Origin of the sequence: Actinomadura fulvescens, assembly GCF_039533225.1 — a bacterium.
Lineage (GTDB): Bacteria > Actinomycetota > Actinomycetes > Streptosporangiales > Streptosporangiaceae > Spirillospora > Spirillospora fulvescens.
Map to the genome: position 1 here is coordinate 1 of NZ_BAAATD010000007.1, position 55,566 is coordinate 55,566.

At 70.8% G+C, this 55,566-nt stretch carries 56 protein-coding genes and 3 pseudogenes (1 of these 59 only partly in view); 33 read left to right on the forward strand and 26 right to left on the reverse strand.

The window, feature by feature from the left end; translation table 11 throughout:
- The coding region (locus tag ABD333_RS25080) for a hypothetical protein (RefSeq protein ID WP_344544707.1) at nt 1-457 on the forward strand (457 nt) is incomplete at its 5' end.
- A gap of 331 nt (nt 458-788) precedes the next feature.
- On the opposite strand, the pseudogene ABD333_RS25085 reads toward ABD333_RS25080, so the two are convergent.
- The 4 genes and pseudogenes from ABD333_RS25085 to ABD333_RS25100 all read right to left on the reverse strand — a co-directional run.
- Nucleotides 789-1,079: pseudogene (locus ABD333_RS25085) on the reverse strand (transposase); the annotation flags it as partial.
- Between the two features lies 1 nt (nt 1,080).
- A pseudogene (locus ABD333_RS25090) lies at nt 1,081-1,356 on the reverse strand (helix-turn-helix domain-containing protein); the annotation flags it as partial.
- A 10-nt stretch (nt 1,357-1,366) separates the two neighbouring features.
- A pseudogene (locus ABD333_RS25095) lies at nt 1,367-1,507 on the reverse strand (IS30 family transposase); the annotation flags it as partial.
- Nucleotides 1,491-1,703 carry a hypothetical protein gene (locus ABD333_RS25100; RefSeq protein WP_344544711.1) on the reverse strand — a complete coding sequence of 71 codons (213 nt, stop codon included), beginning with the start codon at nt 1,701-1,703 and terminating at the stop codon, nt 1,491-1,493. The pseudogene ABD333_RS25095 and the gene ABD333_RS25100, both read right to left, overlap by 17 nt.
- 1,206 nt (nt 1,704-2,909) lie before the next feature.
- On the opposite strand from ABD333_RS25100, the gene ABD333_RS25105 reads away from it, so the two are divergent.
- The 3 genes from ABD333_RS25105 (at nt 2,910) to ABD333_RS25115 (ending at nt 5,288) form a co-directional block, all read left to right on the forward strand.
- A complete protein-coding gene (locus ABD333_RS25105) occupies nt 2,910-3,671 on the forward strand; it encodes a hypothetical protein (protein WP_344544713.1) in 762 nt (253 codons plus the stop codon).
- 494 nt (nt 3,672-4,165) lie between these two features.
- Nucleotides 4,166-4,483 carry a hypothetical protein gene (locus ABD333_RS25110; protein ID WP_344544716.1) on the forward strand — a complete coding sequence of 106 codons (318 nt, stop codon included), beginning with the start codon at nt 4,166-4,168 and terminating at the stop codon, nt 4,481-4,483.
- 235 nt (nt 4,484-4,718) lie between these two features.
- Complete coding sequence (locus tag ABD333_RS25115; protein ID WP_344544718.1) at nt 4,719-5,288, forward strand: hypothetical protein; 570 nt, start codon at nt 4,719-4,721, stop codon at nt 5,286-5,288.
- 45 nt (nt 5,289-5,333) lie between these two features.
- Here the strand turns inward: ABD333_RS25115 and ABD333_RS25120 are convergent, their stop codons facing one another.
- Nucleotides 5,334-5,597, reverse strand: a complete 264-nt coding sequence (locus tag ABD333_RS25120) for a hypothetical protein (RefSeq protein ID WP_344544720.1) — start codon at nt 5,595-5,597, stop codon at nt 5,334-5,336.
- A 417-nt stretch (nt 5,598-6,014) separates the two neighbouring features.
- The gene (locus tag ABD333_RS25125; RefSeq protein ID WP_344544722.1) at nt 6,015-6,671 is read right to left on the reverse strand and encodes a nucleotide-binding protein; all 657 of its coding nucleotides are present in this window, start codon (nt 6,669-6,671) and stop codon (nt 6,015-6,017) included.
- An 809-nt stretch (nt 6,672-7,480) separates the two neighbouring features.
- On the opposite strand from ABD333_RS25125, the gene ABD333_RS25130 reads away from it, so the two are divergent.
- Nucleotides 7,481-7,858, forward strand: a complete 378-nt coding sequence (locus tag ABD333_RS25130; protein WP_344544724.1) for a hypothetical protein — start codon at nt 7,481-7,483, stop codon at nt 7,856-7,858.
- A 210-nt stretch (nt 7,859-8,068) separates the two neighbouring features.
- Here ABD333_RS25130 and ABD333_RS25135 read toward each other — a convergent pair whose 3' ends face one another.
- Nucleotides 8,069-8,275, reverse strand: a complete 207-nt coding sequence (locus tag ABD333_RS25135; RefSeq protein ID WP_344544726.1) for a hypothetical protein — start codon at nt 8,273-8,275, stop codon at nt 8,069-8,071.
- A 131-nt stretch (nt 8,276-8,406) separates the two neighbouring features.
- Between ABD333_RS25135 and ABD333_RS25140 the strand changes: the two genes are divergently transcribed.
- The 3 genes from ABD333_RS25140 to ABD333_RS25150 all read left to right on the forward strand — a co-directional run bounded on the left by ABD333_RS25140 (nt 8,407) and on the right by ABD333_RS25150 (nt 9,874).
- A complete protein-coding gene (locus tag ABD333_RS25140) occupies nt 8,407-8,760 on the forward strand; it encodes an ATP-binding protein (protein WP_344544728.1) in 354 nt (117 codons plus the stop codon).
- Entirely contained in the window at nt 8,748-9,329 is a 582-nt protein-coding gene (locus ABD333_RS25145; RefSeq protein ID WP_344544730.1) for a hypothetical protein, read from the forward strand. Before ABD333_RS25140 ends, ABD333_RS25145 begins: the two co-directional genes overlap by 13 nt.
- A gap of 98 nt (nt 9,330-9,427) precedes the next feature.
- Nucleotides 9,428-9,874, forward strand: a complete 447-nt coding sequence (locus ABD333_RS25150; RefSeq protein WP_344544731.1) for a PaaI family thioesterase — start codon at nt 9,428-9,430, stop codon at nt 9,872-9,874.
- On the opposite strand, the gene qcrB is transcribed toward ABD333_RS25150, so the two are convergent.
- Nucleotides 9,871-11,295: a cytochrome bc1 complex cytochrome b subunit gene (qcrB, locus tag ABD333_RS25155; protein ID WP_344544732.1), complete on the reverse strand. Its 1,425-nt coding sequence runs from the start codon at nt 11,293-11,295 to the stop codon at nt 9,871-9,873. The two genes, ABD333_RS25150 and qcrB, sit on opposite strands and share 4 nt — an antisense overlap.
- Before the next feature lie 446 nt (nt 11,296-11,741).
- Between qcrB and ABD333_RS25160 the strand changes: the two genes are divergently transcribed.
- From ABD333_RS25160 to ABD333_RS25175, 4 genes are all read left to right on the forward strand, one after another.
- Complete coding sequence (locus ABD333_RS25160) at nt 11,742-13,325, forward strand: chitinase (RefSeq protein ID WP_344544733.1); 1,584 nt, start codon at nt 11,742-11,744, stop codon at nt 13,323-13,325.
- 48 nt (nt 13,326-13,373) lie between these two features.
- Entirely contained in the window at nt 13,374-15,164 is a 1,791-nt protein-coding gene (locus ABD333_RS25165; RefSeq protein WP_344544734.1) for a chitinase, read from the forward strand.
- A 101-nt stretch (nt 15,165-15,265) separates the two neighbouring features.
- On the forward strand, nt 15,266-16,105 hold the full coding sequence (locus ABD333_RS25170) for a lytic polysaccharide monooxygenase auxiliary activity family 9 protein (RefSeq protein WP_344544736.1): 840 nt from the start codon (nt 15,266-15,268) through the stop codon (nt 16,103-16,105).
- Nucleotides 16,106-16,202: 97 nt separating this feature from the next.
- Complete coding sequence (locus ABD333_RS25175; RefSeq protein ID WP_344544738.1) at nt 16,203-16,760, forward strand: DUF305 domain-containing protein; 558 nt, start codon at nt 16,203-16,205, stop codon at nt 16,758-16,760.
- On the opposite strand, the gene ABD333_RS25180 is transcribed toward ABD333_RS25175, so the two are convergent.
- The 4 genes from ABD333_RS25180 to ABD333_RS25195 form a co-directional block, all read right to left on the reverse strand.
- Complete coding sequence (locus ABD333_RS25180) at nt 16,741-17,643, reverse strand: hypothetical protein (protein ID WP_344544740.1); 903 nt, start codon at nt 17,641-17,643, stop codon at nt 16,741-16,743. The genes ABD333_RS25175 and ABD333_RS25180 overlap by 20 nt on opposite strands.
- On the reverse strand, nt 17,640-19,637 hold the full coding sequence (locus tag ABD333_RS25185; RefSeq protein WP_344544742.1) for a hypothetical protein: 1,998 nt from the start codon (nt 19,635-19,637) through the stop codon (nt 17,640-17,642). The genes ABD333_RS25180 and ABD333_RS25185 overlap by 4 nt, the downstream gene beginning before the upstream one ends.
- Nucleotides 19,630-20,433 (reverse strand): hypothetical protein, encoded by an 804-nt coding sequence (locus ABD333_RS25190; protein WP_344544743.1) that lies wholly within the window; start codon nt 20,431-20,433, stop codon nt 19,630-19,632. The genes ABD333_RS25185 and ABD333_RS25190 overlap by 8 nt, the downstream gene beginning before the upstream one ends.
- 62 nt (nt 20,434-20,495) lie before the next feature.
- Nucleotides 20,496-21,233 carry a Crp/Fnr family transcriptional regulator gene (locus ABD333_RS25195; protein WP_344544745.1) on the reverse strand — a complete coding sequence of 246 codons (738 nt, stop codon included), beginning with the start codon at nt 21,231-21,233 and terminating at the stop codon, nt 20,496-20,498.
- A gap of 233 nt (nt 21,234-21,466) precedes the next feature.
- Between ABD333_RS25195 and ABD333_RS25200 the strand changes: the two genes are divergently transcribed.
- Nucleotides 21,467-22,267, forward strand: coding sequence for an SGNH/GDSL hydrolase family protein (locus ABD333_RS25200; RefSeq protein ID WP_344544747.1), 801 nt, complete (start codon nt 21,467-21,469; stop codon nt 22,265-22,267).
- A gap of 24 nt (nt 22,268-22,291) precedes the next feature.
- Here ABD333_RS25200 and ABD333_RS25205 read toward each other — a convergent pair whose 3' ends face one another.
- Nucleotides 22,292-23,059 (reverse strand): HNH endonuclease, encoded by a 768-nt coding sequence (locus tag ABD333_RS25205; protein ID WP_344544749.1) that lies wholly within the window; start codon nt 23,057-23,059, stop codon nt 22,292-22,294.
- Between the two features lie 15 nt (nt 23,060-23,074).
- Nucleotides 23,075-24,538 carry a hypothetical protein gene (locus ABD333_RS25210; RefSeq protein ID WP_344544751.1) on the reverse strand — a complete coding sequence of 488 codons (1,464 nt, stop codon included), beginning with the start codon at nt 24,536-24,538 and terminating at the stop codon, nt 23,075-23,077.
- A gap of 273 nt (nt 24,539-24,811) precedes the next feature.
- On the opposite strand from ABD333_RS25210, the gene ABD333_RS25215 reads away from it, so the two are divergent.
- Nucleotides 24,812-26,362 (forward strand): GMC oxidoreductase, encoded by a 1,551-nt coding sequence (locus ABD333_RS25215; RefSeq protein ID WP_344544752.1) that lies wholly within the window; start codon nt 24,812-24,814, stop codon nt 26,360-26,362.
- 104 nt (nt 26,363-26,466) lie between these two features.
- Here ABD333_RS25215 and ABD333_RS25220 read toward each other — a convergent pair whose 3' ends face one another.
- On the reverse strand, nt 26,467-26,769 hold the full coding sequence (locus ABD333_RS25220; RefSeq protein WP_344544754.1) for a hypothetical protein: 303 nt from the start codon (nt 26,767-26,769) through the stop codon (nt 26,467-26,469).
- A 418-nt stretch (nt 26,770-27,187) separates the two neighbouring features.
- Between ABD333_RS25220 and ABD333_RS25225 the strand changes: the two genes are divergently transcribed.
- Both ABD333_RS25225 and ABD333_RS25230 read left to right on the forward strand, forming a co-directional pair.
- A complete protein-coding gene (locus ABD333_RS25225; protein ID WP_344544756.1) occupies nt 27,188-27,433 on the forward strand; it encodes a hypothetical protein in 246 nt (81 codons plus the stop codon).
- Nucleotides 27,434-27,498: 65 nt separating this feature from the next.
- Nucleotides 27,499-29,643: a molybdopterin-containing oxidoreductase family protein gene (locus ABD333_RS25230; protein ID WP_344544758.1), complete on the forward strand. Its 2,145-nt coding sequence runs from the start codon at nt 27,499-27,501 to the stop codon at nt 29,641-29,643.
- A gap of 417 nt (nt 29,644-30,060) precedes the next feature.
- On the opposite strand, the gene ABD333_RS25235 is transcribed toward ABD333_RS25230, so the two are convergent.
- Together ABD333_RS25235 and ABD333_RS25240 are read right to left on the reverse strand one after the other, a co-directional pair.
- The gene (locus ABD333_RS25235; RefSeq protein ID WP_344544760.1) at nt 30,061-30,276 is read right to left on the reverse strand and encodes a DUF5999 family protein; all 216 of its coding nucleotides are present in this window, start codon (nt 30,274-30,276) and stop codon (nt 30,061-30,063) included.
- Nucleotides 30,277-30,385: 109 nt separating this feature from the next.
- Nucleotides 30,386-30,925, reverse strand: a complete 540-nt coding sequence (locus tag ABD333_RS25240; RefSeq protein WP_344544762.1) for a hypothetical protein — start codon at nt 30,923-30,925, stop codon at nt 30,386-30,388.
- Between the two features lie 393 nt (nt 30,926-31,318).
- Here ABD333_RS25240 and ABD333_RS25245 point away from each other — a divergent pair, with 393 nt between their 5' ends.
- Genes ABD333_RS25245 through ABD333_RS25275 form a run of 7 tightly spaced genes read left to right on the forward strand, consistent with a single transcriptional unit; the run spans nt 31,319 to nt 37,477 of the window.
- Nucleotides 31,319-31,579: a hypothetical protein gene (locus ABD333_RS25245; RefSeq protein WP_344544764.1), complete on the forward strand. Its 261-nt coding sequence runs from the start codon at nt 31,319-31,321 to the stop codon at nt 31,577-31,579.
- Complete coding sequence (locus ABD333_RS25250; protein WP_344544766.1) at nt 31,576-32,649, forward strand: AAA family ATPase; 1,074 nt, start codon at nt 31,576-31,578, stop codon at nt 32,647-32,649. Before ABD333_RS25245 ends, ABD333_RS25250 begins: the two co-directional genes overlap by 4 nt.
- Entirely contained in the window at nt 32,646-33,590 is a 945-nt protein-coding gene (locus ABD333_RS25255; RefSeq protein ID WP_410557515.1) for a DUF58 domain-containing protein, read from the forward strand. Before ABD333_RS25250 ends, ABD333_RS25255 begins: the two co-directional genes overlap by 4 nt.
- A gap of 32 nt (nt 33,591-33,622) precedes the next feature.
- Nucleotides 33,623-34,570, forward strand: coding sequence for a VWA domain-containing protein (locus tag ABD333_RS25260; protein ID WP_410557547.1), 948 nt, complete (start codon nt 33,623-33,625; stop codon nt 34,568-34,570).
- A 22-nt stretch (nt 34,571-34,592) separates the two neighbouring features.
- Nucleotides 34,593-35,489, forward strand: a complete 897-nt coding sequence (locus ABD333_RS25265; RefSeq protein ID WP_344544770.1) for a S1C family serine protease — start codon at nt 34,593-34,595, stop codon at nt 35,487-35,489.
- A 42-nt stretch (nt 35,490-35,531) separates the two neighbouring features.
- A complete protein-coding gene (locus ABD333_RS25270) occupies nt 35,532-36,236 on the forward strand; it encodes a response regulator transcription factor (RefSeq protein ID WP_344544772.1) in 705 nt (234 codons plus the stop codon).
- Entirely contained in the window at nt 36,233-37,477 is a 1,245-nt protein-coding gene (locus ABD333_RS25275) for a sensor histidine kinase (protein WP_344544773.1), read from the forward strand. The genes ABD333_RS25270 and ABD333_RS25275 overlap by 4 nt, the downstream gene beginning before the upstream one ends.
- Nucleotides 37,478-37,482: 5 nt before the next feature.
- On the opposite strand, the gene ABD333_RS25280 is transcribed toward ABD333_RS25275, so the two are convergent.
- From ABD333_RS25280 to ABD333_RS25290, 3 genes are read right to left on the reverse strand one after another with little or no spacing between them, the layout of a single operon-like run.
- Nucleotides 37,483-39,717 (reverse strand): hypothetical protein, encoded by a 2,235-nt coding sequence (locus ABD333_RS25280; RefSeq protein WP_344544775.1) that lies wholly within the window; start codon nt 39,715-39,717, stop codon nt 37,483-37,485.
- On the reverse strand, nt 39,714-40,598 hold the full coding sequence (locus ABD333_RS25285) for an ATP-binding protein (protein ID WP_344544777.1): 885 nt from the start codon (nt 40,596-40,598) through the stop codon (nt 39,714-39,716). Before ABD333_RS25285 ends, ABD333_RS25280 begins: the two co-directional genes overlap by 4 nt.
- Nucleotides 40,599-40,612: 14 nt before the next feature.
- The gene (locus tag ABD333_RS25290) at nt 40,613-41,449 is read right to left on the reverse strand and encodes a hypothetical protein (protein WP_344544778.1); all 837 of its coding nucleotides are present in this window, start codon (nt 41,447-41,449) and stop codon (nt 40,613-40,615) included.
- A 175-nt stretch (nt 41,450-41,624) separates the two neighbouring features.
- Between ABD333_RS25290 and ABD333_RS25295 the strand changes: the two genes are divergently transcribed.
- The 6 genes from ABD333_RS25295 (at nt 41,625) to ABD333_RS25320 (ending at nt 48,045) form a co-directional block, all read left to right on the forward strand.
- Entirely contained in the window at nt 41,625-41,846 is a 222-nt protein-coding gene (locus ABD333_RS25295; RefSeq protein WP_344544780.1) for a hypothetical protein, read from the forward strand.
- Between the two features lie 98 nt (nt 41,847-41,944).
- Nucleotides 41,945-42,670: a DedA family protein gene (locus ABD333_RS25300; RefSeq protein WP_410557518.1), complete on the forward strand. Its 726-nt coding sequence runs from the start codon at nt 41,945-41,947 to the stop codon at nt 42,668-42,670.
- Nucleotides 42,654-43,865 carry a sensor histidine kinase gene (locus ABD333_RS25305; RefSeq protein ID WP_344544782.1) on the forward strand — a complete coding sequence of 404 codons (1,212 nt, stop codon included), beginning with the start codon at nt 42,654-42,656 and terminating at the stop codon, nt 43,863-43,865. The genes ABD333_RS25300 and ABD333_RS25305 overlap by 17 nt, the downstream gene beginning before the upstream one ends.
- Nucleotides 43,856-44,500, forward strand: coding sequence for a response regulator (locus ABD333_RS25310; protein ID WP_344544784.1), 645 nt, complete (start codon nt 43,856-43,858; stop codon nt 44,498-44,500). The genes ABD333_RS25305 and ABD333_RS25310 overlap by 10 nt, the downstream gene beginning before the upstream one ends.
- A 97-nt stretch (nt 44,501-44,597) precedes the next feature.
- Nucleotides 44,598-44,759 (forward strand): hypothetical protein, encoded by a 162-nt coding sequence (locus tag ABD333_RS25315; protein ID WP_344544785.1) that lies wholly within the window; start codon nt 44,598-44,600, stop codon nt 44,757-44,759.
- Nucleotides 44,760-44,790: 31 nt separating this feature from the next.
- The gene (locus ABD333_RS25320) at nt 44,791-48,045 is read left to right on the forward strand and encodes a S41 family peptidase (protein ID WP_344544786.1); all 3,255 of its coding nucleotides are present in this window, start codon (nt 44,791-44,793) and stop codon (nt 48,043-48,045) included.
- Here the strand turns inward: ABD333_RS25320 and ABD333_RS25325 are convergent.
- The gene (locus ABD333_RS25325) at nt 48,042-48,452 is read right to left on the reverse strand and encodes a cupin domain-containing protein (RefSeq protein WP_344544788.1); all 411 of its coding nucleotides are present in this window, start codon (nt 48,450-48,452) and stop codon (nt 48,042-48,044) included. The genes ABD333_RS25320 and ABD333_RS25325 overlap by 4 nt on opposite strands.
- 52 nt (nt 48,453-48,504) lie before the next feature.
- Here ABD333_RS25325 and ABD333_RS25330 point away from each other — a divergent pair, with 52 nt between their 5' ends.
- Together ABD333_RS25330 and ABD333_RS25335 are read left to right on the forward strand one after the other, a co-directional pair.
- Entirely contained in the window at nt 48,505-49,464 is a 960-nt protein-coding gene (locus tag ABD333_RS25330; protein WP_344544790.1) for a helix-turn-helix domain-containing protein, read from the forward strand.
- 56 nt (nt 49,465-49,520) lie between these two features.
- Entirely contained in the window at nt 49,521-50,036 is a 516-nt protein-coding gene (locus ABD333_RS25335) for a YbaK/EbsC family protein (protein ID WP_344544792.1), read from the forward strand.
- Nucleotides 50,037-50,097: 61 nt separating this feature from the next.
- On the opposite strand, the gene ABD333_RS25340 is transcribed toward ABD333_RS25335, so the two are convergent.
- The 4 genes from ABD333_RS25340 to ABD333_RS25355 form a co-directional block, all read right to left on the reverse strand.
- Complete coding sequence (locus ABD333_RS25340) at nt 50,098-50,988, reverse strand: SRPBCC family protein (protein WP_344544794.1); 891 nt, start codon at nt 50,986-50,988, stop codon at nt 50,098-50,100.
- The gene (locus ABD333_RS25345) at nt 50,985-51,545 is read right to left on the reverse strand and encodes a helix-turn-helix domain-containing protein (protein ID WP_344544796.1); all 561 of its coding nucleotides are present in this window, start codon (nt 51,543-51,545) and stop codon (nt 50,985-50,987) included. The genes ABD333_RS25340 and ABD333_RS25345 overlap by 4 nt, the downstream gene beginning before the upstream one ends.
- Nucleotides 51,546-51,616: 71 nt before the next feature.
- A complete protein-coding gene (locus ABD333_RS25350) occupies nt 51,617-52,723 on the reverse strand; it encodes an FAD-binding protein (protein WP_344544798.1) in 1,107 nt (368 codons plus the stop codon).
- Nucleotides 52,724-52,730: 7 nt separating this feature from the next.
- A complete protein-coding gene (locus tag ABD333_RS25355) occupies nt 52,731-53,198 on the reverse strand; it encodes a MarR family winged helix-turn-helix transcriptional regulator (RefSeq protein ID WP_344544799.1) in 468 nt (155 codons plus the stop codon).
- A 90-nt stretch (nt 53,199-53,288) separates the two neighbouring features.
- Here ABD333_RS25355 and ABD333_RS25360 point away from each other — a divergent pair, with 90 nt between their 5' ends.
- Together ABD333_RS25360 and ABD333_RS25365 are read left to right on the forward strand one after the other, a co-directional pair.
- Nucleotides 53,289-53,738 (forward strand): DoxX family protein, encoded by a 450-nt coding sequence (locus tag ABD333_RS25360; RefSeq protein ID WP_344544800.1) that lies wholly within the window; start codon nt 53,289-53,291, stop codon nt 53,736-53,738.
- 108 nt (nt 53,739-53,846) lie between these two features.
- On the forward strand, nt 53,847-55,232 hold the full coding sequence (locus ABD333_RS25365) for an alpha,alpha-trehalose-phosphate synthase (UDP-forming) (protein WP_344544801.1): 1,386 nt from the start codon (nt 53,847-53,849) through the stop codon (nt 55,230-55,232).
- A gap of 91 nt (nt 55,233-55,323) precedes the next feature.
- On the opposite strand, the gene ABD333_RS25370 is transcribed toward ABD333_RS25365, so the two are convergent.
- Nucleotides 55,324-55,566: the 3' portion of an ATP-binding protein gene (locus ABD333_RS25370; protein ID WP_344544802.1), read on the reverse strand. Its footprint extends 378 nt past the window's final position; the window shows 243 of its 621 coding nt (coding positions 379-621); its start codon lies off the right edge, out of view; it ends in the stop codon at nt 55,324-55,326.

The window sequence follows — 55,566 nt, forward strand, 5'->3', positions numbered from 1 at the left end:
GGCCACTTCTTGGCCTACTGGCGCCACCACCTCGCCCAAGAACACCACCGTGTTCACCACACGCGCCGCCAGGATGAGTACGACCTCACCGCGTGATCAGGCTTCTCCTTCAAAACGAACCACACCCAAAACCGAATACAGCACAGCCGTGGACCACTACCGCGCCTGCGTCACCTCAGCGGGGTACCAGGTCACCCCGGCGGTGCTCAGCCCGGTGGACGGGCTCACCATGCAGTTCGAGGCGAAGCTCAGCGGCGATCCCACCGTCTACAACCAGGCGGTCGATGACTGCAACCACCGTCATCTCTCACACATCGAACCGGCCTACTTCGAGCGGCACACTCAGGTGATGAACACGCGTCTGCGATCAGCGACCGCCGCTTGCCTGGCCGGAAAACACGCTGTCGTCACGGGAAAGGAAAAGAAACATACCGGAACTCATCGCCACCGTCGGTGAACGACGCAGACTGCTGGTCTTGGACTGCGCCGCGACGAAAGCTCGCGAACTCTTCCCCCAACTGCAAGGCCTGACGATCCGGTACTGAGCAACGCAAACCACCACGACATCGATCGCCACGACGGTCCGCAACCGGGCCACGGCCCGCGGTCTGCGCGGGCTCGGGAAGTGGAGGTCAGGCGAGCGAGGCCGCCTCGACGACGAGGCGGCCGCTGCCGTGGTGACACCTTCGCTCGACGCCCTCGCCGTTGCAGCCACCGCACTCACCCGGGCGCGTAGCGCCTGTACGGCTCAGGACAGCCTTCTTCGGCGCGACAGCACGATCGATCGCATCGATGCCGTCCAGACGCCGCTGCCGCTTGCGGACGATCTGCGGCTCGAAACCGGCGCCCCGGTCGCGGGGCACCTCGATCTCGACCGGCCCGGCCTCGGTCAGCACCGTCTTGGCACGTTTCCCGTTCCGGGAGTTCCCGCTGTTCCGCCCGGCCGTGTCGTTCTTGGCACAGCCCAGGTGAGCGTCCATCTCGCCCTCCAGCGAGGACTCCAGCACCAGTTTGGCCAGCTGCGCCAGCAGCCCGCCCTCGCCCGACACCGGCAAGCCCTTCTTCTGGACCTGGGCCATCGCGCACTCCCACACCCTGAGCCTTGAACAACGCGATCTCCTCGCGTTCGGTGAACGACAGGTACCTGCCCGACGGAAGGCTGAGCTGGATCGACGGCATCCCGCCACCCTGGCGAAACCACCGGGAGCCGACCGGCCCCGACACGCCGCACGCGAACGCCGCGTCCTCGCTGGTCAGTCCTTCGGCGATCTTCACCCAGAACGCCCGCTCCACGTCCCGACGGATCGGCGGCCGCCCCGGCGAACGCATCGCCGGACGCCCCGTCACCGTCGTCATCCAGCCCGCTGGCTCGCGGGACACGCAGCGCGCGTCCGGTGCGGAGGCAGGCGACCAGCTCGCGCTTGAACGCTCCACGCCCCTGGATGTAGAGAGCCTGATAGGTCGCCTCGTGCGAGATGCGCATGGAGTCATCATCGGGGAAGTCGACCCACCAGCCGGCCCTCGATGTGCACGCCGCCGAGCTGGACGGCGGGGTTGGTGTCGCCGAGCTGGGCCACGGCGGCGGCGAATCTGTCGGTGACCTGCCCGTGCTCGGTGAGCTCGTGGGTGCGGCGCTGGGCCTCCTCGCTGTGCCGGACGTTTTCCTGTGCGGCACAGCTCGAGCGCGTCGTCGAGGACCTCATGCAACTGCTCGGGCGGCATCGCCTCCATCGCCGCCCACGCGGCGCCGTCGTCGCTGCCACCGGCGGCCCGGGCGGTGTGGGCGCGGCGGGCCAGCACGGCCCATTGGGCGGTGATCTCGCCGGCCAGGCCGGCGCTGGGTGACATGCCGTAGACGGCTCCGGCCAGCGCCGCGACGGTGGCGGGCTGGCCGAGCGCCTGGGGGATCAGCGCGTCCTGGCAGGGGCCACAGCCGGCGCGGGCCGCGCCGACCAGCCCCGCGGCCAGGTCGGTGTACACCCGGGCACCGCCGCTGTAGGGCAGGTCGGCGATGATGCTCATGTCGATCGTCGGGTGCTGGTGGCCTTGGGCGGCGGCGTGGGTCTGGTCCATAAGCACAAGCGCCTGGCTGTAGGAGATGCCCTTGGTCTCGGCCAGAGCACGGGCCTGGCGGCGACGCGCGGCGGAGGACTTCTTCGGCACGATCGTCTCAATCCGGCGGGCGTCCACGCTGCTCGCCTTCGAGAACACGATCCGCGAAGGAGGGCATGCTGCGACTGCGCGGGCCCGATCGGACCATTACCGACAACGTCAACCACCGGCGTGGGCGGTGGCGACAACGGCGAGCGTGCGCGGCCTGACTCAACGCCCACCGTAGTCGACCGTGCCCCCGGTCACCACCAAGGCTCCGAGCTTCTAGATCCCGACGGCGTTCTACGGCCGCACCATCTACCTGCCCACGGCCTCCGACATCAGCTGACCAATGCCGATCAGCGGGCGCTGGCCAGGAACCCCAGGCGGCGGTCGCGACGGATCGAGCGGGTCTGCGGCCCGATGCGCCAACGCCGTGCGGAGGAAAAATCGTGCGTTTAAGCCTGGTTTGACCGGTACCTGCGCGAACGCGGCTACACCGCCATCACTACGGGCGACGTCGACGGCGCGGCTGCATGCTGGCCGGCGGCACCGTCCCCACCCTCAACCGCCTGACCACCGACGAACTCGCCGCCCCGCTGGGCCCGGCGCCGCCCGATGTGAGATGACCGCCCGGGGTCGGCCCGCGGATCCCGTACGCGGCACCGACCGGCTGCGTCCTCGAGCTCTCTATATGGAGAGTGGCGCTGAGATATCACAGCTCATCTGCGCCAGGGCGACTTGGCCGTGGTGGCCCGCTGATGCTCGAAGCTTGAGAGGCGGAGGTGTACAGCGCGCGGGCCGGTAAGGTGCCCGGCATGTTGATCCCCAGCCGGCGGCATGGCCTGGTGGGCGTGCTGGTGGCGATGGCCGCGGTGGGCTGCGCTGATCTCCCCCTGCCGGCAGAGCCGGCACCGACGCCTGCATCGTCGGTCACGGCCTCGCCGTCGCGGCCGACGCGGTCCTGGACCGTCGATCATCTCCGGCAGGCGATCATCCCCCGGATATCGAACTCCCACGTTCCGGCTGGTGTGCGCCATCAGGGGCTGACCTCCGGCACCTTGGAAGAGGTCATCGGGCGCCCGGCTTCCAACCCATCCACCGGCGCAAGCGTTGCCGGCACCTGCCAGGACCTGTACGACCTTCACGCAGTGCTGGGAGGCCCGGATCGGCAGCTATGGCGGGTGCCGACCGCGCTGGCGTCCTGGGACAACCTCAATGAAGGTTTCTTCGTCTCCGTCCTCATCATGGCCGTGCCCGACCCGCTGCGCCGTCGGCTGACCTCCGCGCGCCTTCCCCGGCACTGCGTGGGCAACTCCTTTCGCACGTCCGCGCCCGAGCAGCCAGAAAGCACTGTAGAGGGCAAGGTCACCGCCGACACCAGCTATCCCATCGCCGAAACCGCCAGAGTCATCCAAGCCACAGCCTCCGTCGATGGCGGCCCCGCGACCACGCGCCGCCAGGTCGTGTTCGGTGCCCGCGGCTACCTGATCGTCATGAACACCATCACCCTGTCGACACAAGACAGCGACACCTACATCCGGGCCGCTCACGCCCACGCCGAACAGGCCCTCTCTTAAGGTCCTAGGCATGTAGACGGGAGGGTGGCGCGATGTGGCCACTCGCGGGGTTGGTCCGTGGATAGAATGCGCGCCTCATGCGCGCTTTCTGCCTTTTTGCTGCCGCATTGACCGCCACGAGTCTCAGCGTGGCCGCGTGTGGCGACGAGGATTCACCCTCGTCGAGCCCGGTTGTGACCGGCAGTGCGGCTTCGGTTTCGCCTGCGACGGATGTAGTCGACGCGGCCGAGCTCCAGGCGGCGCTGCTGCCTGCGGGGAGGGGGCAGTCATCGCTGATCGGCCCACGCAGTGGGAGATACGGCTCTCTTCGAAGCAGCGGCAAGGGATCGGCGCGCCCGCCCGCGCCCGGGCTCGACCCACGGTGCGAGAAGGGACCAGGAGGGCCGGGCCAATGGCCGGCCACGCTGAACGGCTCGCCCGCGGCGGAGGTGACCCACGGCCCGATGATGAGCAGTGTCTCCCAGACGCTGGTATGGGTCCCCAAGGACGCCGACATGGCCGCCCTGCGCCTGAGCGTGCCCCGCGTGTGCACGCGGAAGATGACCGTCAAGTTCCAAGGGCGCACGGTCATCATGAGCAACCGGATGCTGACCAAGACTCAGCTACCGGACCTGCGTGGCGCCGAGGTCACCGGAACCCGGCTCACCATGGCGATGCCCGATGCGGGGGTGTCGGCGTATACGACCTGGGTCAATGCACGTTCGGGTCGCCTGGTGATGGCGATGGCGTTCATGGGCACCGACGCGGGTTACACCAAGCAGAACAAGACCCTCGCACAAGCCTGGGCCAGGGCGGTCGCAGCGGTGCGGTGACCCTCCTAGAGCCTCACGCACACCGGGTCCGGTACGTGGTCGGGCGGGCTCGCAGCTCGCACGTGCGCCGACATGGCGCGCTCGGCCCTTGATACGAGGCCGAAGCTACGGGCGGCCACCGACACGGCGTTCCATGACGGTGCCGCCGCCGGGCCGGTCGCCGGTACGGTGAGGCCGTGGCAGCGCCGCGTTCGACCAGGCCGAGGCCCGCGACACCGACCACGCCCGGACCTGGGTGGCGCTGGTCGACGGCGACCCGCACCAGATCACTCTGCTGCAAGCCGAGGCCGCCCGCCGCGGCGTGCGCATCCACATCGTCTGCGACCTGATCCACGTGCTCGAGTACTGCTGGCGCGCCGCACGCTGCCTGCACACCGCCGACGACCCGGACGCCGAACAGCAGGTGGCCGCTTGGGTGCTTGGCCTGCTGGCCGGCAACCTCACCCAGGTCATCGATGACATGACCACCCGAGCCGCCGCCGTCCCGGCCGACCGGCGCGCCGGGCTGGACGCCGCTGCCGGTTACCTGTCCCGCCACCGCGCATTCCTGCGTTACGACCAGGCTCTGGAGAAGGGCTGGCCGATCGCCACCGGAGTGGTCGAGGGCACCGCCAGGCATCTGGTCGGCGACCGGTTGGAGATCACCGGCGCAAGATGGGGACTGGCAGGAGCCGAAGCGATCCTCAAGCTACGCGCCGTGATCAGCAACGGTGACCTGGACGCCTACTGGATCAATCACCTCGAACACCAGCGGCACCGCATTCACCAAGCCCGTTCCCAGGACCGATACGCCCTCACGGCCTGACCGGCGCCCTCGCCCCGGAGAGCATGCCGACCCCGGCGCCCGGGGTCAGCGGCAGGGAATCGGCGCCTGACGGTCGATCTCGCGACCAAGCACAACGACCATGTCATCGAAGGCCTGGGCGCCGTGCCGGCCCTTCAGCGAGGGGAAGAGATTCTTGCGGGCGGCCATCCTGAGCATCTCACTCAACGTGGCATACGGCACCGGACGGCCGGAAGACAACTCGTCATAGGCGTGACGGGAAAGCCGCATGAGATCAGGGTGGTCAGCGGACTCGCTGAGGATCATGCGTGTGGCGGCCTTGAGATCCATATGCGAAGTCTAATGCGGTGACCAGGAACGCTCGCGGCGACCGCATCAACAACCACCTCACCACCACCGCCTCGCACACCCGCACCCACAGCAAAGCCAGACTCGCGATCAAACAACCCAGACCACAACCGCCCACCTCACAGGCTCACTCAGCCCGAGCTACACCCACCTCAAATAGCCGCACCACAGGCCGGACCGATGTTCCGGCTCGGCCGCCACCGCGGCCACGCACGACACCGACAAGTCCTCCACCCGCTGCGGCGTGCCGGCCTGGCGAGGAGGCTCGGTGCTGGAGTCAGCGGTAGTCCCGCAGCGTGGGTGGTCGCGTGTGTAGAGGGGCTAGTTGTTGCTCTGACCAGCGGAACAACGGACGGGTACCAAGCCTGCCTTTCCTTCCGCCATCGGTGCGCGGTCCTCTCATGGGCCCACAGCTGCCGGTGCATCTGCCAAGCCCAGGCGACTACGAAGTTCCGCCCAAACTGGTGCGTATTCCTCGGCAAGAGCTGTCCAGTCGCTGGACCAGGGCGAGCGGGCGGCCTGGGCAATGCGCGTTGAGTAGGGGAGTCGTGAGTCCAGCGGCTGAACACCAAGGCCGGACAGGGCAACCCTCCAGGTATCGTCGGGGCCGCCGCTGACGTCTTGGACGCTGTGGACGAGGACGAAGACCGGCGCGCCGCTCTCGGCGGTCACCATCCGAAAACGCAATGGCAGCAGCGAACCGATGGTCCTCATGTCGCCTTCAGGGACCGGAACCACCACCGCGTGCGCCACGGCCAAGACCGATTGCTGGTTGAAGCCGGGCAGGTCAAGAGTGCTGACCTGCGTGGCGGACCCTTGCCCGGCGGCCCATCGAATGGTCTCGTCCGCTGTCAACGACAACACACGCAGCGGCGGCTGGTGCCCGAGCATCTGAGCCAGTGCCGTGATGCCGCGCGCCGCTGCATCGCCATCGTGCTGAGGGTCACCATCGACGACGACGACATCAGCCCCAGCCGCCGTGGCTGCGGTCGCCAATCCCAGCGCCGTCGTAGTACGCCCGATGCCGCCGACCGTTCCCGCCACCGCGATGATCACACGCGCTTCTCTTCTCCATATCCGTCGCGCAACCTCTGTCTATCGGGCGGCTCGATGTGCGGTCGGGCACCACGCCGGACCCCATTCGCCCTCAGGTTCGGCGAGCCCCTCGTACACCGCCAGCCGTCGCGGCGCCAAGGGCGGGTCCGTCAAGGCTGGCCGTGGCCACCGGGGCGGGCGGTGCGGGTCGAGGCAGGCGTCGAGGCGCTGCAATGTTGTGGCCCGGGCGCAGCTGGTCGGACGATCCGGCGATGTGCTGCCATGGCGATATGGCGTGCGGGCCCCCATCACGCTCACGCACATCGCCCGCTATGCAGACACCGCCTGGGAGCATTCGGGTCCCAGCGAAGTGACAGATCCTTCGAGGCCTAGATGTGTTCTCACACCATCTGCAGCGCCGCCCAAGGTGTCACTGTGACTGAGCATTTCCCCCCTTCGAGTCCAGCCGGTTCGGCGGTGTCGCGCTGAGCCGCTACCGGGCGGCTGAGGACAGTTCGGGAGCGGAGGGCTGTCTCCGCATGATCGTGGTTGTGTACACACTGACGGGTGAGGGAGAGCGGGGCCCGCGACGCCCGCGCGTCGCTGGCCGCCGGGTGACGCGCGGGGCGTTCGGGGGTCTTACCCACCCTTGACGGCTACGCCTCGTTCGCGGGCCGAACAGAGAGCTCATGTCCGGGCGAATGTCACCGATATTGACCCGATGTTTACTGTTCGTGACCACTGGCGGCCGGGGGAGCTTAGTCGACGCCCCGTCCGGCGAAACTCTCTACTGCGTCAGCTCCCCGCCACTTTTCAGAAGGGACGCCAGCATGCGCACCTCGTCCACCAGAGGTTCCCAACTGTTGCTCGTCACCGCCACCACCGCACTCACGCTCGCGGCCACCGCGACCGGATCGCGCGCGGAGGCTCACGCGATGGAGCCGGCCTGTCCGCCGCCCGGTGGCGGATCGTGCTACTTCGAGTACTACGACGCCAGCGGACTCCGGACGATCGAGTTCGAGCCGGAAGTCGGCCGCTGCTACAACACCGGAAGCGCCGGGGCGGTCAGAGGCACCAACCAGACCAATCGCAGAGTGCACCTCTGGCCCACCTCCAACTGCTCCGGCAGCGCGACGGCCCTAGTCGACCCAGGCTTCTCCTGGAACGACCCCTCCCACACCTACTACTCCTTCAGACCAATCCGCTGAGGCCGGATGGGTTAGTCACAGACAAACGGGGCGAGGACCTGGGCGGGGCGGCCTTCTCTGGGACCGCCGACTTCGGCAGGGCGCCCTTTCTCCGGGCCCGTCCACTTCGACAAGGCGAGTGGCGCGCATGGATAGCCGAGCACGACACCAACGGTGCCGCAGTCTTGCGCATCCTGTCCGTCGTCCGAGCGCATTTACGAGCGCGTCCGCTCACGCCTGCATCCCGTAGGTCTGGCGAACGCAGGCGGGCAGCTTGTCGTAGAGCTGTTCCAGTTCCGGCCTCAGGTCGTCCAGGTCGACCTCGGCGTCGAAGTCCACGCCGGCGGCGGCGAACAGGTCGGCGGCCGCCACGGTGGGGACCTCGATGGAGGGGAAGGCCGTTCCGGCCGATTCGACCGAGATCCAGCGGTAGGTCAAGCCCCGATGGCGTGTTTGGCGGGCGGCCCGGTGGACGTGTTGCGTCCCGTTGATTCTGAGGCAGCGCCGAGCTTCTGACCTGGCTGCCTCAGATAGGTGGGACTGACCGCGTGGGGAAAGTCCCATTGATCATGAGGCAGATCACCGTACGGCGGTTCATCGCGGGCCTGCTGGACGGCTGCCCGTATCTCGACGATGTCCTTCTCGCGGCCGACGAACTCGTCGTCAACGCGATCCGCCACACCAGGTCGGGGCGGAGCGGAGGATCGTTCACCGTCGAAATCATGCGCGGTGGCAAGGGAGTGGCCGTCTCGGTCGCCGACCAGGGCGGACCAGGGCAACTGGTCGTACGCGACGCCGAAGGACTCGCCGAGTCCGGGCGTGGCCTGCGCACGGTCTCGCTCACGGCCGCCAGCTGGGGCTGGCACGGGAACGCGGACGGCAGGACCGTCACGGCCGTCTTCTTCGGCGAATGGCCGGCCTGATGCGCACCGCCTCACAACACCACGGCCATGTGCGGGAACGCGTGGACGTGATCATGCTCACCGCCCTACGAGCCGATCCGGTCGCCATCGACACGTTCCTGACCGAGCCGGGCGGGACACGGCTCGACTCGTCGAGCAAGGAGTTCCTTCGCGAGTCACGGCGGCTCACCCTGGCCTGCGCCGCCGTGCTCACCAGAATCCTCGGCGCGCACCGTCCAGGAAGAGATCCGTACGGCGACGAGACCTGCGCGGGCTGTGGAACGCCCGACTGCCGGACGCTGAAGGGCGCCGACGACATCCTCGCCGCATACACCGTGCACCCGCTTCCCGTCGACCGAGCGGAAGCATGGCGCCGCGCTGACGCGTACCTCGGTGGTGCTCCCGGCACGCCCTTGACGATCGAGGAGTTCGACGACGGCTTCATCGCACGCCCGTCCACGCCCGGCGCCGTCGCTGACCGCTTCCTGCTCGTGGTCGATCGCCGTTCGGGCTCGTTGACCCGCTGGCCCGTCCTGCCGACTGAACAGCTCATCGACGACTACCGCCGCTACCAGAACGGCGTGCTGTGACGATGGGCCGAGTGGCGTTCGGGTTTGTGGTTACTTGCTGGTAGAGTCCGGGGATCAGCTTAGTTGCTCCATGCAACTCCCCTCGAAAGGAACGCGTCTTGCGTGCGGATCTTCACGAGCCTTTCAGTGACGGGCGCGACAAGCTCTTCGCCGACTTCTTCAACAATGACGAGTCGTACTTCGGCTCCCTGGTGGGGTTGCAGCTTGAAGACGTCCGCGTTGACTACGCGCGCATGAGGCTGCCGTACAGGCCGCGGCTCAATCAGCCCGCCGGGGTGGTGCACGGCGGTGCGATCGCCACGCTGATCGACACCGTGGTGGTTCCGGCGATCGGGGGAGTGTACGAGCGGATTCCGGTGCTGCTCACGATCGACATGCAGCTCCGGTACCTGAGTGCGGCTCGGGAGACCGATCTCGTGGCGGAGGGGTGGATCACCCGGCGGGGCAAGTCCACGGTTTTCTGCCAGGCCGAGGTGCGGGGCACCGATGGCGAGGTCGTGGCCGAGGGCTGGCACGTCTACCGGGTGATCCTGCCGAAGGACTAGTCGGAGCCGATCGCGGTGAGCTCGCGGCGGACGGGTTCGTGGATCTCGCTGAAGCCGCCCTCGGCGCTCATGAGGATGCGGCCTGTCTCGCGGCCGTGCTCAGCCTCGTGCTTCTCGCGGTTCGTGAGGAACAGGCAGATGCGCTGGGTGACGACGAACGCGAGGACGGGCCCGAGGAAGACCGCGATGCGGAAGAACCAGGTCACCGCGAACAGCGACAGATGGAAGTTGTACGCGATCTGGTCGTTGGCCGCCGCGGCCCAGAGGAGCCCGTAGAACGTGATGCCCGCGGCTCCGACGCCGGTGCGGGTGGCCGCGTCGCGGGGGCGGTCCAGGTAGTGGTGGACGTTGTGGTCACCGGTCAGGCGGCGTTCCAGCGCGGGATAGGCCGCGAGGACGGTGAAGAACGCGCCGGGGACGATGAGGGCGGGTACGAGGACGGCGAGCGTGAGGGGATGCCCGGCCACGTCCAGTTCCCAGCCCGGCATGATCCGGATCGCGCCGTCCAGGAAGCCCATGTACCAGCCCGGCACCGCCCCGGCGGTGATGTCGCCCGGCTTGTACGGCCCGAACTGCCAGATCGCGTTGATCTGGACGAAGGTGCCGAGGAGCGTCAGCACGCCGCAGGTCGCGAGGAACATCGCCACCGAGGTGGCCCTCGGGGCGGCCATGCGCGCCGTCTGGAACGTGCCGAGGCGCGGCGCCGGCGTGCGGAAGCGCGTGTGGCCGTGGCGGCTGATCAGCCGGCCGCGCAGGGCGAAGAGGCCGATGGTCGCGCCGGGCAGCGCCAGGATGTGGAGCCAGTACGAGCGCGGGATGATGTCGTCGCCCGGGAACTCCCCGCCGAAGACCAGGCCCGTCAGGTCGGTGCCGACCAGCGGGATCGACTGCGTCACGCCCTGGACGAGGCCGAGGCTGCCGCCCGACAGCATGTCGTCCGGCAGGATCGTGCCGGTCACGCCCGCCGCCATGCCGAGCACCAGCAGGCCGATCCAGATCAGCCAGTTCAGCCCGCGGGGACGCCGGTAGGCGCCGGTGAAGAACATCCGCAGGAGCTGGAGTGTGATCGCGGCGATGAAGACGAGCGCCGCCCAGTGATGGACCTGCCTCATCAGCAGCCCGCCGCGCACCTCGAAGCTGAGGTCGAGCGTCGACCGGTAGGCCTCGCTCACCTGAACGCCGCGCAGCGGCCCGTACGAGCCGTCGTAGGTGACCTCCTTCATGCTCGGCTCGAAGAAGACGGTCAGGAACGCGCCCGTGACGAGGAGCACCACGAACGCGTACACCGCGATCTCGCCGAAGAGGAACGACCAGTGGTCCGCCGATCGCGAACGCCATGACCCCCTTGGCTGCGCGGGCGTGCGCATGCGCTTCACCAGGCCGTCTCGTGCCCGCAGGGGCAACGTCTTCCGCTCGTCCATCGGTCACTGTCCTTCGTCGAAGGTCCGTCACAGATGAGACGGCGTAGGGGTGCCTGGTTGTGACGTCAGAAGGGGCTCTCAGCGGTGTGATCCGTGACGCATCCGTATGTACGGCGGCAAAGGGACGGCCACGCCGCCCCAACTGGCAACGGTCACTGACAGTGAGGGTCGAGGACTCACGGCCGAGCTTGCCGTACGCCTCTGACGCTGGGCGGATATTGCCAGCAGATGTGAAATCCGCTGGCGACAAGTGCTGATTCTCGGGCCGTTCTAGCTGGCTTGGCCCGCGACCTGGGGTGGTTGGCACGGTCCGTTCTCTGGACTTTCCGAGAAGTCTTGCCCCGGAGTGATGGGCCGGTTACCTTCAACGAAACTCATAGGAAACCTTCCTATTGGATCAGCGACTCGGGGGAGTTCCGCGTTCCGCACCGGCCCTTGGAGCGATCTTGCGCCGTCTCCTCTCCCGCCTCTGCCTCCTCGCCGTCCCCCTGCTCCTGTCCTTCCTGGCCGTCCCCGGTTCCTACGGGGCGGTGACGGCCGCGGCACCGACCGCGACGTTCGCGAAGGCCTCCGAGTGGGGGTCCAGCTACGAGGGCAAGTACACGATCACCAACGGCTCCGGCACCGCGCTCTCCTCCTGGCAGGTGGAGTTCGACCTCCCGGCCGGTACGAGCCTCGGCACGTACTGGGACGCGCTGCTCACGACCTCGGGACAGCACGCCACGTTCCGTAACCGCGAATACAACGGCACGATCGCGCCCGGCGCGTCCGTCTCGTTCGGCTTCATCATCACCGGGACCGGCACCCCGCAGAACTGCACTCTCAACGGCGCCGCCTGCACGGGCGAAGGCCCCGGCACACCAGGCGCACCTGGCGCGCCCGGAACGCCCACCGTGACGGCGCGGACCGACTCCTCCCTCACGCTCTCGTGGCCCGCGGCCAGCGGAACCGTCACCGGCTACCGCGTCTACGAAGGGACGGCCCTGCGTTCCACCGTCACGGGTACGACCGCGACCGTCTCCGGACTGGCGTCCTGCTCGACGCACACCTACACGGTCAAGGCCTACAACGGCGAAGGCGAGTCGGCCGCGAGCGCACCGGCCACCGGCTCCACCAGTGGCTGCGCGACCGGTCCGCTACCCAAGCACTTCCTGACCGGGTACTGGCACAACTTCGTCAACGCGGCGACAGAGCTGCGGCTAGCGGACACCAACGCCGAGTACGACCTCGTCGCGATCGCGTTCGGCGAGGCCACCACAACGCCCGGCCAGGTGGTCTTCGGCATCGACCCGGGCCTGTCGAGCGCGCTCGGCGGCTACACCGACGCGCAGTTCAAGGCCGACGTCCAGACGCTCCACAACCGCGGCAAGAAGGTCATCCTCTCGGTCGGCGGCGAGCGCGGCGCGATCCAGGTCGGCAGCTCGGCGGCGGCGTCGGCGTTCGCCAACAGTGTGTACGGGCTGATGCAGAGCTACGGCTTCGACGGCGTCGACATCGACCTGGAGAACGGGCTCAACCCGACCTACATGGCCCAGGCCCTGCGCGAGCTGCGCGCCAAGGCGGGCGCCAACCTGATCATCACGATGGCGCCGCAGACCATCGACATGCAGTCGACGGGCGGCTCGTACTTCCGGCTCGCGCTGAACATCAAGGACATCCTCACCGTCGTGCACATGCAGTACTACAACTCGGGCTCGATGCTCGGCTGCGACCAGCAGGTGCACGGCCAGGGGACGATCAACTTCCTGACGGCGCTGGCGTGCATCCAGCTGGAGAACGGGCTGCGACCCGACCAGGTCGCCCTCGGGCTCCCGGCCGGCCCGGGTGCCGCGGGCGGCGGTGTCGTCGCGCCGTCCGTCGTCACCAACGCCCTCAACTGCCTGGCCCGCGGAACGAACTGCGGGACGTTCAAGCCGTCGAGGACCTACCCGGACATCCGCGGCGCGATGACCTGGTCCGTCAACTGGGACGTCACGAACGGCGGCGGCTTCGCCCGCACCGTCGGCCCGTTCCTCGACACGCTCCCGTAGACGAGGAACGCGATGAACTCAGGCACGCTCCCGCCGACGAGGAACGCGATGAACCGGACACGACGCCTCCTCGCGCTCGCGATCGCCGTCACCCTGGCGGCCACGGCCCTCGTCGGCGCGACGCCCTCCGCGTACGCCGCCAACATCCTCACCAACTCCGGCTTCGAGAGCGGCTCGCTGTCAGGGTGGACGTGCTCGGGCGGCACAGGCTCTGTGGTCGGCAACCCCGTCCACACCGGCTCGTACGCCCTGGCTGCCGCCGCCTCGTCCGGCGACAACGCCCGCTGCAGCCAGACCGTCACGGTGAAACCCAGCACCGCCTACACACTCTCGGCCTGGGTACGCGGCAGCTATGTCTACCTCGGCGTGAACGGCGGCGCCTCCACCTGGACACCGTCGGCCACCGCCTACACCAAGCTCACGTTGTCGTTCACCACCGGCTCCAGCCAGACCTCGGCCCAGGTGTTCGTGCACGGGTGGTACGGCTCGGGGACCTACAACGCAGACGACGTCGAGCTGGACGGCCCTGGCGGAGGCGATCCCCAGCCAGGAGTGCCCGGCCAGCCCGGGGCGCCCAGGCTCGGCGCGGTCGGCGACTCCTCGATCGCGCTCTCCTGGACCGCGTCCGCTGGAACGGTCTCGGGCTACCGGGTGTACGAGGGCGACACGGCCGTCACGACCACGACGAGCCCCAGCGCCACCATCTCCGGCCTCCGGGCATGCACGTCCCACACCTACACCGTCGCCGCGTACAACAGCGTCGGTGAGTCGGCCAAGAGCGCTCCGGTGACCGGCACCACCACCGGCTGCACCGACACGGGACTGCCCAAGCACGCCCTCATCGGCTACATGCACGCAAGCTTCGCCAACGGCTCGGGCTACATCCGCATGGCCGACATCCCGCCCGCCTGGGACATCATCAACCTCTCCTTCGGCGAACCCACCTCCGTGACGTCCGGCGACATCCGGTTCAACCGCTGCCCGGCGAGCGAATGCCCGAACGTGGAGGGCGAGGCCGACTTCATCGCCGCCATCCGGACCAAGCAGGCCCAGGGCAAGAAGGTCCTCATCTCCATCGGCGGCCAGAACGGCCAGGTCCAGCTGACGACCACCGCCGCGCGCGACGCGTTCGTCCGGTCGGTCGGAGAGATCATCGACCGGTACGGGCTGGACGGGCTCGACGTCGACTTCGAGGGCCACTCGCTCTACCTCAACCCCGGCGACACCGACTTCCGCAACCCGACCACCCCGGTGATCGTCAACCTGATCTCGGCGCTGCGGACGCTCAAGGCCCGCTACGGCGCGAAGTTCGTCCTCACCATGGCGCCGGAGACGTTCTTCGTCCAGGTCGGCTACAAGTTCTACGGCGGCGCGGGCGGCGGCGACAACCGCACCGGCTCGTACCTGCCGGTGATCCACGCGATGCGCGACGCGCTCACCGTGCTGCACGTCCAGGACTACAACTCCGGTCCCGTCACCGGCCTGGACGAGCAGTGGCACACGATGGGCGGAGCCGACTTCCACATCGCGATGACCGACATGGTCAAGGCCGGCTTCCCGGTGGCGAACACCGGGCACACGTTCCCGGGCCTGCGCGCCGACCAGATCGCCTTCGGCCTGCCCGCCGCGACCAGCGCGGGCAACGGCCACACACCGCCCGCCCAGGTGCACCAGGCGCTCAACTGCCTGGTCAAGGGGCAGTCCTGCGGCGGCTACACGTTGCGCGGCGGCACGTCACCGGCGCTGCGCGGGCTGATGACCTGGTCCATCAACTGGGACCGCTACTTCAACTGGGAGTTCATGAACAACCACGAGCCGTTCCTCAACGCCCTGCCCTGACATCCGATGCTCCCTGCGACCCCGACACCCTCCCGCGATATCCGCCCCGCTCCAGACAGGAGATCAGGCACCTCATGCGAACCAGGTCAAAAGTCGCGCTGGTGACCGCCACTCTGCCCGTCTCGACCATCGTCGCCGTCCTGCTCCCCGCGGCTCCGGCCGGCGCCCACGGCACCGTTTCCGACCCGCCCAGCCGGGTGTACGTCTGCAAGCAGGAAGGCCCCGAGAACCCCAAGTCGGACGCGTGCAAGGCGGCCGTGGCCGCGGGCGGCACCCAGGCGTTCTACGACTGGAACGAGGTCTCCCTCCTTGAGGCCGGTGGCCGGCACCGGCAGATCATCCCCGACGGGAAACTGTGCAGCGCGGGCCGTGAGAAGTACCGCGGCCTCGATCTCGTCCGCGCCGACTGGCCCGCCAAGCGCATCTCCGCGGGTCCGCTCAGGCTGACCTACCACGCGAGCGCCCCGCACTCCAACAGCAACTTCGAGTTCTACATCACCCGCGCCGGCTGGAGCCCGTCGCAGCCGCTGCGCTGGTCGGACCTGGTGCACCTCCAGACGTTCAACAACCAGAACCCGACCACGTTCACCAACTGGACGATCAACATCCCGGCCCGGACCGGCCGCCACCTGATCTATTCGATCTGGCAGCGCGTGGTCGGCAGCAACGAGGCGTTCTACACCTGCTCCGACGTCGACTTCGGCGGCGGCAACGAGACCCCGCCGCCCACGACCCCGCCGCCGACCACTCCACCACCGACCACCCCGCCGCCCACGACGCCGCCCACCACCCCGCCGAGCGGCACTTGGGCCTCCGGCGCCGCCTACAGGAGCGGCGACCAGGTCACCTACCAGGGCACCTCCTACCGCTGCCTGCAACCGCACACGGCACTCCCCGGCTGGGAGCCGCCGAACACCCCGTCCCTCTGGCAGGCGGCCTGAGACCTGCCTCGGTGCCGGGCCCGCCGACCGCCCCCCCGCGGGCCCGGCACCGGGGCGACCACGAACACCCGAAGGGCACGATGATCCGAAGGGCACGATGAAACGCGGCCTCAAGAGACTCGCGATCTGCATGGCGCTGGCCCTGCCGCCGAGCCTGTTCCTGGTCAACGGCTGCCGTGACGACCCCCCGCCGGGCACGTTCAACTCGGCCGACGTGATGTTCCTGCAGATGATGGTCCCGCACCACGGCCAGGGCGTCCGCATCGCGCGGCTCGCCCACGACCGCGCCGCCCGCCCCGAGGTCCGCACGCTCGCCGCCGCGATCGAGACGACCCAGATCAGCGAGATCAAGACGATGGCCGGCTGGCTGCGTTCGTGGCGGCGTCCGCCGACCGCCCCGGCGGGCTCGCACACCGCGCACGGCGGCATGCCCGTGACCAGCGAGGCCGCGATAGAACGGCTGGGCGAGACCACCGGCGCCCCGTTCGAACGCACCTTCCTCAACATGCTGATCGCCCACCAGGACGACGCCCTCCAGCTGGCCCGCCGCGAGGCCGCCACGGGCACCAACCCCCAGGCCAAGGACCTGGCCGACCGCGTGGCCCGCTCCCGCTCGGCCCAGATCACCCAGATGCTCACCCTCCTCCGCCGCTAGCGCCCCCACGGGCACCCCCGCCACCGGCCTCGTCGAACGGCGAGGGGTTGGGCGGAGGCAGCCCGGGCACGCCCATGAGCTCCATCAGATGGCGCAGCACCCGGTCGTTGTGCAGCATCAGGTCGAAGGCGTCCATCTTGTCGTACGCACTGGCCGTGCTGACCACATGGTCGGCGAGCTCCTTGGCCTGGGTGCGGCGATCCTCGGTCATCCGCCGGACGATCTCGTCGACGGACTCGGGATCGTCTGCCAGGGCGACGGCGTACGGGGTGCGCCAGTCGTTCCGGCCGCTCTCCAGGAAGTCGTGCCACAGTTCCCGTCGCTCGCCGAACTGCAACGCCAGCAACCGGGCGAGCTCATGCCGGTTCGTCTCCTCCTGCCGCCTGCTCCAGGCCTCGCGCTGGGCCTTGCGCACCGGCTTGTCGAGGCGGAGCACGGTGCGATGCTCGATCGGGCGGGCGTCGCCGTCCGACCCGGCCGCCGAGACGAACGTCAGCCGGGTGCCGCCGAACACCTCACCGATCGTCTGGTGGACGCGGGCCTCGGCGTCGCCGGCCTCGAACGGCGGGAAGAGCCGGGACACGCCCCGGACGCGGGCGACGAGCCGTTCGAGCAGCGCGGTCCGGTTGTCGAGGGCGCGCCGGACCAGCGCCTCGCCGTGCGCCCGGCCGGTGACGCACCACGTGAAATGTGCGCTGACGGAGAACTCGTAGCCGTCGCCCATCGCCGGCACCTTGAAGTCGAACGAGTCCGGCCAGTGGACGGCACGGGTCTCGTCTCCCGTCCGGCGCAGCCACCTCCACAGCCGCACGCCGGCAGTCGGGTGGAGCTGGACCTTCTGGACCGGACCGTGATGGGTGCAGTCCGTTCGCAGCGTGCTCATGCTGACGACTCCTTCGATGAGGTGGCCGGGGCGAGCCCGTAGAACCGCAGCCGTGGCCGCAGCGCTGGCTCGGCATAGAGGTGGGTACGCAAATCCGCGAAGTCGACTCCTGCCTTCGCCCACTCGCGGAGGGCGTTCCAGGGTTCGTGGCCGCAGGAACGCGACGTCAGTACGCGGAGCCACAGTTCGCCTACGGTGCTTGGATCCTGCGCGTATTGGACAAGCAGCGTCGGCCGTTCGGTAAAGGGCAGCAGGGCGATCCGCGCCAGCGTGGCGGCCACCAGTTGGCACAGCAGCGGCTTCGGGGAGCTGCTCCAGCCCAGGAGCTCGCGCAGGACCGTGCCGGGAGCGTCCCTGAACAGTTCCACCACGCTGTCGCGTACGGCATTGCTCAGGAAGAGGGGGTCACGCCACGCGAGAGCGTAGAGCGCCCGCAGGGCCTCATCGGCGGCCTCGGCCCCGAGTAGCGTGCCGAACAGCCGTACAGCGGTCGACCGCAGCCGGAAGTTGGGCTCCTTGGCCCACTCCCAGGCGAGCTTCGCCACGCGGGGATGCCTGGACGGGTAGGCGGCCGCGATCGCCTCAAGGGCCCAGGCCGCCGCCATGTGCAACGCCTCGGAGCCGCTCCCGGACCATTTGCTGATGCACTCCTTGTAAACGAACTCGAAGTCGTACCGCGCGAACCAGGCGATCGCCTGCGCCACCCTCAATCGCGTGACCGGATCGCCCGCCTCGTCCTCGGCCAGACCCGTGAGCCATTCGAGCAGCGCCTTGTGCGCCACGACGTAGTCGAGCCACACCGCGTCCAGGACGGCCGGTGCGAAGCCCGCGCGGAAGGACAGTGTTCGGTCGACCTCCTGGACGACGTAGGACGGCTGCTCGCCGGCGTGGCCGAGCCAGTCGTCGAGCATGTCGGCGAACGGCAGCAGGCCGAGCCGGGCGCGCTTGCCCTGCTTCTCCACCTTGAAGAGCAATTTGGCAAGGTCATAGGCCGCCCGGCAGACCTGCACCGTCGGGCTGCCGTCCAGCACCGCGCCCGCGATCACGAAGGCGCGGCGTCCGAGGTCCTTCTCGTCCTCCTCCTGCCGGAGCACCTCGCGGGCCTTCAGCCGGAGCGGGCCGAGCATCTCGGCACAGACCTCCTCGACCGTCCGGCCACGCGGCAGGCCGTTCACGATCGCGTGAGCGAGTTCGCGGGCGTCCGCGGGGCTGGACAGCTGCATGGTGACCTGGTCGATGACCGCCTGGACGTCCTGCCCGGCCGGCAGCCGGTCGAGGAGCTGGCACCTGAGAACGTCCCACGGGTCGGGCTGCACGTGTTCCGCGACCAGGCCGGGGAGCGCCCTGGTGTCGGAGTCCAAGCCGACCAGGATGACCAGGCGGGCTCCCACCGCCGTGAGGATCTCGCTGCAGCCGAGGATGTCCGCCTCGGTGAGACGTTTGGTCCAGGTGGCTCCGGTCGCGTCGTACAGATAGCCGTGGCCCGGTTGCAGCTTGCTCTTCTCCAGGAGCGCGGGGGACTCGTGGGCGCGCAGGCTGCGGAGTTCGTCCTGGCGGTGCGCGAGCGCGGCGAGGGCGGTGGTCCTGCGGCCGGTGCCGGGCGGTCCCTTCAGGACCGCGACGACGTTCTGGTCGAGGAGGGTTATCAATGATTCCTTGGCGGGGGTCCCGGCGAAGCGCACGCTGATGTCGCGCCTGCGTTCGGCTGCGACCGGAGAGACGATCCAGCCGTCCCGTTTGTCGCCGGTGATGTAGACGTGCTTGTCGCCGCCGACCTTGTCCCCGGTGAACGCGTCGCCTGGTCCGTAGGCGGCGTTACGCGAGCTCGCTTCGGCGATGAAGTCGGTACGCAGCTCACGGAGCTGTTCGGCGAACCTGCGTTGCTCGGTGGCGCTGAGTCTCGCCTCAGGAGGCGTGCGCAGATCGTCGGCCGCGTCCCCCTCGTCCGGCTCCTGCGCCCTTGCGGACTCGGGAGCGGCTTCGTCGTCAGCCATCGTGGTGGTCCCCGTGGTAGGTGTTCTTGTTGCCGCCGACTTTGTCTCCGGTGAACGCGTCGCCCGCGCCGTAGGCGACGTTGACGTGGCCGCCGCCGCTTCCGGCCGGCAGTGGGGGTGCCAGAGTTCGTGCGGCGGGTGGAGGGTCGCCGCCTTCGGTGCCGCGATCCGGCGCGTACGGCGAGAGGGTGTCGACGGCGTGCAGGTTGAAGCGTGGAACGTAGAGGTAGGCGACGTACGACTGCTTCTTCACCGCCACGCGTACCGGACGGAAGAGAGTGGGCCGCGGCTCTCCCAATCCCTGCGTGATGTAGTCGCGGTAGATCTCCGATGAGACGATCACGCCGAGGTCGGCGTCTGGGAGCGTGGCCATCGCGGCGCGCAGCGGCTCGGAGTCCCGCAGCCGTGCCGGCTGGATCGCGTGCTGCCCGGGCCAGCCCATCGCGCCGTTCAGGTGGACGGGACCGATGTGGACCGCCATCCGCAGGCGCAGGCGGCTCCACGCGGCGTCGTGGCGGCGCCTGTTGTAGGCGCCCAGCGCGGCGTCCAACTCGCGTACGAACGTGTCCATCAGCGGCGTCACGCCGGTGCCCGCCGGCAGGATCACGTAGACGCCGTCGCCGCCGTTCTGCCGTTCCCATGACCGCCGGTCCAGCGCGGCCGCGTCGGTGGCGTCGTCGAGCATCCGGCTCAGCGCGGCCTGCAGCACCTGCTGCTCAGTGTCGTTCCGGCCGCTGTAGTCCTCGATGTCGACCGTGAACAGGACCCGGTACTCGGGAACGAGATGATCGTGCATCGTGCCTCCAGGTGATCTCACTGACGCACAGCGTCGGCGACCACCGGAGGGTCGTAGCCGGATTAATCCGGGTTCGCCGGAACTTGTCCGGAGGGGGACAGGTCGGCGAAGTCGCGGAGCAGCGCGTGGTCGGTGATGATCACGCGTCGCCGTCCCGGCGTCGCGACCAGGCCTTTGACGGTGAGCTCGCGCAGGGCCTTCTGCACGGTCGCCTCCTTGGCGCCGACCAGCCCGCCGAGCTCCGCCTGCGTCAGCGGGATCCCGAGGTCGATGCCCTCCGCGCACGGCTGCCCGTGCCGGTCGGCCAGGGCCAGCATCACGCGGGCCAGGCATCGGCCGGTCTCGTACCCGGCGAAGTCCAGGCGCCGCTGGTTCGACCACCGGAGCCGCTCGATCGTCATCTCGTTGAGCGTCAGCGCCACCGCCGGATGCCGCTGGAGGAAGTCGATGAACGCGCCGCCCTTGATCTGGCTCACGACCGCGCGGCCGCAGGTCGTCACGGTCGCGGACCGCACCGGCTCGCCGAGCACCGCCATCTCCCCGATGAGGTCGCCGCTCACGCGCAACGCCAGCAGTGCCTCCGTGCCGTTCTCCACGCGGGCGCTCACTTTCACCAGAGCGTCGATGAGCAACCAGACCGACCCGCCGGAATCGCCCTGGCGCACCAGTGCCCGCTGCGGCGGCACCGGATGGAGCTGCCCGAGGTCGAGAAGCCTGGCCCGGGTCCGCTCGTCAAGCCTGCTCAGGAACGTGCCGGTCGGCCATGACCTGCCGGGGCCGACCTCTGTCCGCTGTCGCACGACCGCCTCCCCGAAGTCGCGACCCTCAGACATACGCGAGCGAGGCCCCGCCCGTCCATGGCCCTTGAGACCTCAATCGCCTGCCCTGCTGCCGGCCGGAGATCTCCGCCATTAAAAGTTGATCACTGTGGGGCGGGAAAGCGGCGATTTATTCGGGGTATTGGAGGCTTCCCGGATTCGGGGCGGGGGTATAAGCGGATCGACACAATTCATCCGTCTCCCGCGGAGTTCCGATGCGCGCTCCCCGCTTCTGTTCTGCTGCCGTCGCGACGGTCGCCTTCCTTTCCGGATCCGTCGCCTGTGCCGACAGTACGGCGCGCGCCGAAGTGCACTATGTGGCGCTCGGTGACTCGTACGCGTCGGGCACCGGGGCCGGCTCCTATGACTCCGGCGGGTGCAAGCGCAGCGCGAACGCCTATCCGCGGCTGTGGGCGGCACGGCAGACCCTGACGTCCTTCAAGTTCGTGGCGTGTTCGGGCGCCAGGACGACGGGGGTGCTCACCGGCCAGCTCGGCGCGCTCGACGGCGCCACGACGCTCGTCACCGTGACGGCAGGCGGCAACGACGCGGGCTTCGCCCGGGTGATGGAGACCTGTGTGCTTCGGTCGTCGGGGGATTGCAGGAAGGCGGTGTCCGATGCGGAGGAATACATGGCGACCACCCTGCCGGATCGCCTCGACGCCCTTTATCGGGCGATCCGCGGCAAAGCGCCGACGGCCCGGGTCGTGGTGCTCGGCTATCCACGGCTCTACAAAATCGTCGACAACTGTGCGGGGATGTCCAGGAGCAAGCGGGTCGCGCTGAATCGCGGCGCCGATTCGCTCGTCGCGACCGTGGCGGCGGCCGCCTCGCGGGCCCGGTTCGTCTTCTCCGACGTACGGGACGAGTTCGCGGGCCACGAGCTCTGTTCGGGGCACGGATGGCTGCGTTCGGTCAGCATTCCGATCGCCGACTCCTACCACCCGACGGCTCGCGGGCACCGGCTGGGCTATCTGCCCGCGCTGGATTCGGCCGGCACCCGGGTCGAGCGCTGAACGCCCTGCACGGGCGACCGCGGCTCAGGCGGCGGGTGCGCGGGCAGGCGACCGGAAGACCTGGTTGGTGTGCCAGTCGATGTGGTCCGGTTCAGGGGATGGCAGGCCGGTCTGCGGGTCACGTACGGGACGTCCGGACAGATCGTGGACCAGGGCGGTCGTGGTGGCGGCGCGGCCCACGAACTTGCGCGAGACCGCGATCGTCCGTTCCGGCGTCACGCCGAGCACGCCGCGATCGAGCAGCCGGTGGTGCAGCGCGCACAGGCAGAGGCCGTTGACCAGTTCGTCGGGGCCGCCGAACGCGTGCCAGCGCAGGTGCGCGGCGTCCAGGCCCACCGCCGTACCGTCCAGCCAGCCGTCGTAGCCGCAGAACGCGCAGCAGAAGTCGTACGCCTCAAGCACCTGCGGGCGGAAGCCGGGGTCGCGCGCGGGCAGCGCCTGGACGGCGGGCCCGGGCAGGTCGGCCCCGTCGAGGTCGAGCCCGGTCTCCTGGCAGATGTCGCCGTGCAGCGACGGCCCGGGACTGCCCGCCCCGTCCGGCGTTTCCACGACCCACAGCAGGTCGTCGTTCGCCAGGTGGTGGAACGGGTAGCCCGGGTTCGTCTTGCGCGGCGGGCCGAACTCGCGGAGCAGGCGGTTGAGCGCGTCCTCGGCGGCCGAGAACGGGATGGGCGCGTCGCCTTCACGCTGGAAGCGGCCCAGGGCGTGCAGGAGGAGGAGTGGTTTGTGCGGGGCGCGTCCGCCGTGACGTGCGTATTGGCGGATGCCGAGTACGCGCTCCACCCAATCCACGGGGCCAGGATAGATCTATTGGCGGCTCAGGGCGCGCGTGATGCCTGCGGCGATCGTGGTGGCGAGGATCCAGCCGGTGACGATGAGGGAGTAGGAGAGCCACTGGTAGGCGTTCTCCGGCTTGTACGCCTTCTCCTGGCCAAAGTCGATGATGGGGAGAAGCAGGTCGAGCGTGTAGAAGACCGGGTTGAAAGCCGGGGCTTCACCTGGCTTGAGCGGGGCCGGGTGATGGAGGCCGTAGGCGACCGAGCCGATGAGCATCAGGGTGACGAGCCAGGCCGCAGCGCGCATGGGGCGGTAGCCGTAGCCGACTGTGGCGTCCTGCAGGTAGCCCCATAGCTTGAGCGGCCATCGCAGCGTGCCGCGGCGGCGGCGCTGCTTGGCGAGCAGTACGGTGCGGGCCGCGTCGTCGTCTCCTATGCGGCGGTACGCGGCCGCGAGCTGTTCGTAGTTGTACGGAACGTAGCCGTCGTCTTCGCGTTCCAGGACTTCCAGGCGTTCGTGGGCGGGGAGCCGTGGATTCAGAATTCCGTAGGTGAGTCCGTCGAGTTGAACGGACTCCGGCCAGACCTCGGGCGTCACGAAGAGCATGTCGAACTGGGACCGCCGAAGGGTCACGGTGCCCTCGATGGGTGCTGTGCGGCGAAGCCAGAGTTCCCCTGCGACCACGCTGGTGGCGCGGAGCGCCATGCCTCCCGGATTGGACAGGCGCGCGTAGGCGAGATTGAGCTGGCCCTGAACGCGGGCACCGCGCAGGTTGACCCGGCCTGCCGCCTCCATCTTCCGCGCGTGCAGATCCGAGCCGATGGCCAGGGTCTGGGCGTTCAGCGCGGTCTCGCCGGGATACCGAAGGACCGCGTCGTTGAGAGTCAGCGAACCCGAGATGGTGGCTCCGTCGAGAAGTGTCTCGCCGTGTACGACGAGATCTGTGGCGACGACGTCGTTCTCCACGGTCGTGTGGTTGAGCTCCAGGACTCCCTCCTGCGGAGCGTTCTCGTCCCCGAGGTGCGCGCCGTCCAGGAACAGCGCACCGGCAAGGCGCGCTCCGCCCAGCCGTAGCCGGCCTGGGACGCGGCAGCCGGACATGTGGACGATCCGGGCCACGTTGAGGGCGGTGCCCTCCAGACCCGGGAAGTACGACCTTGAGAGGCTGAGCTGGCGGATGTCCGCGCCGTAGAGCATGAGTTCGGCCTCGAAGTGGCACGCGTGGAACCGGATCGCGTACGGCACGTCGGCGTTGTGCAGGTTGAGCGTGCCGGTGACGCGGGCGCCCGTCACCCGGAGTGCGGCGATCTCGCCTTCCGCGGCCTCGCCTCTGAGCAGCAGCGTCCGCAGGACGTGTGCGCGGACGGTGCGTTCCGGATCCCACGAGCCGCCGTGTTGGGCGTCGTCACCGGGACGGCTGAAGTCGACCGTCTCTCCGCGCGGGAACGCCCACCGCACGCGGCGCTCGGCTGGCGTCAGGCTGGCGATCTCCACGGCCGGGACCTTCTCGTGGCGGGCCGGGGTTGTCAACAGGTCACCGGCCGGTCGCACTCCGCACTGCCCGTGGACGCGCCGTGACCTGCCGTTCCGAGTGCGTGATCGAACTCAAGTTACCTTTGCGTAGACCGTGGCTTAACACGGCCGAAACATATAGAACCTGTTTCACCTAGTGGAAGTGAGGTAAGTCACATGGGTGACAGTACCGCGCGTAGGACAGGGGCAGCGGCGGTATCGCGCCGCGGATTCATCGCTGGAACTGGTTCTATCTTGGGGACGGCCGCCCTCGGGCTCCGCGCCGTCCCGGCCGCGGCCGCGGCTCCGATCGCCGACGGCGCCCGCGTCCCGGTGGTCGTGATCGGCACCGGCTACGGCGGCTCGGTGGCCGCCCTGCGCCTCGCCCAGGCGGGCGTGGACGTGCACATGATCGAGATGGGCATGGCCTGGGACACCCCGGGCTCCGACGGCAAGATCTTCTGCAACACGACCGCCCCCGACTACCGGTCCTACTGGCTCCGTACCAAGACCAAGCAGCCCCTCAGCAACTTCCTCGGCTTCCCGATCGACCGGAACATCCCCCGCTACACGGGAATCCTGGACGCCGAGGAGTTCGGCGGCATCACCGTCTACCAGGGCCGCGGCGTCGGCGGCGGCTCGCTCGTCAACGGCGGCATGGCCGTCACCCCCAGGCGCGAGAACTTCGGCGCCGTCCTCCCGTCGGTGAACGCCGACGAGATGTACGACGTCTACTACCCGCGCGCCAACGCCGGGCTCGGGGTCGGCACCGTCGACCCGGCCTGGTTCGACACCGCCGCGTGCTACCAGTACGCCCGGGTCGGACGTAAGCACGCCCAGCGTTCCGGCTTCCCGTTCGTCTTCGTGCCCGACGTGTACGACTGGGACTACATGGCGCGGGAGGCGGCCGGCTCGGTCACCAAGTCGGCGCTGGCCGGAGAGATCCTGTACGGCAACAACCACGGCAAGAAGTCGCTGCAGCAGACGTACCTGGCCCGCGCGAAGGCCACCGGCAGGGTCAGCATCTCGCCGCTGCACAGGGTCACGTCGGTCTCCCCGGCGGGCGGCGGTGGCTACACCGTCGTCATGGAGCAGATCGACACCGGCGGCGGCGTCACGGCCACCAAGTCCGTCACCGCGGACCGGGTGTTCTTCGCGGCGGGCAGCGTCGGCACCAGCAAGCTGCTGGTCAAGCTGAAGGCCACCGGCGCCTTGCCCAACCTGAACGCGGAGGTGGGCAAGGGCTGGGGCGACAACGGCAACGTCATGTGCGGGCGGGCCAACCACATGTGGGATCCGACCGGGCCGCTCCAGTCGAGCATCCCGTGCGCGGGCATCGACAACTGGGCCGCGGGCGGCGCGTTCGCCGAGGTCGCGCCCCTGCCCACCGGCATCGAGACGTACGCCTCGTTCTACCTGTCCATCACCAGGAACCCCAACCGCGCGCGGTTCAGCTGGAACGCCGCCGCAAGCAGGGTCGAGCTCGACTGGCAGACCTCCTGGAAACAGCCGTCCATCGCCATGGCCAAGACGATCTTCGACAAGATCAACGTGAAGGAGGGCACGATCTACCGGACCGACCTCTTCGGCGGTTACAAGATCTGGGGTGACCACCTCACGTACCACCCGCTCGGCGGCGCGGTGCTGAACAAGGCCACCGACGACCTCGGCCGCCTCCACGGCCACCCGGGCCTGTACGTCATCGACGGCGCCCTGATCCCGGGCAACACCAGCGTCAATCCGTTCGTCACCATCACGGCGCTCGCCGAACGGAACATCGAAAAGATCATCGCGGCCGGCCTGTAGCCCCGCGCCGACGTGGCGGTCGGCCACGGGCGCGTGTGGCCGACTCTTCTCCCGCCGAGCCTTCGCCCGCCACAGCCTCCGCCGGCGTCCGCCGTCTTCTCCCGTCACGCGTGCACGTTGCTGCCGGGCCCCTCCTCGTCATCCGCATGATCGGGATCGAGGTACTCGTCCTCGGGCCAGAGGGCGTCGGCCAGCCACGCCAGATACTCCTCGTCGCCGGGATCGAGCTCGGCCGTCATCGACTCGGGATGGCCGTCGTCGTCCGGGTCATCGCTCCGGGCGGCCCCGGCGTCCGCCGCGTTCGCGGCCGTGGCCGCGGAACGCGCGGGGAGGGCGGGCCGGAGCAGCCGCCGTATGCTCATGACGAACAGGCCGGCGAACATGCAAAGGACCAGTGCTGAGATCACGCCACGCCGTCCCTCCCGCGAATACGATTTTTGATAAGGACCTTGCGTAAGGGGCAAACTAGCTGAACGCTACTAGAGCGGTCTATTGGACGCGCGTGCGACATGCGGCAGCCGGGAGATAACGACCCGAGGGTTTACCCCGGGCGGGGGCGGGCGCTGGTGATCGGGGAGCGTGAACGGCGCTGGCCAGGCGCGTCTGGAGCCATCTCGTCCAGATCACCCCCTTGGCCCACAGTGACTGTGCCCTGACTCTCGGCTGTCACGACCTGTGCGCCCCGAGGCCTGGACGGCCCACGAGGAACTCGCCGCGCTCGGCTTCGACCGCTGCCTCGTCCGCCGAAAATGTCAGAGGCGACCCGTAGTTTGAAGACAACGCGGGAGACCACACCGCCGGAGGAAGGAGCACATCATGGCTCCGATGACCGATTCGGACCTGGCGAAGGTGCTGTTCACCACGAGGCTGCAGGCCTCCGACCATCCCACCGCCTTTCGGGTGCGGGCAGCCATCGCCGACCGGCTGCGGACGAGCGACGCCGGCAGCTGCGCCGCCCACGTGGCCCAGGAGGCCGGCGACCATCCCGACGCCTACGCCGCCCGCATGCGCTGGGCGCTTGAGGCCGTCTCCGACGCCTACAGCCCGTGCCTTCAGGCCGCCGCGGCCTGACCACCCCCCGGCCGCCCCGCGGGCAGGCGCTTGAGATCTGGGCGGAGTACGGCACAATCGGGTCCATGGGGACGACGCAAGCGTTCACTTACTGCCGGATCTGTGAGCCGCTGTGCGGCCTCACGGCCACCGTCGAGGACGGCACGCTGACCCGGCTCAGGCCCGACCGGGCGCACCCGTTGTCCCAGGGGTTCGCCTGCCCCAAGGGCATCGCGATGACCGAGGTCCAGAACGATCCCGACCGCGTCCTGCATCCGCTGCGCCGGCGGGCGGACGGCGAGTTCGAACGCGTGAGCTGGGACGTGGCGCTCGGCGAGATCGCCGCCCGCCTCAACCGGATCCGCGCCGAGCACGGCGGCGGCGCGATCGGGTGGTACTTCGGCAACCCCGCCACGTTCTCCTACAGCCATCCGCTCTGGATGAGCGGCTTCATGGGCGCGCTGAAGTCGCCGCACCTCTACTCGGCCGGTTCGCAGGACGTCAACAACCGCTTCGCCGCGAGCGCGCTGCTGTACGGATCGCCGCTGCTCGTGCCGATCCCCGACCTCAAGCGCACCGACCTGCTCGTCATGCTCGGCGCGAATCCGCTGGTCTCGCACGGCAGCCTGGTGACGGCGCCGAGGATCAGGGACGACCTCGCCGCGATCGTGCGCCGGGGCGGGCGCGTGCTCGTCGTCGACCCGCGGCGCACCGAGACGGCCGCCGCGTTCGAGCACCTGCCGGTCGCGCCCGACGGCGACGCCTGGCTGCTGCTGTCGCTGCTGAACGTGATGTTCGAGGAAGGGCTGGACGACCGGGAGGCGTGCGGCCGCGCACGGGGCATCGAGCGGTTGCGCACGGCGGCGCGTGACTTCCCGCCGGAGGAGACCGCCGCGCGCAGCGGGGTGGCGGCGGACGACGTGCGGGCGCTGGCGCGGGCGCTGGCCGCCTCTGAACGGCCGGTGGTGTACGGGCGCACGGGCACCTGCCTCGGCCGCTACGGGACGCTCACGGCCTTTCTCATCGACGTGGTGACACTGGTCGCCGGCGGCCTCGACCGGGTGGGCGGGGCGATCTTCGGGGCCTCTCCGGTCCGGGTCGAGGAGCTCGCCAAGCGGTCGGGGCTCGTCACGTACGGCACGGCCAGGTCACGCGTCGGCGGATACCCGGACGTGCTCGGCACGTTCCCGGCCGGGGTGATGGCCAAGGAGATCACGACGCCCGGCCCCGGGCGGATGCGGGCGCTCATCGTGTCGGCGGGCAACCCGCTCAACTCCGTGCCCGGCAGCGGCGCGCTCGGCGCGGCGCTCGACGAGCTCGACCTGCTGGTCTGCATCGACCTGTACGTGTCCGACACCGGGCGCAAGGCCGACTACGTTCTCCCGGCCACCACGTTCCTCGAACGCGAGGACTTCCCGCTGCCCTTCCTGCAGAACCACCTCACCCCGTACGTCACGTGGACCGAGGCGGTCGTGCCGCCGAGGGGCGAGGCACGGCAGGAGTGGGAGATCATCGACGCGCTCGCCCGCCGGATGCGGCTCCCGCTCGGCTCGGTCCGGGCGCAACGGGTCGCGCACCGGCTGGGCGTGCGGCCCTCACCGCGCACGATGGTGGACGCGCTGCTGCGCACAGGCCCCTATGGCGACTGGTACGGGTTGCGCCGGGGCGGGCTCAGCCTGCGCAAGCTGCGCGCCAGCCCGCACGGCGTCGTCCTGGCCGACCACCAGCGCACCGGCACGCTGCGCCGCCGCATCCAGCACAGGGACAAGAAGATCCACGTGGCGCCGCCGGAGATCGTCGCCGAGATCGGACGGCTGGCCGCCGCGCCCCCGCCGCCGGGCGGCTATCCGCTGCGGCTGATCGGGATGCGCGAGCTGCGTTCGCACAACTCCTGGATGCACAACGCGCCGGGCCTGATGCGCGGCAAGCGCGCGCACGCGGCGCGCGTCAACCCCAAGGACGCCGCGGAGTACGGGCTCCAGGACGGCGGGCCCTGCCGGGTGACCTCGGAGCACGGCTCGATCGTCCTGCCCGCGAAGGTGACCGACGAGCTGGCACCGGGCACGGTCGCGGTCCCGCACGGCTGGGGACACGAGGGCGGCTGGCGGATGGCCAACGCGGCCGGGGGAGCGAACGTGAACCTCCTCGCCTCCGCCGACCCCGCCGATCTCGAACCGCTCGCCGGAATGGCCCACCTCAACGGCGTCCCAGTAAAAATCGCCCCCGCCTGACCACACCAGAGCCACCGACCCCGCCGCCCGGCCGCACTACTCGGCCGTCCGGTCGCGTCGTCGGACCCGCCTGTCTGGTCCGGTCGTCTGGCTCGGCCGTTGGGTCGCGTCGTCGGACCCGCCTGTCTGGTCCGGTCGTCTGGCTCGGCCGTTGGGTCGCGTCGTCGGACCCGCCTGTCTGGTCCGGTCGTCTGGCTCGGCCGTTGGGTCGCGTCGTCGAGCCCGCGTGTCCGGCCCCGTTGTCTGGCTCGGCGTTGGGTCGCGTCGTCGGACACCCCTGGCAGGGCGCGTCCGGTCCAGCCGTCCGGTCGCGCCGCGCGGCTCTAACCGCCCGGCCGGGGCGGCGCGAGGCGGCCCTGGCGTTGTCAGGGACGGCTTGAGCGGCGTGAGGCGGCTCTGGGGGTTCTCAGGGAAGGCTTAGGCGGCGGATGGGGTGGTGGGGCGATGGGGGGCGATGACCTGGCCGTCGGGTAGCAGCTCGCCGGTGTCGTCGAAGATGACGATGCCGTTGCACAGGAGGCTCCAGCCTTGCTCCGGGTGGCTGGCCACGATCCGCGCGGCCTCGCGGTTGAGGCCGCCCGGTCCGGGACAGGTCGGCCGGTGGGTGCAGGTGTGGTCGGTCGGGGTGGGCACGGATTCCTCCAGTGGCGTCCTGTGATTTAGGACATACCACAGCCTGCATCCGGTCACCCGAAATATGCAAGGAATCGCCCGAAACTTTACGTTCGGGTATTGCGAACGATCATCGCAGGAGGTCGTCGCCGGCCTCGTCGCCGCGATCGACGTCCAGGCCCACCACGGACGTGCAGCCGGTGCAGATCCACTCGGCGATCACGGCCTCGGAGTTGGTGCCGTGGGTGCGGTAGGGCTGCTCCACCTGCCGCCGCCGCATCCCGTGCCCGCATGAGGAGTGCAGCAGGCGGCCGCACTGCGGGCACGGCCAGACGTCCTCGCGGCGCCGGTGGCACTGCGGGCAAGGCGGCGCCTCGCTCAGGTCCGGCGCCTCCAGGGTGCCGAGCTCGTTGAGCCACTCCAGCTCGAACTCCAGGTACTCGTCGCCGGGCCAGTGGTGATCGGCCAGCCAGGCCAGGTACTCCTCGGCGCCGGGCTCCAGGACGGCGGTGAGCGATTCGGGGTGCGCGGAACCGGTGGACACGGCGGCGGTCGTGTCCGGCGAGGTCCGCGCGGTCCCGCGGGAGCCTGCGCGGCCGCGTCGCACGGCGGCCAGCAACGCCAGCAGACCGAGGAGCGCGGCCGCCATGAAGCCCGTAGCCGTGGCCATCCTGGCGTCCTTTCATGATCTTGTTACGAGGGGAGACCGATCATGAATTCACTTCACAAAACGCTGAGAAGCTACAGGAAAGGCTCCTAACGGAAAAGTCGATCAGAAAAGAATCTTTGGTACGGAGGCGTACCCGGAGTGGTCCGAAACCCCCGCACCACCACGGCGGCCTCTCCGTTCGCCTGCGGAATCGGCGGTTCGGCCGACACGCCGAAGCCGCCTGCTCCGGTGCCGGATTTCTCCCTCCGCGAAATCCATGCGATCAGCGCGCAAACCTGATCCGGCGCGCTCCGGTTCGCCGTCCTTAAGTCCGCTTTCGCCGCCGCTTGTTGTGATCGTGCATGCCGCTCCCGGACGGCCGGGGCGGCAGTGACCGCGACGGAGGGAACGAGCATGACGCTCAGCGGACGTACGAAGATCGCGATCGCCGTGGCCGGGATCGCGGGAGCGGCGGGCCTCGCCGCGGGAGGCACGGCCCTCGCCGATCCCGGCGGAGGCCGGGTCGAGCTCCAGATCGTCAGTGACGAGGCTCCCAGCGGCGCGGGCGCGGCGGGGCTCACCGGCACGGGAGCGGGCGCCGACGGGCACGACTGCCCCGAGCGGGACGGCGGTCAGGGGCACGGCACCGGCAGCCCGGCGGCGGACGCCCGATGACCTCGCCCCACAACGCGGACGAGGGCGCGCTGGCCGAGCGCGCCCTGTTCGAGGTCAAGCGGGTCATCGTCGGCCAGGACCGCATGATCGAGCGGCTGCTCGTGGCGGTCCTGGCCGGCGGGCACTGCCTGCTGGAGGGCGTGCCGGGGGTCGCCAAGACGCTCGCCGCCGAAACGCTCGCCAAGGTCGTCGGCGGCTCGTTCGCCCGGCTGCAGTTCACCCCGGACCTGGTGCCGTCCGACATCGTGGGCACCCGCATCTACCGGCCCTCCACCGAGCGGTTCGACATCGAGCTCGGGCCCGTGATGGCCAACATCGTGCTCGCCGACGAGATCAACCGGGCGCCGGCCAAGGTGCAGTCGGCACTGCTGGAGGTCATGGCCGAACGCCAGATCAGCATCGGCGGGCGAACGTTCCCGGTGCCGGCGCCCTTCCTCGTCCTCGCCACCCAGAACCCGATCGAGTCCGAGGGCGTCTACCAGCTGCCCGAGGCCCAGCGCGACCGCTTCCTGATGAAGATCGACGTCGGTTACCCGACGGAGGCGGAGGAGCTGTCGATCCTCTACCGGATGAGCGTGCACCCGCCGGCGCCCGCCCGGATCCTGGACCCGGGCCAAGTGACCGGCCTCCGGCGCGCCGCCGAACGGGTCTTCGTGCACGATGAGGTGGCGCGGTACGCCGTGCGCCTGGTCGCCGCGACCCGCGACCCCCTCGCCTACGGGATCGCCGACGTGCCGCGGCTGATCTCGTACGGCGCGAGCCCCCGGGCGACGCTCGGCCTCGTGGCCGCGGGGCGGGCGCTGGCGCTGCTGCGCGGCCGTGACTACCTGCTGCCGGCGGACGTGCGCGACCTCGCCGCGGACGTGATGGCGCACCGGCTCGTCCTCTCGTTCGACGCGCTGGCCGACGGCGTCTCGCCACGAACGATCATCGGCAGGGTCGCCGACGCCCTCCCGCTGCCCCGGATCGCCCCGCGCGACGAGGCCGGCGCCCGGTACGGGGATGACGGCGGCACGAGCGAGCATGAGCTCGACGCGCCGGATCACCGGGCCGGAGGTGCGGCCGCGTGACGACCCCCGACCTGCGCGAGCTCGCGCCGCACCAGGCCCTCCGGCGGCTGGAGCTGATCATCATGCGGCGGCTGGACGGGCTGCTGCAGGGAGAGCACCTGGGCCTGCTCCCCGGACCCGGGACCGAGACCGCGGAGGGCCGCGAGTACCGGCCCGGCGACGACGTGCGGACGATGGACTGGAGCCTCACGGCCCGGACGACCGTGCCCCACGTCCGCGACCGCGTCGCGGACCGCGAGCTGGAGACCTGGGTCCTCGTCGACGCCACCGCGAGCATGGACTTCGGCACCGGCCGGGTCGAGAAGCGCGACCTGGCGGTGTACGCCGTCGCCGCGGTCGCCTACCTCACCGAACGGTCCGGGAACCGCGTCGGCGCCCAGATCATGCACGGCGGCGGGCTCCGGCACGTGCCGGCGCGGACCGGGCGGCCGCACCTGCTCGGCCTGCTGCGGTCCCTGCTGGAGGTGCCGCGGAGCCGTCCCGGCGGGCACGGCGCGCCGTCGCTCGGCGCGGGCGCCGATCTCCTGCTCCGGACGACGGCGCGCCGCCGGGGGCTCGCCGTGGTGGTCTCCGACTTCCTGGAGACGGTCGAGTCGTGGGAACGGCCGCTGCGGCTGCTGGCCCGGCACCATCAGGTCCTGGCCGTCGAGGTCGTCGATCCGCGCGAGCTGTCGCTCCCCGACGTCGGGCTCCTCACGGTGGTCGATCCGGAGACGGGCCGCCGCAGGGAGATCCCGACGGCGAGCCGCCGCCTGCGCGAACGGTACGCGGTCGCCGCGGCCGGGCAGCGTGCGGCGATCTCGGCGGCGCTGCGCCGGTCCGGGGCCGCTCATCTGCGGCTCCACACCGACGGCGACTGGTTGCGCGACATCGTGCGGCACGTCCTGACCCAGCGGCGGCTGGCCTCGGTGCCGCACCCGCCGCCGGGAGGCGCGGCATGACCCCCGGCACAGCCCTCGGCATGACCTCCGGCCTGAGCTTTCTCGCCCCGTTCCGGCTGCTGCTCCTGCTCGCGCTGCTGCTCTTCCTCGGCGTGTACGTGGTGACGCAGCTGCGGCGAAGCCGGTACGCGGTCCGCTTCACCAACCTCACCCTCCTGGAGAAGGTCGCCCCGGCCCGTCCGGGCTGGCGCCGCCATCTGCCCGCCGCCGCGTTCCTGCTCATGCTCGGGCTGTTCGTCACCGGGTTCGCCCGGCCCGCGGCCGACGTGCGCGTGCCGCGCGAACAGGCGACGATCATGGTGGCGGTGGACGTGTCGTCCTCGATGGAGGCGACCGACGTCCGGCCCGACCGGCTCATGGCGGCCAAGCGCGCCGCCCGCTCGTTCCTCGACGGCCTGCCCGCGCGCTTCAACGTCGGCCTGGTCGCGTTCTCGGGCACCGCGGCGGTGACCGTGCCGCCGACCACCGACCGCGCGGCCATGCGCGCCGGCGTGGACCGGCTGTCGCTCGGCCCCCGGACCGCGATCGGCGAGGGCGTCATCGCGTCGCTGGAGGCGATCACCGCGTTCGGTGCCCAGTTCGGCGAGACGGCGCCGCCGGGACGCGTCGTCCTGCTCTCCGACGGCACCAACACCGCCGGGCGCAGTCCCGCCGAGGCGGCCCGCCGGGCGGCCGAGGCGCGGGTGCCGGTCTCGACGATCGCCTACGGCACGGCGGAGGGCGTCATCTACCAGAACGGGAACGCGATCAGGGTGCCCGTGGACGGGCCCGCGCTGGAGGAGCTCGCGCGGGCCACGGGCGGCCGGTTCTACGAGGCCGCCACCGGAAGCGAGCTGCGTCAGGTCTACCAGGACATCGGCAGCAGCATCGGCTACCGCGTCGAGCGGCGCGAGGTGTGGGCGTGGTTCGTCGCCGCCGGCCTGATCCTCGCCTGTGCCACCGCCGGGACCTCGTTGCTGTGGTTCTCCCGCCTCCCGTGAGCAACGCCTGTAAGGAGCCTGCATGAACCAGCGAGCCGATTGGCCCGACGGAAGGTTCGGCCTCGGGGAGCCGCGCGGCCCGGACTTCACGCCCCCGCCGCCGCCACCGGTCTGGCCCGTCGCCGCCGAACCGGAACCCGCCCCGCCCATCCCGGAACGCGCACCGGCCCGGAAGGCGGCGTCCCGGCTGGTGGTCACGGCGATCCTGGCCGCCGCGCTGACCGGGGGAGCGGCGGGGGCCGCCACGGGACGGCTCACCGGCGACCGCGACGCGGCGCCCCTGGCGCAGTCGGCCGCGGGCCCGGCGAACGGCGCGGGCGACCTCAGCGACGTCGCCGCCCGGGTCCAGCCGAGCGTGGTGTCGATCGAGGTGAGCTCGGGCACCTCGCGCGGGACGGGGTCGGGCTTCGTCATCGACCGCGCCGGTCACGTCCTCACCAACGCCCACGTCGTGGAGGCAGGCGGCACCGTCACCGTGGTGCTCGCCGACCGGCGCCGGGTCGGCGCGCGGCTGCTGGGCGCCGACCGGGCCGACGACCTGGCCGTGCTGGCGATCGACGCGTCCGCGAGTCCGGCGCCGCTGACGTTCGGCCGGTCCGCCGACGTCCGGGTCGGCGACCCGGTGCTCGCGCTCGGCTCCCCACTGGGCCTGGCCGGTACGGTCACGTCCGGTATCGTCAGCGCGCTCAGCCGCGAGGTGCGTCTCGGCGACGGCGACCGGCAGACCGCGCTGCAGACCGACGCCTCGATCAACCCCGGCAACTCCGGCGGGCCATTGGTCAACGCGCGCGGCGAGGTCGTCGGCGTCAACACCGCGATCGCGACCCTCAGCCGCGGCGGCAGCGGCGGCTCGATCGGCATCGGCTTCGCGATCCCCGTCGACCGCGCGGTCGACGGGGCCCAGCGCATCATCCGCTGAACCCAGCTGCGGAACAGAACGGCAGAAAGGTAGCGTCACGGGATGAGAGTGCTCGTGGTGGAGGACGAGGAGGACCTCGTCGAGGCGCTCCGGTACGGGCTGGTCCGGGCCGACTACGCGGTCGACACGGCCCTGGACATCGCACAGGCGTCCGAGAAGCTCTACGCCGCCTCGTACGACCTGATGATCCTGGACCTCAACCTGCCGGACGGCGACGGGTTCGACCTGTGCCGCGCGGTCCGCGGCGGCGAGCTGAACGGGCAGAGCGGGCCGGGCCTGCGGATCCTCATGCTCACCGCGCGCGACCGGCTCGGCGACCGGGTGCGCGGCCTGGACGAGGGCGCCGACGACTATCTGGTCAAGCCCTTCGCGTTCCCCGAGCTCCTGGCCCGCGTGCGGGCGCTGCTGCGCCGCGAGAGCGCCGCCGGCTCGGCCGTCTGGCGGGTCGGCGAGCTGCGGCTGGACACCGGCCGGTACGAGGTGTTCCGCGGCGACCGGCGGCTCCAGCTGACCCCCAAGGAGTTCGCCGTGCTGCGCTATCTGATGAGCAGGCCCGGTGACGTCGTGTCCTCGGAGGACCTGCTCGAACACGTCTGGGACGAGAACGCCGACCCGTTCACCAACACCGTCCGGGTCACGGTCGGGACCCTCCGCCGCAAGCTCGCGGTCGGGGACGAGGACCAGCTGATCGAGACGGTCGTCCGGCACGGCTACCGTCTCCTCGACACCGCACCGGGAACGTCATGATCCGCCGCCCGCCCCTGCCGGAGTTCACGCACACGATCAGGTTCCGCCTCACGGTGCTGTACTCGACGTTGCTGTTCGCGCTCACCGCCGCTGTGCTGGGGGGCGTCTACTTCGCGGTGAACCAGCGCACCGACGCCGAACCCATCACCAAGACGTTGCGGGCCGACACCGTCAAGGTCCTGCCGAACGGCACGCGGATCAAGCTGGGCCAGGTCGAGGTCGTCAAGGCCAAGCAGGTGGAACAGGCCGTCAACTACGAGACCCAGCGGACCCTCAAGCACTACTCGCTGATCACGCTGGGCGGGATGTTCCTGGCCAGCCTGGCGATCGGCTGGGTCCTGTCCGGCCGCGCGCTGAAGCCCGTCCGCGCGATCGCCCGTACCGCCGAGGAGATCCAGGCGACCGACCTGTCCCGGCGGATCGAGCTGTCGGGTCCCAAGGACGAGCTGCGCTATCTGGCCGACACGATCGACTCGATGCTCGACCGCCTGGACACCGCCTTCCGCGCCCAGCGGCAGCTGATCGACGACGCCTCGCACGAGCTGCGCAGCCCTCTGGCGATCATCCGCGCCAACCTCGACACGGTGCTCACCGCCACCGACGCCGGCGAGGCCGACCGGCGCCGTTCCGTCCAGGTGGTCGACCGCGCCACCACCCGCATGACCCGTCTCGTCGAGGACCTGCTCGCCACCGCCCGCCGGTCCGCGCCGGCGCTGCACGACGCCGATGTCGACCTCGCGTCCGTCGCCAGGGAGGCGGCCGAGGAGTTCGACGCGCTCGCCGGCGCCCGCGGGCTCACCATCGAGCGGCTGCTGCGGCCGGGGCCGGCCACCATCGGCGACCACGACGCGCTCCGCCGCGCGGTCGGCAACCTGCTGTCCAACGCCGTGCGGCTGGCGCCCGCCGGGAGCGACATCCTCCTGGCGGCCGGCAGGGAGGACGGCTGGCAGTGGATCGCGGTGCGCGACACCGGTCCCGGCCTGGACGCCGACGAACGGGCCCGCGTGTTCGACCGCTTCTGGCGGGGCGCCGAGTCCCGCCGGTCCCGCGACAGCCGTACCGGGCTCGGCCTGGCGATCGTCCGCCAGATCGTCGAGTCCCATGGAGGCCAGGTGAGGCTCTTCTCCGAGCCCGGCGCCGGCAGCACGTTCGTCCTGTGGTTCCCGGCGTCCAGCACCGCCCGCTCCCCGGACACCGGTCCACCCGAGCACGACCCCGTGGGCGTCCTCGACGGGGCCTAGTACACCTAGAGCTTCGTGCTCTCCTGGCAGGCGACGTAGACGCGGTCGGCGAGACTGCCCAGCACCAGGGCGATGTAGTCGGGATCGTCCTGTACCGGCGTCGTCCGGATCAGCTCTGGGCTGACACGGCGCTGGATGTCGGCAAGCCGGACGAGCCTGCGGACCGGCAGGGCGAGGTACACGTCCTGATACCCCCGGCACAGCTCCGCCATCCCCGTCAGGTTCCGTTGTGCGAGCGGCCCCATGGTGGAGAACCATTCGGCCACTCCGGACCGGAACTCCTGCACCGCGATCTGCAGGACCGCTCCGGCGCCGACCGCGGCGAGCACCTCGCGGTCGCCGATGCGGACCGGGCTCGGCTCCGGGCCGGCCGCCGCCTTCAGCATCGCCGCGATGGTGTTGAGGGTGTCCACGGCGCTCAGCGCGCGGCCGAACTCCCGTTCCACGGGATCGGGCAGCTCCTGGCCCGCCGCGCTCCCGCCGGGAGAGGGGACGCCGGTGTCCGGGAAGTGGAAGGTGTCCGTGCGTTCGTACGTGGGGCGGCGGGGGGAGGGCTCCTCGGCCGACCGGCGGCGCTCCCGCTTCAGCTCGTCGAGGAGGGATTCGAAGCCGCGGGCCTGCTGGCGGGAGAGGCGATCGACGCGGTCGCGGAGCGCCTTCAGCTCGTCCTCGCGGGCACCGGCCTCCAGACGCTGCATGACGCCCCGCAGCGCCGCGTCGAAGTCGTCGGTGAACCGCCGCAGGCTGTGCACCAGCGGCGGCCGGTCGCACACGGCGGTGAGGGCCGGGGCGAGGTGGTCGGCGAGATAGCCGTTGACGACCAGGAGCACGCCGCGTCCGGCCCCCGCCCGCAGCCGCCTCGCCCGTTCGGCGAGCACGTTCGCCTCGGGCCTGGTCAGCACCGAGTCGGTGATCAGGATCGCGCAGCCGGCGCCGCCGTCGCCCTGCGGGACCCAGAAGTCGGCCCGGACCCCGTCCCCGGACACGTGGCCGGCCTCGAACAGCCACCCGCCCCGGTCGAGGACGCGCGTGACCTCGGCGCGGACGTCGTCGCGGCTGGTGAGCTCGAACTGCTCCCTGGCCGCCTCCCGGATCATGGCCTGGGTGACGCCGGTCCCGGCGGCGACGGCGCTCTGGTAGGAGTGGTAGCAGAGCTTGATGACCTTGCGGGCGGTGCCGCCGGCGAGTTCCACGAGATAGCCGAGCGTCTCCTCGCTGAACGGGTCGAGGGTCCGCTTGCCGAACGCCCGTTCCTGCGAGTCCAGGATGAGGCCGCGGGTGTCCTCGGTGCTGAGCGCCGACGGGCGCACGACGCAGCCGATGCGCTGCCGCGCGTCGTCGGGCAGCGCCTCCAGGAAGTCCGGAAGGCCCGACAGCACCAGCAGCGCCCGCGCCCCGGAGAAGACCTCCAGCAGCTTCTTGAACGCCAGCACCGAGTCGGCGGCGGGCAGGTGCGGCGGCGACAGCACCTTCTCCAGCTCGTCGATCACCAGGACGAAGGGCTGGTTCCGCCGCCCGCACAGGAACGCGAAGACGCCGATCGCCTCCAGCGCGGCCGCGTCGTCGTCGATGGCCGCCGTGATCCCGCGTTCGACCAGGGCCGGGTCGGGCGGATGGCCCTTCAGCCACTCCCACACCGCGTCCTCGAACTCGGCCCGCCGGAAGAGCGCGAGCGCCGTGCCGAACGCGTCGTTCTCGGTGACCACCCGCAGGTGTTCCTGCAGCGCCTGCAGGAACGCGCTCTCCATCAGGCCGAGCCGGTCGATCACGGCCTGCGCGTCGATCTCGCGGTCGCGCAGCCGCCGGGCCGCCTCGGCGGTCAGCTCGGAGCCCGCCAGCGAGCCCGCCACGATGTCGGCGAAGTACTCCTCCACCTGGTCGCGGACGTCGGCCTTGGACAGCTCGACCACGAACCGCTGCTGGTAGAGCGCGAGGAACGTGTCGGCCGGAGCGTCAAGGTAGAGCCGCTGGACGGACGTGCCGCCGACCCGCCTGATGTGGCGCAGGATCTCCAGTGCCAGGTGCGTCTTGCCTGTGCCGTACTCGCCGACGACGGCGATGACGTTGCCGGGCTTGCCGGGCTTGCCGCCCTCGGCGTCGTCCCCGCGGCCGGCGGCGAGATAGTCGTCGACGTAGGCGAGGGCCTGCCGGATCGCGGGGGTGGCGATCGTCAGCGGCCCGTCCGGCAGCTCCGACAGCCGGGCGACCGCCGCCGCGGGGAACGGGTTGCCGATGGTCATATCAGCCTCGCGCTGCGGATGTAGTAGTCGGCGAAGTCCCTGAACTCCAGGGTCGGCGCGGCGGCGGCGAGCGCCTCCTGGAAGATCCCGTGCAGCAGCGTCTGGAGTTCCTTCACCGTCATGCCCCCTGCACCGGAGATGCGCTTCTCCACGACCGTGCGCATCGTCTGCTCGGTGACCGCCGGGACTCGCAGATCCGGCCGCCGGGTGAGGTGGTGGTGCACATAACCCCAGCCGTCCTCCACCTTCAGCTGCCCGACCTGAAGCTGCTCGATCGGGGTGGGGGAGCCGGGTCCCAGCATGCGGGCGCACTTGTGCGCCACGTGGTCGTAGGCGGTCTCGGCGAAGAACAGCACGTTCTTGCGGACGAGGTCGGCGAACCGCAGGACCTCCTCGGCGAGGTCGGACGGAGGCAGCAGCACGACCGCGACGACCTTCTCGTTGCCGAGGTACTTCGACAGGACGGGCAGCGCCTGGTAGGGGTCGTCGCGGCGGTCCCGCAGCACGGCGAGCTGCTCGGCCCCGAAAAGGCCCTCGCTCTCCAGCTCGTCGCTCAGGCGCGCACAGATGTGGCGGACGCGCTGCTCGGTGTCGGCGCCCTTCCGGTCGTCCGGCGTCAGGTCGACGATGATCACCCGCGGGTCGGCGCCGCCCTGCTCCTGGAGCCAGTGCGCGCACCGGTGCATGAGGGAGGTCTTCCCGCATCCGCTGCCGCCCGAGGCGAGCACGACCCGGCCGCGCCCGGTGAGCCCGGCGGCGTCCGGGACCGCGGCCTTGAACGCGGTGAACGCGTCTTCGGTGTGGTCGACCGTCGCGTAGTGGGCGAGGTGCTCGGACGACTCCCAGGGGCAGAGCGGCCCCGGCCGTGGGAACGGATTCATGTCGGTCCTCCCCGTCACGCTCTCATCTGACGGTGCGGGCGCCCGGGGAGTTCGAGCGCGCGTGCCACATTCTCGGCCCCGTCCTGGACCGAACGCAGGGCCGCGCCGACCGCGTCGGCCCGGGCCTTGTGCTCGCCGTCCTTCAGGCCCGCCCAGCCCGCCGTCAAGGCGTCCCCGAGCGGTTCGTCCGCCAGCCGCGACCGCAGCCGCCCGGGCGCGCTCCACCGCCTCCGCAGGACCTCGATCTGGCGCAGCTGCGCGTCGAGTTCGCCGCGCGTGCGGGTGACGGCCTCGCCCGAGGGGCGTGCGCCGCCGCCCTGCGCGCCGCTGGCCCGTACGAAGTCCGACACCGCCTGAACGTGGGCCTGCGTCGCCCGGCGCAGCGCGTCTCCCCGGAGCCGCCCCACGTCGCGGGCACTGCGCCAGTCGGTCGTCAGCACCGTCAGCCCGGCTCCGGCCGCGACCGGGAGCAGGACCGTCAGCAGAGCGACCCAGTTGAGTCCGCCGGGCGAGCCGCCGCCCGAGGCGTTCTCCTTGGACGCGGCGTACAGCGCGGCACACGCGCGCTCGAACGCCTTCGGCTGCGCCTTGCGCCACGCGTCGAGGTCCATGTCCCGGCCCGAGACCGACACCCGGTCAGGCCCGCTGCCGGGCGCCGCGACGCCCAGCGAGGCCGCCGCCTCGACGAGCCGTGGCCGTTGCTCGCGGGCGAGGCAGTAGACGACCTGCGCGTCCTTGCCCTTGTCGGCGGCGGTCGCGCCGGCGGCGAGGGCGTCCACCGGGAACAGCGGCACCAGGCATCCCGATCCGGCGGCGAGCAGAAGACGCCACGCCGTGCTCCGCCCCGTCATCTCGTGCCCTCTCTCGCGCCGCGACGGAACGATAGCCCGGTGTCGCCCGCCGTGCCAGACGCGGGGCGACCGTCCGTTGGCGGAGCCTTGATCGGGCCTTCATCGTCGTGTCACGGCGGTGACACACGATCGTGGGGAAATGGCCGCCGGGCCACCACGCAGCCGGAGGGGCGGCATGGACGAGCAGACCTTCCCGTACGACCACGACGTGCTCGCCGCGTTCCCCGGCGCGCGGTCGTACGGACGCGGCGAGCTGGAGACCACCTATCTGGCCGAGCGCGGCGGCGTGCCCTATCTCGTCGTCGTGCCCCGGCTCCGCGGCGGCTCCGTCACCGTGATCGCCTTCGCGGACGAGCGCGAGCGCGCCGCCCATCTGGCGCGGCCGGTCACCGCCTGACCCTGTGGTTTTCCGCAGGGCGGGCCTGCGGCGCGCGCCCGGCGAGGTCGGCGGTGCGCTCCATGGCGGGCCGGGCCGCCCGTTCCTAGCGTTGAAGCATGATCGAGATGACGCGAGCGATGGCGGCGCAGGCCGAGCCGGCCGGGGGCATCGCCGGGTGGGCGACCGACCTGATGGAGAGGCTCGGGGCACCGGGCGCGGGGCTGGCGATCGCCCTGGAGAACCTGTTCCCGCCCCTGCCCAGCGAGGTGATCCTGCCGCTGGCCGGGTTCACGGCGGCGCAGGGCGACATGAACCTGATCGCCGCGCTGGTGTGGACGACGATCGGGTCGGTGGTGGGCGCGCTGGCGCTGTACGGGATCGGCGCGGTGATCGGGCGCGACCGCGTGCGGGCGCTGGTGGCACGGCTGCCGCTGGTGAAGGTGTCGGACCTGGACCGGACGGAGGCGTGGTTCGCCAGGCACGGCGCCAAGGCGGTCTTCTTCGGGCGGATGATCCCGATCTTCCGGAGCCTGATCTCGGTCCCGGCGGGTGTCGAGCGCATGCGCCTGACGACGTTCCTGGCGCTCACCACGGCCGGCAGCTTCATCTGGAACGCGGCGTTCGTGCTGGCGGGCTACGGCCTGGGCGACAACTGGCGCACGGTCGAGGAGTACGTGGGGGTCTACTCCAAGGCGGTGCTGGGTGTGGCCGTCCTGCTGGCGCTGCTCTTCCTGGTCGTACGTATCGTTAAGGCGCGACGGACGGCCACGCCGCCGCCGGAGCGGGTGGGGGCCCACCGCATGGACTATGCGCGAGACTTCGAACGTGACCGAATCGGCTGACCGGACCGGGGCCGCGGTGCCGGAAGCCCGGCACCGCGGCTTCGTCGCGCGCCTGGCCTGGGCGACGGCGGGACTGCTGCTGGGAGCCGTGAGCGCCGCCGCCGAGCTGGTGCTGCTCGCCGTGGCCGCGCCGGTCATGGCGTACGCGCTGGCCTTCTCTCGCGGGCAGCGCACCGTCCCCAAGGTGGTCGCCGAGGGCGCGCTCAACCTGAGCGCCCTGGAACGACGGCGGCTGGCGACCTTCTTCGGCCATGCGGAGGGCGCCGGCTACGGACCCGTGCGGGCGCTGGCCTACCTCGTCCTTCGGGTGCCCGTGGGCCTCCTCGGCGGCGTCATCCTGCTTCTGATCATGTACGGGGCCGCCGTGGGCGTCAGCCTGATGATCGGCTGGTGGATCACCGGCACGTACATGGACGGCATCCCGCCGAAGCCGTGGATCGTGGTGTACACCGCCGTCTTCGGCCTCGTGCTGCTGTTCATCGCGGTCCAGGGGCTCGCCGGGGTGGTCGCGCTGGAGCGCAAGGTGGCGCGGCGCTGTCTCGGGCCGAGCCCGCTGGAGGCGTACGAGCGCCGGATCGCCCAGCTGTCGGTGAGCCGGGCCGAGGTCATCGACGCCGTGGACGACGAGCGCCGCCGGATCGAGCGGGACCTGCACGACGGCGTGCAGCAGCGCCTGGTCGCCCTCGGCATGCTGATCGGCCGGGCCAGGCGGGCCTCCGGCGGTGACGAGGAACGCGCACGGGACCTGCTGCGTCAGGCGCACGAGGAGTCGCAGCGGGCCCTGGAAGATCTGCGCGAAGTCGCCTGGCGTGTCTATCCGGCCGCGCTGGACGGCGAAGGCCTGCGGACGGCGCTGGAGACGGTCGCCGAACGGTCGCCGGTGCCGGTGACGATCGACTACGACCTGGCGGCACGCCCGCCGCACGCGGTGGAGACCGCCGCCTACTTCGTCGTCTGCGAGGCCGTCACCAACGCCAACAAGCACTCGGCCGCCGCCCGGGTGGCCGTCCGGCTGACCGGAGACGAGAAGATGCTGCACGTGCTGATCGAGGACGACGGAACCGGGGGAGCCGACCCCGCGGGCGGCGGTCTGGCCGGGCTGGCGCGCCGCGTCGCCGCGCTGGACGGCACGTTCGGGATCGACAGCCCGCCGGGCGGGCCGACGGTGATCAGGGCGGAGCTGCCGTGCGGGTGATGCTCGCCGAGGACTCGACGCTGCTGCGCGAGGGCCTCGTCCGGCTGCTGGCCGAGGAGGGCCACGAGGTCGCGGCGGCGGTCGGCGACGCGGACGCGCTGCTGGCGGCGGTCGAGCCCGCGCCGCCGGACGTGGTGGTCGTCGATGTGCGGATGCCGCCCACCCACACCGACGAGGGACTGCGCGCGGCGCTGGAGATCCGTCGCCGCTGGCCCGGCGTGGGCGTGCTGGTGCTGTCGCAGTACGTGGAGAAGCGGTACGCCACCGAGCTGATCACCAGCGACACGACCGGGGTGGGCTACCTGCTCAAGGACCGCGTTGCCCAGGTGGACGAGTTCCTGGACGCGCTCGGCCGGGTCGGGGACGGCGGCGCCGCGTTCGACCCGGAGGTGGTGCGGCAGCTGCTCGTGCGCAGCTCGAAGGCCGACCCGCTCAGCAGGCTCACCCCGCGCGAGCGGGACGTGCTCGACCACATGGCGCAGGGGCACACCAACGCGTCGATCGCCGCGCACCTGCACGTCTCGCAGAGCGCCGTGGAGAAGCACGTCAACGCCATCTTCGACAAGCTCGACCTGTCGCACGCCAGCGGCTACAGCCGCCGCGTTCTCGCCGTCCTGCGCTATCTCGGCTCGTAAGACCGGATTGTCGGAAGTGACGCGTGAGAACCGGGTGACATGGGTATCACCCTCAGTGATGCGTCCGTTACCGGGCGCAGATTTCCTAGGGGGGACAATGGGCCAGAACAAGGCCAAGTCGGGAAAGGCCAAGAAGGAGGCCATCAAGGCCAACCGGGAGGCCAAGCAGCAGGACAGGCAGCAGGACAAGAGGTCGGCGAGCCAGCAGCGGCCCAACGCGGAGCAACCTCCGAACGCGTCGCGGCCCGCCGCCGAGTGAACAGGTACCACCAGAACGATGATGGAGGGTCGTGCCGGGATATCTGCGGTTCCCCGCGATCTTCCATGATGTGATCGTCTTCGTCAGCGAAGACGATCTGTGGATGGTGCCCGCGGTGGGCGGACGCGCGTTCCGGCTCACCGCGGGCGTCGCCGCCGCGACCTATCCGCGCCTGTCGCCGGACGGGTCGCGGCTGGCGTTCGTCGGGCGCGAGGAGGGGCCCGCCGAGGTCTACGTCATGCCCGCCTCGGGCGGCACCGGCCGGCGCCTCACGTTCCACGGCGTGTCGTGTGCCGTCACCGCCTGGGACCCGGCCGGCGGGATCATCTACGCCAGCGACGAGGGCCAGCCGTTCCACGGCTTCCGCTGGCTGCACCGCGTCCAGCCGGACGGCCCGCCCGAACGCCTGCCCTACGGTCCGGCCAACACCATCTCCTACGGCCCGTCGGGCGGCGTGGTGCTCGGCCGCAACACCGCCGACCCCGCCCGGTGGAAGCGCTACCGCGGCGGCACCGCGGGCGACCTGTGGATCGACCCCGCCGGGACGGGGGAGTTCCGGCGGCTCGTCGCGTTGCCCGGCAACCTGGCCTCGCCCTGCTGGGTCGGCGAACGGATCTACTTCCTGTCCGACCACGAGGGCGTCGGCAACGTCTACTCGTGCACGCCGGAGGGCACCGACCTGCGGCGTCACACCGACCACGCGGACTATTACGCGCGCAACCTGTCCGGCGACGGCCGGCGCCTGGTCTACCACTGCCGCGCCGACCTCTACCTCCTCGACCCCGCCGAGGACGAGCCGCAGCGGCTCGACATCCGGCTCGGCAGCTCGCGCAGCCAGCTCAACCGCAGGTTCGCCGACGCGGCGGAGTTCCTCGACAGCGCCACGCCCAGCCCCGACGGGAGCGGGCTGGCGATCACCACGCGCGGCAAGGCGTTCTCGCTCGCCGGGTGGGAGGGCCCGGTGCGGCAGCACGGCGCGCTGGACGGCGTCCGCTACCGGCTGCTCACCTGGCTCAACGACGGGCGGCGGCTGGTCGCGGCGGCGAGCGACGACGGCGACCGCGAGGTCCTGGTCATCCTGACCGCCGACGGCTCGTCCCCGCCCCGGCGGCTGGACGGCGCCGACACCGGCCGGGTCCTGGAGCTGGAGGTGTCGCCCGCCGCCGACCGGCTCGCGGTCACCAACCACCGCAACGAGCTGCTGCTCATCGACCTGCCCGCCGGCGGCGACGATCCGGTGGTCACCGAGGTCGAGTCCAGCCCGTACGGCGCGATCGCCGACCTGGCCTGGTCGGCCGACGGCACGTGGCTCGCCTACGCCTGCCCGGTGAGCGCCCAGGGCACCGGGATCAGGGTGTGCCGGGCCGAGACCGGCGAGAGCTTCGCCGCCACGCGCCCGGTGCTGCGCGACCGCCGCCCCGCCTTCGATCCCGAGGGCCGGTATCTCTACTTCATCGGCGAGCGCGTCTTCAATCCCGTCTACGACTCGCTCAACTTCGACCTGGGGTTCCCGCTGGGCACCCGGCCCTACGCGATCGCTCTGCGCGCCGACGTCGGGTCCCCGTTCGTGCCCGAGCCGCGTCCCGTCGTCAAGCCGGAAGACGACAAGGACAAGGACGACAAGGACAAGGACGACGGCCACGCCAAGGAGAGGGACGACGGCCGCGCCAAAGAGAAGGACGACGACGCGCACGAGCCCCTGGCCATCGACGTCGACGAGCTGCCGCACCGCCTGGTCCAGTTCCCGTTGCCCGAGGCGCGCTACGACCGGCTCGCGGGCATCAAGGGCAAGGTGATCTACACGACGTTCCCCGTCGAGGGCGCCCTGGAGGACGAGCACGCCGAGACCGAGTCGGGCACGCTGCACTGCTACGACTTCGACAAGCAGGAGGCCGAGGAGCTGATCTCCGAGGTCACCGACTTCCGGCTGGGCCGCGACTTCCGGACCCTGCTCTACCGCTCCGGCGACCGGCTGCGGCTGGTCGAGGCGGGGGAGGAGCCGCCCGAGGAGAAGGAGCCGGGCCGCGAGACCGGCTGGATCGATCTCGACCGGGTCAAGGTGTCGGTGCTGCCGGAGGCCGAGTGGCGGCAGATGTTCCGCGAGGCGTGGCGGCTGCAGAAGGAGCATTTCTGGTCGCAGGACATGTCGGGGCTCGACTGGGACGGCGTCTACGAGCGTTACCTGCCCCTGGTGGACCGCGTCTCCACCCGCGGCGAGTTCTCCGACCTCCTGTGGGAGCTGCTCGGCGAGCTGGGCACCTCCCACGCGTACGAGAGCGGCGGCGAATACCGCGAGCGCCCGCACTACTCGCAGGGCAAGCTCGGCGTCGACTGGGTCGCCGGCAACGGCCTCTACAGCATCGCGCGGATCGCCGCCGGCGACGAATGGGATCCCCGCACGACCTCGCCGCTGACCCGTCCCGGCGTGGACGTCCGTCCCGGCGACGTCGTGGTCGCCATCAACGGCCAGCCCGTCGGCCCCGGCGCGACCCCCGGGCAGCGCCTGGTCAACCAGGCCGGCCAGGAGGTCCAGCTGACGGTCCTGCGCGGCACCGAGCTGCGCACGGTCGTGGTCAGGGCCCTCGCCGACGAGGCGCCGGCCCGCTACCGCGACTGGGTGACCCGCAACCGCGCCCTCGTGCACGAGCTGTCCGGAGGACGGGTCGGTTACCTGCACATCCCCGACATGGGGCCGGAGGGCTACGCCGAGTTCCACCGGGGCTTCCTGGCGGAGTTCGACCGCGAGGCGCTCATCGTCGACGTGCGGTTCAACGGCGGCGGGCACGTCTCCGCGCTGCTGCTGGAGAAGCTGTCCCGCCACCGCATCGGCTACGACTACCCGCGCTGGGGGGTGCCGACGCCCTACCCGGAGGAGTCGCCCCGCGGCCCCATCGTCGCGCTGACGAACGAGCTCGCGGGCTCGGACGGCGACATCTTCTGCCACGCGTTCAAGCTCCGCAGGCTCGGACCCCTCGTGGGCCGGCGCACCTGGGGCGGCGTCGTCGGCATCTGGCCGCGCCACAAGCTGGCCGACGGAACGATCACCACCCAGCCCGAGTTCTCGTTCTCCTTCGACGACGTGGGCTGGCGCGTGGAGAACTACGGCACCGACCCCGACATCGAGGTCGACATCACGCCGCAGGACTACGCCCGCAACGTCGACACCCAGCTGCGCAAGGCCGTTGAGGTGGCGCTCGACGAGCTGACGGCGCGGCCCGCCCACACCCCCAACCCGCAGGCGCGGCCACGCCTCACCACCCCGACCCTGCCACCCCGCCGCCCCTAGCGCGGCGCTGCGTCCGCCTCCAGCGCGTGACCCACGGTCGAGTCCACGTGGCCGGGCACGTCCTCGTGACGGTCGCCGACGCTCAGCGTGCCGGTGGGCTCGAACATGAGGATCGAGGCGCCGTCCGGGGCGGACGGCCTGTGCTCCACGCCGCGCGGGACGACGAAGACCGAGCCCTGGGCCAGCGTGACGGCCCGTTCGCCCTGGTCGTCGCGCAGCGCGATGGTCAGCTCGCCGTCGAGGACCAGGAAGAACTCGTCAGTGTGATCGTGGGCGTGCCAGACGTGGTCGCCCGCCACCTTGGCGATGCGCACGTCGTAGTCGTTCACCTGGGTCACGATGCGCGGGCTCCAGATCTCGGTGAAGGAGGCCAGCGCGGACCGCAGCGCGATGGGTTCGTTGTTCATGCCCCAACCCTGCCGGTTGGCGGCACGGCGGTGTGAGTGCTAGGAATCGCATATGTCGCAAGAATCCTCGCACCGGGTGGCCATGATCGTCGACGCGGGTTCGAACCCGTTCGAGCTGGGCGTGGCGACCGAGCTGTTCGGCCTGCGCCGTCCCGAGCTGGGCCGCCCCTGGTACGACTTCACCCTCTGCGCTCCCGGCCCGGTCGTCATGCACGCCGGGATGTTCACGATGTCGGACGTTCCGGGCCTGGAGGCGGTGGAACGCGCCGACACGGTGATCGTGCCCAACCGGCCCGATCCCGAGCACGACCCGTCGCCCGAGGTGCTGCGGGCGATCGGCGCCGCCGCGGCCCGCGGCGCCCGCCTGGTGAGCTTCTGCACCGGCGCGTTCGCCCTCGCCGCCGCGGGCGTCCTCGACGGCCGCCGCGCCACCACGCACTGGCGCTGGGCCGAGCCGTTCCGCGCCCGCTTTCCCGCCGTCCGCCTCGAACCGGACGTGCTCTTCGTCGACGACGGCGACGTCCTCACCGCCGCCGGCAGCGCCGCGGCCCTGGACCTCGGCCTGCACCTCATCCGCCGCGACCACGGCGCCGAGATCGCGAACGCGGTCGGCCGGCGCCTGGTGTTCGCCGTGCACCGCGACGGCGGCCAGCGGCAGTTCGTCGAACGCCCCGTGCCCGAGATCCCCGATACCTCCCTCGCGCCCGTCCTCGCCTGGGCCCAGGAACGCCTGGACCGGCCGCTGACCGTGGCGGGCCTGGCCGCCCGCGCGGGCGTCAGCCCGGCCACCCTGCACCGGCGCTTCCAGCACGAGCTCGGCACCACCCCGCTCGCCTGGCTGACCGCCGAACGCGTCGCGCTGGCGTGCAGGCTCATCGAGAACGGCGAGCTCAGGCTCGACGCGGTTGCGCGTGCCAGCGGACTCGGCACCACCGCCAACCTCCGGGCCCGGCTGAGGCACCAGACCGGGCTCAGCCCCTCCGCCTACCGGGCCCGTTTCGCCCGCGCCTGACCCGCGTTCGGCGTACGAGCCGCACGTGGCAGGGTGGACGCGACGAGAGGAGAGACATGGCCGGCAATCTGGAGTGGATCCCGGCGGACGAGGGGCGGGACCTCCTCGCCGCGCCGGTGGCGGCGGCCGTCGGGCCCGAGGCGAGGGTCGCCGCTATCGATCCCGGCCTGGCCGACACCGCGGCGTTCTGCGAACGGTACGAGGTGCCGCTGGAGATCAGCGCCAACTGCGTGATCGTGGCGGCCAGGCGCGGCGGCGAGGTCACCTACGCCGCCTGCATGGTGCTCGCGACCGACCGCGCCGACGTGAACGGCGTCGTCCGCAAGCACCTGGGCGCCCGCAAGGTGTCGTTCGCGCCCATGGACGAGGCGACGTCGCTGACCGGCATGGAGTACGGCGGCATCACGCCCGTGGGCCTTCCCGGCGGCTGGCCGGTCCTGGTGGACGAGGCCGTGGCCGCGGCGGGCGACGTCGTCATCGGCAGTGGCCTGCGCAGGTCGAAGCTGCTCCTGCCGGGCAAGAGCCTGGCCGGCCTCCCCGGGGCCGAGGTCATCGCGCTGGCCCAGCAGTGACCCTCGACGCCTGACCTGCCGGCGCGGGACCCGGCCGTCGTGCCGGGCCCTGCGCCGCGGGCTACTGCGGCTCCCTGTAGAGCATCCCCTCGGGCATGCCCTCCATCTCGACGTCGAGCCAGATCGGACGCCAGTCCTTCAGCTCGTGGAAGCGGCGCAGCTCGGCGACGCCGGACATCCAGCCGAGCCACGCGCCGTAGGGCGGCCGTCCCTCGTCGAAGCCGCTCTGCACGAACGTGAGGCGCGTCCCGCCCTCGGCGTCTTCGAGCTCCCAGGTGGAGACCAGGTCCGGTCCCCACTGGATGGAGCACTTGCGGCCCGGTTCGAGTTCGAGTATGCGGGCCGCCGGGTCGGGGTCGAGCTCGAACCCACCCATCGCCACGCGGCCCCCGACATGCGGCTCGATGTCGATGTTGGCGCCGAACCAGCGGCGGAACTTGGCGGAATCGATGAGCGAGTCGTACACCGCGCCGCGGGGCGCGTCGATGACGAGCCGCTCGCGCATCTCCGGCGTGGTGAAGTCGCACCTCGTCGTGATCTCGCGGCCTTCGAGATGGTCGACGAGGTTGGCGATGTACATGGCCCAGTAGGTGTGCATCACGTGCCTGCTGCCGTGGCCCGCGATCGACTCCTGCAGGTCGGGCAGGTCGCTCTGGGAGAGCGTGACGATGGACGACCCGGCGCTCTCGTCCTCGATGGAGAACTCGACGGTGGTGTCCTCGCCGTCGAGCGTCCACGTGTAGCGCAGCGTCCGGTCGTCGACGTGGAGGAGCCGCTGGCGGGGAACGTCGCCCTCGGGGGTGTAGCGGCCCCAGAACTCATACCGGCCCGGCAGTTCCACCTCCGCCTTCTCGGCCAGCCATACGCGCATCATGCCGGCGTCGGTGAGCGCCTGGTGCACGGCCTTGCCCGGTGCCTCCACCCGCGCGCGGAGCCTCATCGGGGTTGTCATGGTCGTTCTCCCTTCGGGTAACAGGCCACGGCGAGCTTGAAGGCGTCACCCTCCGCGCCGCCGTATCGGGTGAAGAGGTCCTGAAGCGTGCTCCGGAGGTCGTCGAGGAACTCCTGGCGGCGCTCCACCGGGACGCGGATCTCGCCGGAGACGCCGATGGAGGGCAGCTCGGGCGCGGTGCGGTCCAGCGTGGCCACGTCGGACTGGACCTCCTCCATGAGGTCCAGCAGGTAGCCGAGGCTCATCTCGTCCCGCTTCCTGCGAAGGCCCCCGTCGAGGCGGCCCACCAGCCGGGGAGAGAGCCAGTACGAGCGGGCGCTCGCCTGGTAGACGCCTTCGTGGACACCGCGCACCTTGCGCTCGGCGACCTGGCTGACCAGGCCCGCCTCGACCAGCCGTCGCACGTGGTAGTACACCCGCTGCTGGGTCTGGTCGAGCAGGCGGGCGACCTCCGTGCACGAACGCGGCTCGGCGAGCCGCCGCAACACCTCGATGCGCTGCGGCTTGAGCAGGGCCTCGGCCTGCTCGATCTGATCCAGGTACAGAACGTCTCTCATTGCAAAAACCAGTTTTTATGTAAAGGAGATTTTTGTCAATGGCTCCGTCCGATCGCGCGATACCGTGACGCTCAAATGGCCCGAACGGGGCCGCCGGGAGCCCGCGTCGTAGCGGCCGGGTACGGGACGCCGCCGAGCGCACGGGCGCGTTCGTGCAGCCGCCGGTTGGCCGCGGCCATCTCCGCGGCGGGCCGGCAGCCGGGCGACGCGGTGCGCAGCAGGCCGAAGAGCACGGCGTCGGACGGCGCCCGCAACATCGGCACCCAGCCGGGGGAGAAGCGCTTGATCAGGACGACGCCGCTGAGCCCCAGATCGGCGGGCGTCGTCGCACGCAGGGCCGCCTCGATGAACGCGGCGGCGCGCGAGGCGGGCAGCAGCATCGTCGCCCACGGGTGCGGGCGCTCCCACTCGCCGGCGGACCTGAGCGCCTCGACGTCGGGGCGCATGCGGTCGGCGAAGTCCCGGTAGGGGAGCTCCTCCACCTCGGACGGATCCAGGCCCGCGGGAGGGCGAGTCCCTTCGTACACCACGGCCTTGAGCTCGTAGCCGTTCGCCTTCGCCTGGCCTGAGACGTGGTCGGCACGCACACGGCGTTGCGCCTCGATGAGCTCGGCGGCGGACGGATAGCCGGCCTTGCACGAGAGCACCCGTCCGGGCGCCGGGACGAGGCGGAGCGTGGCGCGCGTGATGATGCCGTGGCGGCCCATCCCGGCGCGTACGGAGTCGAAGAGACCGGCGCGGCGCGACGCCGAGCAGGACACGAGCTCGCCGTCCGGGGTGACGACGTCGAGGGCGAGCACGTTGGCGGCCTGCGTTCCGTGGACGTGGGAGGCGCCGCCGATGCCGCCCGCCGACAACGTCCCGCCGATGGTCAGGTCGAGGTAGTCGGTCAGCACCGGCGGGGTACGGGCGTACGGCAGCGTCGTGTCGAGCAGCTGACGCCAGGTGGCGCCCGCGTCCACCGTGACGCGGTCGGCGCCCACCTCGTGCACGGAGGCGAGCCCGCGCATGTCGAGCACGAGGCCGTCCGTCAGCGACTGGCCTTCGGCCGAATGCCCGTGGCCGCGCGCGACCACGCCCGTCCGCGCGGCGCGTACGGCGCTGGCGACCTCGCGCGCGGAGGCGGGCCGCAGCACCTCGCGCGGGGCGCGTTCGATCATCCCCCCGCAGTCGCGCACGGCTCCCTCACCGCGCGTCGCGGCGCTCGCGCAACCGGTCGGCGACGCGGTTCACGAGGTCTCCGAACAGCTCCAGCTCCTCGGGGGACAGCTGCGAGATGAGGTTGTCGCGGACGACCTGGCGGTGGCCGGGACGGACCATGGCGAGCGCGTCCGCGCCCTTGGCGGTCAGCTCGGCCCAGACGGCGCGGCGGTCGGAGTCGCAGTCGGTACGGCGCACGAGACCGTGCCGTTCCAGCTGGGTCACCTGATAGGTGAGCCGGCTCTTGGAGATCATCGTCCGCCGTGCCAGGTCGGACATCCGCAACCGGCGGTCGTCGGCCATGAACAGGCTGATCAGGATCTCGAACTCGCCGTGGGACATGCCGCCGTCGGCCTTGAGCTGCCGTTCGACCTCATGCTCCATCAGATGGGACGCCGTGAGGAACCCGAGCCAGGCTCGCAGTTCCGACGGGGAGAGGGCGTCGTTGTTCACGAGTCCGATTCTATAACGTGGTTTTAATTTGAACTAACCGGTGCTAGCTTAAAGTCAAGATTTGAACCTTCAATCGTTCAGGAGGCACGCATGCTCCCCGCCCGCCGGTACCCCGTCCTGCCCGACGTGGGTCTGCTCATCGGCCGCCTGGCGCTCGGCGCGATCTTCATCGCGCACGGCTGGCAGAAGCTCACCGACACCGGCCACGCCGCCGTCACCAAGATGTTCGACGGCATCGGAATCCCGCTGCCCTCGGTCGCCGCCGCGTTCGCGACCTGGGTCGAACTGCTCGGCGGCATCGCGCTCGTGCTCGGCGTGCTCGTGCCGCTCGCCGGGCTCCTGCTCGCGATCGACATGGCCGGCGCGTTCTGGTACGTGCACATGGACAAGGGCTTCTTCGCCGACAAGGGCGGCTACGAGTTCGTGATGATCCTCGGCGCCACGGCGCTGGCCCTGGCGCTCACCGGAGCGGGCCGCTTCAGCCTCGACGGCATGCTCTTCGACCGCGGTGCCCGGGAGCGAGAGCCCGCTCGCGTCTGACACACCCCATCCATGATCTTCCCGCCCGAGGCCATGGCAAGATGTTCCAGATGACCTTTTCTGGGCATGTTGATCATTAAAGGGACTTCCTCGGAAAGCAGGTCGCGGGTGTCGGGCGGTAGTGAGTTCGTGGTGGTGGCCAACCGGTTGCCGGTCGACCGGTCCGGTGAAGGCTGGCGGCGCAGCCCGGGTGGCCTCGTCAGCGCCATCGCGCCGGTCATGCGCAGCAGGCAGGGTACGTGGATCGGCTGGTCCGGCGCGGCGGGCGAGGAGCTGGAGCCGTTCGAGACCGACGGCATGCACCTCGTCCCCGTGCCGCAGTCGTCAGATGACGTGCGGCTCTATTACGAAGGCTTCTCCAACGCGACCCTGTGGCCGCTCTACCACGACGTGGTGGCGCCGCCGATCTATGACCGCACGATGTGGGACGCCTACGTACGGGTCAACCAGCGCTTCGCCGACGCGGCCGCCAAGGTGGCCTCCCAGAAGGCCATCGTCTGGATCCAGGACTACCAGCTCCAGTTGGTCCCGGCCATGCTGCGCAAGCTGCGTCCCGACCTGCGGATCGGGTTCTTCCTGCACATCCCGTTCCCCCCGCTGGAGCTCTTCTGGCAGCTGCCGTGGCGGCGCCAGATCCTCGAAGGCCTCCTCGGCGCGGACCTGGTCGGCTTCCAGCTCCCCGGCGCCGCGTCCAACTTCGTCCGCCTGTGCCGCCGCCTGCTCGACGCGCGCTACGTCAAGCAGGACGTCTTCTGGGACGACCGGATCGTCCGCGCCCGCTCGTTCCCCATCTCCGTGGACGTCGGCGAGCTCAAGGAGCTCACCGAGCGCGCCTCCGTCCGCGAACGCGCCGCGGAGATCCGCACCGACCTGGGCGACGCGACCATCTTCCTCGGGGTGGACCGCCTCGACTACACCAAGGGCATCACCCAGCGCCTCCAGGCGTTCGGCGAGCTCGTCGGCGACGGCCACCTCAAGCCGGGCCAGGCCGTGTTCGTGCAGATCGCCACGCCCAGCCGCGAACGCGTCGAGCAGTACCAGCTCCTGCGCGAGGACATCGAGCAGCAGGTCGGCCGCATCAACGGCGAATACGGCGAGCTGGGCTTCCCGGTGATCCACTACATGCACAGCTCGTACGACCGGGCCGAGCTCGCCGCGCTCTACCAGGCCGCCGACGTCATGGTCGTGACGCCCCTGCGCGACGGCATGAACCTCGTCGCGAAGGAGTACGTGGCCTGCCGGAGCGACCTGCGGGGCTCGCTGGTGCTCAGCGAGTTCGCGGGCGCCGCCGCCGAGCTCAAGCGCGCCTTCCAGGTCAACCCGTACGACATCGACGGCCTGAAGGCCATCCTCCTTGAGGCGCTGAACGCCGACCCGGTGGAGCAGAGCCGCCGCATGCGCTCGATGCGCAAACGCGTCATCGAACACGACGTGAACCGCTGGGCCCAAGACTTCCTGACCGCCCTTGAGCACTCCCACGTCCCACTGCCATAAGACGCCCCTGCCGCATGCGTGACCAGCGCATGCTCGGGGTGCGCGTGACGGTCCGGTGTGCCCGCCCGCGTCCGCGTGTGCGCCCGCCGGGTCAGGCCGCCTGGGCGGAGCGGAGGTCGAAGGCGGCCCAGACCGCCTTGCCTCCGGTGGTGAGGGGCGCCCAGCCCCAGGCACCGCTGATCGCGCCGACCACCAGGAGACCGCGACCGCCTTCGCCGAAGCGTTCGGGGATCTGCTCCATCGGTACGGGAGTGTCGGAGCCCGGGTCGGTCACGGCGACGACCAGGCGGCGCGGGTGGCCGAGCAGGACGAGCTGGATCGGGTGCAGCGGCGC

Excerpts from the sequence above, each read along its gene's own strand:
- ABD333_RS25100 (WP_344544711.1), bottom strand. The coding sequence starts at position 1,703 with ATGAGGTCCTCGACGACGCGCTCGAGCTGTGCCGCACAGGAAAACGTC.
- ABD333_RS25105 (WP_344544713.1), top strand. The coding sequence starts at position 2,910 with ATGTTGATCCCCAGCCGGCGGCATGGCCTGGTGGGCGTGCTGGTGGCG.
- ABD333_RS25110 (WP_344544716.1), top strand. The coding sequence starts at position 4,166 with ATGGCCGCCCTGCGCCTGAGCGTGCCCCGCGTGTGCACGCGGAAGATG.
- ABD333_RS25120 (WP_344544720.1), bottom strand. The coding sequence starts at position 5,597 with ATGGATCTCAAGGCCGCCACACGCATGATCCTCAGCGAGTCCGCTGAC.
- ABD333_RS25130 (WP_344544724.1), top strand. The coding sequence starts at position 7,481 with ATGCGCACCTCGTCCACCAGAGGTTCCCAACTGTTGCTCGTCACCGCC.
- ABD333_RS25140 (WP_344544728.1), top strand. The coding sequence starts at position 8,407 with ATGAGGCAGATCACCGTACGGCGGTTCATCGCGGGCCTGCTGGACGGC.
- ABD333_RS25145 (WP_344544730.1), top strand. The coding sequence starts at position 8,748 with ATGGCCGGCCTGATGCGCACCGCCTCACAACACCACGGCCATGTGCGG.
- qcrB (WP_344544732.1), bottom strand. The coding sequence starts at position 11,295 with ATGGACGAGCGGAAGACGTTGCCCCTGCGGGCACGAGACGGCCTGGTG.
- ABD333_RS25165 (WP_344544734.1), top strand. The coding sequence starts at position 13,374 with ATGAACCGGACACGACGCCTCCTCGCGCTCGCGATCGCCGTCACCCTG.
- ABD333_RS25175 (WP_344544738.1), top strand. The coding sequence starts at position 16,203 with ATGAAACGCGGCCTCAAGAGACTCGCGATCTGCATGGCGCTGGCCCTG.
- ABD333_RS25180 (WP_344544740.1), bottom strand. The coding sequence starts at position 17,643 with ATGAGCACGCTGCGAACGGACTGCACCCATCACGGTCCGGTCCAGAAG.
- ABD333_RS25185 (WP_344544742.1), bottom strand. The coding sequence starts at position 19,637 with ATGGCTGACGACGAAGCCGCTCCCGAGTCCGCAAGGGCGCAGGAGCCG.
- ABD333_RS25190 (WP_344544743.1), bottom strand. The coding sequence starts at position 20,433 with ATGCACGATCATCTCGTTCCCGAGTACCGGGTCCTGTTCACGGTCGAC.
- ABD333_RS25200 (WP_344544747.1), top strand. The coding sequence starts at position 21,467 with ATGCGCGCTCCCCGCTTCTGTTCTGCTGCCGTCGCGACGGTCGCCTTC.
- ABD333_RS25225 (WP_344544756.1), top strand. The coding sequence starts at position 27,188 with ATGACCGATTCGGACCTGGCGAAGGTGCTGTTCACCACGAGGCTGCAG.
- ABD333_RS25230 (WP_344544758.1), top strand. The coding sequence starts at position 27,499 with ATGGGGACGACGCAAGCGTTCACTTACTGCCGGATCTGTGAGCCGCTG.
- ABD333_RS25240 (WP_344544762.1), bottom strand. The coding sequence starts at position 30,925 with ATGGCCACGGCTACGGGCTTCATGGCGGCCGCGCTCCTCGGTCTGCTG.
- ABD333_RS25245 (WP_344544764.1), top strand. The coding sequence starts at position 31,319 with ATGACGCTCAGCGGACGTACGAAGATCGCGATCGCCGTGGCCGGGATC.
- ABD333_RS25250 (WP_344544766.1), top strand. The coding sequence starts at position 31,576 with ATGACCTCGCCCCACAACGCGGACGAGGGCGCGCTGGCCGAGCGCGCC.
- ABD333_RS25265 (WP_344544770.1), top strand. The coding sequence starts at position 34,593 with ATGAACCAGCGAGCCGATTGGCCCGACGGAAGGTTCGGCCTCGGGGAG.
- ABD333_RS25270 (WP_344544772.1), top strand. The coding sequence starts at position 35,532 with ATGAGAGTGCTCGTGGTGGAGGACGAGGAGGACCTCGTCGAGGCGCTC.
- ABD333_RS25275 (WP_344544773.1), top strand. The coding sequence starts at position 36,233 with ATGATCCGCCGCCCGCCCCTGCCGGAGTTCACGCACACGATCAGGTTC.
- ABD333_RS25280 (WP_344544775.1), bottom strand. The coding sequence starts at position 39,717 with ATGACCATCGGCAACCCGTTCCCCGCGGCGGCGGTCGCCCGGCTGTCG.
- ABD333_RS25285 (WP_344544777.1), bottom strand. The coding sequence starts at position 40,598 with ATGAATCCGTTCCCACGGCCGGGGCCGCTCTGCCCCTGGGAGTCGTCC.
- ABD333_RS25290 (WP_344544778.1), bottom strand. The coding sequence starts at position 41,449 with ATGACGGGGCGGAGCACGGCGTGGCGTCTTCTGCTCGCCGCCGGATCG.
- ABD333_RS25295 (WP_344544780.1), top strand. The coding sequence starts at position 41,625 with ATGGACGAGCAGACCTTCCCGTACGACCACGACGTGCTCGCCGCGTTC.
- ABD333_RS25300 (WP_410557518.1), top strand. The coding sequence starts at position 41,945 with ATGATCGAGATGACGCGAGCGATGGCGGCGCAGGCCGAGCCGGCCGGG.
- ABD333_RS25315 (WP_344544785.1), top strand. The coding sequence starts at position 44,598 with ATGGGCCAGAACAAGGCCAAGTCGGGAAAGGCCAAGAAGGAGGCCATC.
- ABD333_RS25325 (WP_344544788.1), bottom strand. The coding sequence starts at position 48,452 with ATGAACAACGAACCCATCGCGCTGCGGTCCGCGCTGGCCTCCTTCACC.
- ABD333_RS25330 (WP_344544790.1), top strand. The coding sequence starts at position 48,505 with ATGTCGCAAGAATCCTCGCACCGGGTGGCCATGATCGTCGACGCGGGT.
- ABD333_RS25335 (WP_344544792.1), top strand. The coding sequence starts at position 49,521 with ATGGCCGGCAATCTGGAGTGGATCCCGGCGGACGAGGGGCGGGACCTC.
- ABD333_RS25340 (WP_344544794.1), bottom strand. The coding sequence starts at position 50,988 with ATGACAACCCCGATGAGGCTCCGCGCGCGGGTGGAGGCACCGGGCAAG.
- ABD333_RS25345 (WP_344544796.1), bottom strand. The coding sequence starts at position 51,545 with ATGAGAGACGTTCTGTACCTGGATCAGATCGAGCAGGCCGAGGCCCTG.
- ABD333_RS25360 (WP_344544800.1), top strand. The coding sequence starts at position 53,289 with ATGCTCCCCGCCCGCCGGTACCCCGTCCTGCCCGACGTGGGTCTGCTC.